Origin of the sequence: Cryobacterium frigoriphilum (assembly GCF_004403305.1) — a bacterium.
In the GTDB taxonomy this organism is placed as follows: Bacteria; Actinomycetota; Actinomycetes; order Actinomycetales; family Microbacteriaceae; genus Cryobacterium; species Cryobacterium frigoriphilum.
In genome coordinates, this window is record NZ_SOHE01000029.1 from 53,630 (window position 1) to 99,256 (window position 45,627).

The following is a 45,627-nucleotide window of genomic DNA, read 5'->3' on the forward strand; positions in this document are numbered from 1 at the left end:
AGACGATCGTGTCGTTCGCGCCGTCGATGCCGAGGGATCGCGAGCTCACGGAACGCTTCATCGCGGCCTCCGACGTCGTCACGCTGGGTGAAGCGGATGCGGCGTGGCTCCACCCCGGGGCCACCGTCGATGACGTGATCGGGAAGCTTCTGCGCCGCGGCCCCGCGCTCGTCGCCGTCGCATGTGCCAGTGGCTGGGCCCTCGGAACGAAGCGCGCTTCGCTGGCCCTGCCCGCGGCATCCGCTGCCGACGAGCTTGTAGCGGGGCTACTGAACGGGCTCGCCGGTGTCTTGGCTGACGGCTGTCACGTCGAGGGACTTCGCAGCGGCCTCGACACGGTCCTGCTGGCCCGAATCGGACGATCAGTGGCCGAACACGGATGCCCGGGCGCAGGCCTGTCGCGCCGGCGCAGTAATCGCCCGCAGCCGGCCTGACACACCTGCGCCGGGACAGGCGGTGAGCGGTTACAGGCGGATCCGACCGGCGGTCTGAGTGCTGGCGGCCGCGAACCGGGCCTGCACGTTCGCCCAGTCGACGATGTTCCAGAATGCCTTCACGTAGTCGGCGCGCACGTTGAGGTAGTCGAGGTAGTAGGCGTGCTCCCAGACGTCGAGCATGAGCAGCGGCACCACGCCGAGCGGCGCGTTGCCCTGCTGGTCGAACAGCTGGAAGATCACCAGGCGCTGGGCGATGGAGTCGAAGGCCAGCACCGACCAGCCGGAGCCCTGCACGCCGAGGGCGGTCGCGGTGAAGTGCTGGGTGAACTTGTCGAAGGATCCGAACTGGTCGTCGATGGCCGCGGCGAGGTCGCCGACGGGCTTGTCGCCGCCGTTCGGGGACAGGTTCGTCCAGAAGACGGAGTGGTTGACGTGGCCGCCGAGGTTGAAGGCCAGGTCCTTCTCGAGCTTGTTGACGTTGGCCAGGGCGCCGGCGTCGCGGGCCTCGGCGAGCTGCGCGAGCGCGTTGTTGGCGCCGGTCACGTAGGCCTGGTGGTGCTTGGAGTGGTGCAGTTCCATGACCTTACCGCTGATGCTCGGCGCGAGCGCGGAGTAGTCGTAGGGCAGGTCGGGCAGGGTATATGAGGTCATCGTGATGCCTTTCGTTGGGGGTACGGGGTCAGGCGAGGCGCCGAAAGCGGCGGTCGTGGTAAATCAGGGGCGGTGCGGACTCGCCCAGACGTATGTCGAGCACTTCGGCGAGCACGACCGACGACGACCCCACCTTGATGATGTGGGTGATGCGGCAGAGCAGCGCGGCGCGGGCGTCGGCGAGCAGGGGCTCCCCGCTGCCGAACTCGCCCCAGCCCTGCTCGGGAGTGAAGCGCGGCGCGCCCGACCGGGCGAACGCATCCGCCAGATCGACGTGGTGTTCGGCGAGCAGGTGCACCGAGATCGTCTGCGCCTCGAGCAACCCGCCCGCGGAGCCCTTGGCCCTGGTCACCGAGAATGAGAGCGTCATCGGGTCCACGGCGACGGATGCCACGCTCGACGCGGTCAGCCCCACCGGCCCGTCGGCGCTCATCGCCGAGATCACGGCGACGCCGGCCGGGTGCTCCCGAAACGCGGACTTGAAAAGTTCCTGCCGGCTTCGAGTTTCAGCCGCGAGTGTCTGGTCCATAACCCCGAGCCTAAAACCTCAAGTACACTTGAAGTCAAAACGGAGGTCACATGGCGCAACAGAACGACCTCCCCCCTCCGCGACACGCGCCCGAGGAACTGCTCACCGTCGGCGAGATGAGCGACCGCACCGGAGTGGCGGCCTCGGCCCTGCGTTTCTATGAGCAGCTGGGCCTGATCGCCGCCGTGCGCACGAGCGGCAACCAACGGCGGTACGCACGGCACATGATTCGCCGGGTCTCGCTCATCTCGGTGTCCAAACGACTCGGCATTCCGCTCGTCGACGTGCAGCACGCCTTTGCGGCGCTGTCGCTCGAGGGGCCTCCGACCCAGGAGGACTGGCAACAGGCATCCCGGCGCTGGAAGAAGACCCTCGAAGAACGCCGCCTCGGCATCGAGCGGCTCGAGCGCGAACTCACCGGATGCATCGGCTGCGGCTGCCTCTCGATGAAGGCGTGCGGCCTGCTCAACCCCGACGACGCCCTCGGCGATGCCGGCGCGGGCCCACGCCGGCTCGGCTGAGCCGCCGTCATGTGCCTCGTGCCGACCGGGCGCAGGTTGGTTACGCGGGCTCAGGATAGAACCTGCGCCCGCGTAACAAACCTGCGCCGCGGCATCCGCTGACGCCACACGGCGGTCAGCTCGTGGCGGCAATCACCCGGTGCAGTGCGTCGCGCAGCGTCATGAGGTCGTCAAGGGGCAGAGCGAGCGCCTCGACCACCCGCGGCGGGATGGTCTCGGCGACCGCGCGCAGGGCCACGCCACGCTCGGTCAGGGTGATGTCGAGCGTGCGCTCGTCGGCCGGCCGGCGCTGGCGCTGAACATAGCCCGTCGCTTCGAGCCGCTTCAGCAGCGGCGACAGTGTCGCCGGCTCGAGGCACAGCGTCTGGCCGAGACCCTTTAGCGTGCGCGGACTCTCTTCCCAGAGGGCGAGCAAGACGAGGTACTGCGGATGCGTCAGCCCGAGCGGTTCCAGAATGGGCCGATAGAGGGCGATGACGTTGCGCGAGGCGATGGCCAGGGCGAAGCAAACCTGATTGTCCAGGGCAAGCGGATTCTCGAGGGTGTTCTCGAGCGGTGATGCGGGCATGCGTGCGGTCCGTTCCGGCCCGGTTGCTGCTCGCGCCATTTACTTAGTACACTAACAGTTATGACACACGGCAATGATTCTCACGCGCGCAACCGGGGTCCCGGCGGCTTCACGGCCTGGATCAATCGTCGCCTGCTGCCCATTCTGGGGCCACCGCCGGTCGGCGCCAACGGCTCGGATCTGCTGCCGCCGGCGGCCACACCGGTGCGCGGCTGCCCGGTCTGCAAGCAGCCGATCGCCGAGCACGACATTGACCGCAGCGGCGAGCGCACTCAACTGCACTGCCCCGTCGCCTGACAGCCACGCCGCTCGGCTCGCGGGCCACAGAGGCGCCATCGACGACTACTCTGAGCGTGAGGTAGTGTCGCAGTTCTCACAGAAGCGGAGGATCGGATGGCATCGGACAGCCGAGGGCGAGTGATCGTGCGGGACGGACCGTGGGGCTTCGTATTTCTGCTCGCGTACATCGGTGCCGCCGTGTACTTCGTGTCCGCATCGGGGGGCTCATTCTGGGCCGTGATCCTCGGACTGCTCCAGGCGATCGTCTGGCCGGCCTACGTCGTCTACCACGTGCTGGTACTGATCGGCGCATGAGGCGTGACGGCGCGGCCGCGCCTGCACCCAGGCCTGACCGCTGAGTCCGGTCACGAGTGACATCACCCCGCGCCCCGTGACATCCAACATCGGTGCGTCAGAGCGCCCGGGTGCACGCGCTCACACGAGGCGCGCCGTGGTCACCCCGAAACCGGCGATGTACTCATGGATCGGGCGGTAGAAACTGTACGTCACCGCGTAGGGGCCAGCGGCAGCCAGCGCGGCGTATGCCGCAATCCAGGTGCGCACCTCGTGCGAGGAGTTGCCCGCGACGTCTGCCATTTCCTCTGGCGTCCAGGCATCGAGGGGTGAGAGGTCGCCCGACGCGAGAATGCGCATCAATTCGGCATCCCACTCCGGGGCCAACGCTTTGAGCGACGTCCCCCCACTGGCCGCGAATTCACGCGCGGCATCGATGACCCGGGTGGTACGCGCTTCCCGAGCCTCCGGGGTCAAATGCCGTCCGCCACCCAGCAGCGCCTCACGAACGTCGCGCGTCGCGGTGGCAATCTGCGGAACGGGAGGTTCGTGGGACAGCCCGCCGGACCCGATGATGAGCACACGCTTGTCGAGGGTCTTGAGATGCTCCCCCAGCGCTGTCCCAAACGCACGGATGCGCCGCACGGGAACAAAAGGGGGCGCCACCGAATTGATGAATACCGGAATCACGGGCCTGGCGGCGGCGTCACCGAAGATGATACCCATGGGTTGCACGGCACCGTGGTCGACCTCCATCGCGAAAGACACGGTGACGTCGAAACCCTGTTCCATCAGGGACCGGGTCAGAGCGTCGGCCTCTGCGGCCGGCACGTTGAGCGGCCCCTCATGGGTACCGAAGTCTCCGACCGCGGTGGCACCATAGCCGACGGCGAAAGGCGGCATGATGTCGTAGAAGAAGCCGTTGTAGTGATCGGGACCGATGTTGATGATGAGTTCAGGGTCGAAGTCCAGGGCAAAAGCCCGAGCCGCGGCGAAGGCCTCCTCGACGCCGGCTTTGACGTCGGCCGGGGGCTCGACGTAGTCCAGAAGCGGGCTGTGTGACATGGCGATGAGTGCGAGCGTCATTGCTGTTTACCTCTTATCCGTCGGTTGTATCAGGTCGCGCGCAGGTGTCAACTACGCGCGCTGCAGCAGAAAATCGAGATGGAGGCGGTTGAACGTCTCCGTGTCTTCGTACTGGGGCCAGTGCCCGCAGTTCTCCATGACGGCCAGCCGCCCACCGGGAATCAGCGACGCGATGCGACGCCCCTCATCGACGGGGCCCGACGGATCTTTTGTGGTCCACAAGACCAACGCGGGAGCCTGGATGCGGCCCAAATCCGCATCGCTGAGCATGTTGCGGGCCCGAATCTCGGGGTCCTGGAGCGCCATATTCATCTCGCAGGCCATTCTCCAGTCGTCCTGCTGAAAAATACTCTGGCGGGTCTTGATGAGATCGTCGGTCACCATCGCCGGATCGGCCATCAGCCACTCCAGACGTGTCTTGACGCGCTCCCAACTGGGGTCGTTGGCCGCCTCCATGGACAGCTTGTACAGGCGCTCCATCACGACGGGGTTGGCCATGGTGCCTCCCATCGTGTTGAGCACCACCCGATCCACCCGGTCGGGGTAGTCGGCAGCGATCCGAGCCGCGACCCATCCGCCCAGGGATTCGCCCGAGAACGAGGCGCGCTCGACGCCGATCGCGGCCATGAACTTGAAGACGTGGTCGACGTAGTGCTTGATCTCCAGCGGATGCTCCGGCTTGGCGCTGTAGCCGTGCCCGATGAAGTCGATGGCCCACACCGAGAAGTGTTCCGCATGCGCGCCCAGGTTGCGCGCGTAGGCCTCCGCGTGCCCCGTGATGCCGTGCAGCAGGATGAGGGGCGGTAACGTCGGGTCACCAGCGTGCAGGTACCGCGTGCGATACCCCCCGGCATCGATAAAACCCTGTGAGAACTCGACCTGATTGAGGTCCGACCAGACGCTAGTGAAAGTCATGGGCATTTTCCTTTGTCATCTTGTGTTCGTGAACGACTGACGGTTGCGCGTGAACGGCGGTCAGCAGGGCGGCGAGGTTCCGCGAGGCGGTGCCGGTCACCCCGGCGGCACCGATGAAGCGGTCGGGGCGCAGAAACACGACCGGCGTCGGGCGAGCGTCAAACCAGGTCTTGAGCTCACCGGTCACATCCGACACCACGAACGCATTCACGTGCTGCGGCGGTTCGTTGTCGACCTGAGTGGTCGGTCGAACGGAAACCAGCCTCGCCCCGAGCCGGTCGAGCGCGGCCAGCTCGCTGTCACTGAAGAGCGTCTCGGGATTCACCGCCCAGGCGATGACGGCCCAGCCCGGCCCGATGAGGTCGTCAAGAAGCACGTCGCGCTGACCGCAGCCATCGACCCGGGGCTGGATGAACTGGGTGCCGACCGGCGACGCGTGGTTGTTGGCCGACAGGATGGCGACCGTGGCGCTGCGCAGCGTGGCCGACGCCCGACCCGGCACCATGGAGTCGACATCGACGATGGCCCCCGCCGCGTACCGCGGCATGGGCTTGAACTTCATCTCAGCGAAGTAGGCCTTGACCGACGGGAACACGTTCATGGTGGCGAAGGCCCCGTCGCGCAGGCCCGCCACGATGCGGTTCGTGGGCTTCACGATCTTGCCGAACGTGGTCGAGATGTCGACCATCGCCTGGGCGTGCGCCTTGCGTTCCTGGGTATAGGTGTCGAGCAGGGCCTCGCCACTGTCACCGTGCACGACCGCGGCCAGTTTCCAGGCGAGGTTGGTGGCGTCCCGCATGCCGGAGTTGTAGCCCTGCCCCTGCCAGACGGGCATCAGATGGGCGGCGTCACCGGCGATGAGCACGCGCCCCCTGCGGAACGTACCGGCCACCCGCGAATGGTGGGTGAATACCCGCGTTCGCACCAGGTTCATCGTTGTGGGGTCGGGCACGAATTGCTGCAGGAGGCCCCGCAGGAAGACCTCATCCTGGGCCTGCTCATCCGTTTCGTCGTCGAAGATCATGAACTCGAATCGGCGTACCCCGTGGGGAAGCGCGAGCGAGACGTAGGGGCGCTTGGGGTCGCCCCCCAGAAAGACGTTCGGGGTACCGACGGGGTCGTTGTCGACATCGACGACAACCCAGCGGGTTGAGGGAGATTTGCCGGCGAAACTGGTGCCGATGTACTTACGCGTCGGACTCTTGCCGCCGTCGGCACCCACGAGGTAGTGGCTCCGCAACACGTGGCTAGAGCCGTCGGCCCGCGTGACCGTGACCTCGACGTGGTCGTCGATTTCCTTGACGGCATCCACCCAGGAGCCAAAGTGCGTGGTCACATGGGGATACCGGGCAAGTTCCTGCCAGACGAGCTTGTCGACATCGGGCTGGGAGAAGGAGTTGCGCCGCGACCAACCGAATTCGCGCGTCTTGGGCTTGATCTCGATCATGACCTTGCCGCGGCCGTTGACGATACGCATGATGTGGTTGGGAGTGGTGTGCGGCAGGACCTCGTCGATGACACCCATGGTCTGCAGGGTACGAAATGACTCGTCATCGATGCCGACAGCCCGGGGCCAGTCGATGATGTCCGGGAGCGCCTCCACGAGAGTGACGCTGACCCCCCGCAGAGCAAGCAGGTGCGTCAACGCCAGCCCCGCTGGCCCCGCACCGATGACAATGACATCCGAGTCGAGTGTGGTGGTTACGGTCATCGTTGACTCCCCGAGCATGTTTGCAGAGCATGATTGATTCAGATCGATCGCTACGTGTGCAGATAACGCACATCGATGTTCGCTATCTGTCCATGACACTAGTGATGCCGGTTTGAGGTGTCAAGCGCGCAGACAAAACCCCCACTCTCACGAGCGGGGGCAGACGGGTAACGAGAGCTTTCAGGCAGTCTCAGAGGCGGCCGACAGCGCGAGTGCCGCCCGCCGCATGGGTTCGATCGCCGCATCCACCAGGTCCGGCTGGAAGGTGATCAGGTTGAGGGCCGCCTCGATACCTCCGCCCAGCGCGATGGGTACGGCCAGCCCGAACGCATTGGGCTCGACCTCGGCAAAGGAGGTCGAGTAGCCCAATCGGCGTGCCTCCGAGATCTTTTCGCTTTCGTGAGCGACGGGCGGACGCAGCGACGACAGGGCATAACCGGCGGCAGCCCGGTCGAGAGGGTGGGTGCTTCCCTCCGCGAAAATCACCTTGAACTTGGCCTCCCGCGAGGTGACCACGCACAGCGCCACGGCTTCGCCGCCGTCGACCACCATGAGGGACACGGTTGCCCGCAAGGCATCGGCCAGGCTGCGCAGAATGGGAAGTGACAGTTCACGCAGGGACGAGAACGCACCGCCGGACAGCGCCAGCAGCCCGACCGCTCCGCGATAGCGCCCGTCTCGACCCTTGGCCACGAGGTTGGCATCGGCCAACGTGCCCAACAGTCGAGACGCGATCGTGCGATGCACGACGAGCGACTCGGCGAGTTCCTGAACGCTCACCCCCTCCACCGATCCGACCACGAATTTGAGGGCCGAGATACCTCGGGCAAGAGTTTGGGCGCCACCTCGGGCCGGGACTGTATTCACGCCTCTACCCTAACCAGACTCGGCCGTCCGAGTGCATTTAGCGCCCCGAGTCGACACATTTCGCCCCATCGAGTGCGGTGCCGCTGCGTTACCGCGCCGTGACCACGGTATTGATGCCGAAACCGGCGACCCACTCCTTGATTTCTTCATAGAACCGGTAGGTGACATCGTAAGAACCGAACTGTGCCATGGCGGAGTAGGCAGCAATCCACGTGCGCACCTCGTGCGATGAGTTGCCGGCCTGCTCGATGAAGTACTCGGTGGTCCAGCTGTCGATGGTCTCGATGGCACCGGAACCGAGAAGGTCCATGAACCGGTTGTCCCACGCCGAGTTGAGGGGCTGCATGAACGGAGCTTCGTCGGCCGCAAACAGCTTCGCGGCTTCAATGACACGTGATTCCGCCTTCGTGCGGTGCGCGGCCGTCATGACCTTGTTGTTGATCAGCCCCTCCTGCACGCGCTCCGGTGACGTGGCGAACTTGGGCACGGGCGGATCGTGCGAGAGTCCCCCCGAGCCGATGATGATGATGTTGCGATCGAGCTTCGCCAGGGATTTGCCGATGGCTTCACCGAGCAAACGGATGCGCTGAACGGGCCCGAAGTTGCCGGCCACCGAATTGATGAAAATGGGCACGACCGGGATGTTCTCCAACCCGCCGAAGAGGATGTCCATCGGCTGCGCGAATCCGTGGTCCACGACCATCTTCTCGGAAATGGGCAGGTCGAGCCCCGCCGCGAGGGCGTCGGCGTGCAGGTTCCAGGCCACCTCGTGGTCGACGCTGAGCGTACCCGATTTGGTGCCGAAGTCACCGATGGCTTCGGCCCGGGCGCCGATGCAGAAGGGCGGCATCATGTCGTAGAAGAAGCCGCTGTAGTGATCGGGGGCGAACACGATGGCCAGGTCAGGCTTGGCTTCCTGAACGAAGTTCCGAGCCGTCGCGAAGGCCGCGTCGACGCGGTCGCGAACTTCGATGGCCGGATGAACGAAATCGATGAGAGGCGAGTGCGAAATAGTGACAAGACGAGCGGTCACGGTCTACTCCTTTGTCTGTAAAGCCTGTGATGATTTTATGTAGTGCCGGATTCACGAGCCAACACACTGTGCCGGTTGCCGGAACAGGCTCGGGGGAACGCACACAGCCGTGGGGCCCGACGAATCGAACCCCACGACGCCACGCCGTTGACCTACTTGCTGAAGGCGGCAGCAGCTTTCGAGGTACCCGTCTCGGCGACCAGAACGGCCTTGCCGAGAACGCTGCTCGACGGAGAGATGATGAAGGACTCGGTGCTGGGCGACAGAGCCCGATCGGTGAAGTCCAGGTCGGTCGTCACGCCGGTCGAGATTGCCGAGAGCGAGTTGATGGCCTTCGTCAGACCGGCCCGGGTCAGGTCACCGTTGACGCAGGCGGTGTCGAGGGCATCGCCCAGCACGGTCGCCATGGCGTAGCCATAGTTGACCTCCTCGGTCGGCACGGTGTCGGCGGCGATGGTACCGGCGGTCACGCCGGCATCGAAGCCCGCGACAACCTTGGCGGTGGTCTCGGTTTCGTCACCGTACGGCAGCACGCTCGACACAATGAGCACGTTGGACTCGATGAACGCGCCCACCGGAGTGGTCAGCAGCGCCGGGTTGTAACCCGGTGTGTTGGTGACGATGGGCACATCCAGGCCCAGTGCGCTGGCGTTACCGGCGACGGAAGCGAGCTGCTTGGGCCCCGCGGCGACGAAGATCGCCGTGACGCCGGCCGAGTTCAGCTGTGCGATCTGCGCCGCGAGGTCGGTGTCCTTGGGGCTGATCATGACGGATTCGATGGTGAGGCCCAGTTCCTCGGCGGCGAATTCGGTTCCGGTCAGGGCATTTCCGCCGAAGTCACCGTCGAAGTAGATCTGACCGATGGTGTCGCCCTTGGCGATCTTGCCCTCGTCGAGAAGATAGCTGATGGCATTGATGTTGTCGATGGGGTACGTCGTTCCACCCAGGAGCACGTAATCGTCATCGAGAAAGTCGCCCGACCACGAGGCGACGGCAGCCGTGGTCTCCGTCTGCGTCAACGTGGGCTGCAGCGCCTTGATCACGGGCGAGCCAAGAAGCTGGGTGAGGGCGAGCACGTTGGGCTGCATGGCCTGAAACAGGGTCAGGGCCTTCTGCGGGTCGGATGCGTGGTCCTGCACCTCGATGGCGACCTGACGCCCACAGATTCCACCGTCGGCATTGCGGCCATCGAAGTAGATCTGGTTTCCGGCCACGATGGCCTTGGCCAGGGGGCCGTAGACATTGGACAGGTCGGTGATCGCACCCAGGTTGATGGTGTCAGCGGTGACGCCGATGTCGGTCTTGACGGAACCCGGGTCGACTTCGACGGCGGATTCCACCTTGCTCGAACAACCGACAAGAAGAACTGAGAGAGCGACCGTCGCAGCAGCGCTGACGTGCCAGCTTCGTTTCATCATATTTTTTCCTTAATTCTTGTGGGCGAACCGTCCCCGATGGTTCTGCTGTGGATGGGTACTGTTTCTGCTGGGGTGGGGAAACCTATTCGTCGCACCAGGCGACGGGTGATTCCGGCGAGGCCACCGGGCTCAAGGATCAAGATGGCAATGACGGCCGCACCGAAAATGATCTGGGACAGGAGACCCGGTGTGATGGTGCCGGCCCCTCCGGTCTGGGAGACAAAGGGCAGGGCGACGCTCGACAGCGTGATCAGAGTCGGGAGGGCCGTCACGATCACGGCGCCGGCGACCGCGCCCCCGATCGAGCCCATCCCGCCGATGATGATCATGGCCAGAAAGTTGATCGACATGGTCAACCCGAAGGATTCGGGAACGATGAACTGATACGACAGGGCCAGGAAGACGCCGGCCGCACCGGCGAAGGCCGAGGAGAAGACGAACGCTTCGGCCTTCTGGCGCTGAACGTCGACCCCCATGGCCGCCGCCGCGGCGGTGTTGTCCCGCAGCAGCTGCAGTGCCCGCCCGGACCGGCCGGTCACGATGCGCGACGCGACGACGATGGCGACGATGATGCCGAAGAGGGCGACGAACCACAGCCGCTCATTCATGCCAAACGGCACACCGAACACGGAGAAGTCCGGATCATTGCCCGAGAGCTGAAACTCGGCGATCGCGAGCGGGTCGATCTCGCGACCATTCGGGCCTCCCGTCAGCGGTCGCGCAGTAGCCAGGATGTGTTCGCCGATGAAGACCAGGGCGAGCGAGGCCAGGCCGAGGTAGAGACCTCTGAGCCTGGCCGCGACGGGGCTGAACAACAGTCCGGCCAGGGCCGCCAGGACAACGCCACCGGTGGCCGCCAGCAGGGGCGGCCAGCCCAGTCCCCAGAGCTGTGGGTCTTCGGGCGAGCCCGCCAGGAACGCGTAGCCGTACGCCCCGACCGCGACGAAGAAGCCATGAGCCAGAGACAGCTGACCGGCCGTTCCGACCAGCACGGTCAGTCCGATTGCCCCGATGGCCATGCCCATGCACAGGATGCCCAGGAAGAGCCATTTGCTCTCGGCAAAGAAGGGGGCGGCGATCATGAGCACCAGGGCGAGTGTGACGCTGCCCAGGCGAATCCAGGATGCTCGGCTGCGCGTGCGCAGGGTGCTAAACACGATTGACCTCCTTGGCCCCGAACAGGCCATTTGGTTTCAACAGAAGAACAAGGATCATGAGCACGTAGGGTGCCGCGTTGACGAAGCCGTCTCCCACGACTGCCGCGAAGAACTGGGAGTTTCCCAGCACGATCGCCTGGGTGAAACCAACGATGAGGCCACCGAAGATTGCCCCTTCACTGGAGTCCATACCGCCGATGATGATGGCCGGTACCGCGTTCATGGCGAGAAAGTGCGAGTGCGAATCCAGACCGATATTCGGATACGCCGCGAGAAAGATGCCCCCGACGACCGCGAGGCCACCACCGATCGCCCACGACGCGATGGCGACCCGGCGCTGACTTATCCCCATCAGGGCGGATGTCTCGGAGTCACTGGCCGCGGCTCGCATCTTGATGCCGAAGGTCGTGTACCGAAAGACCAGGAAGAACATGGTGATCAACACGATGGCGGTGACCATGGCGGCCACCCGTGCCTGCGAGATGCTCGCTCCCCCGATTTCAATGAGACCATCGCCCCAGGGATCGTTCATGCCGAAGATATTCGCCTGAATCTGCTGGGCCAGGAGCGCCACGGCGACGATGTCCACGCCGATGGTCATGATGGTCATCACGAGGTGGTCCTGGGTCTTGGCCGCTCCGACGATGAATTGGATGATGACGGCGGCGATCGCTCCCGCCGCGATGCCCGCCGCGGCGGCCAGCCAGAAGCCGAGCGCCGGCGACAGCAGTGAGACGACATAGGCACCGAAGAGCAGCAGCGACCCCTGAGCCAGGTTCACGACCTTGGTGCCCTTGTAGATCACCACGAACCCGAGCGCGATGAGGGAATAGATCGCCCCGAGTGAGAGGCCGAGAAGCAGAATCTGCAGCAGATTCATGAGGGGGTTCCTTCCAATTCTCGAAGTGCGTCCGGCTCCTCGGCGACCGATGCATCCGAAGCGTGAGTCGAGCCGAGGTAGGCGGCGATCACGGCCGGATTGGCCTGGATCTCATCGGGGGTGCCATCCGCGATCTGCTTGCCGAAGTCGAGAACCGTGACCCGGTCGGCGATGCTCATGACCATGGGCATGTCGTGCTCCACGAGCACGACGCTGATGCCGAGGGCATCGCGAATCGAGCGAATGAGCGACGCGATTTCCATTTTCTCGGCCGAGGGCATTCCCGCGACCGGCTCGTCGAGCATCAGCAGTTCCGGCTCGGTGGCCAGCGCCCGCGCCAGTTCGACTTTCTTGCGCCACCCATACGACAGCGTGCCGGTTTCGGTGTCGAGAACCTCCCCCAACCCCACGAAATGGGCGATCTCCACCACCCGGGCACGATGAAGGGCTTCCTCCCTGCGCGCCCATGGCAGCGCCAGGCCCGTGGAGATCATGCCCGATCTGGTGAGGCGAAACCGGCCAACCATCAGGTTGTCCATCACGCTTTCGTGCGGAGCCAGGGCGATGTTCTGAAACGCTCGCCCCAGTCCCGCAGCGGCGATCTTGTGCGGCGCCAGGTGGGTGAGGTCGATGTCACCGAACGTGACCTTGCCGCTATTGGCTCGATACAGACCGGAGATCACGTTGAAGCACGAGGATTTTCCGGCACCGTTGGGGCCGATGACGGCGTGAATGGAACCGGGCTCGACGGCAAAGGACAAACTGTCCAGCGCCTTGATCCCGCCGAACCTGAGGGAAACGTCTTCGAGGACTAACCTGCGGGACATTATGCCGTCCACCTTTCAAGGGGCTTGATCGCTCTCGGGGCGAATCCAATTTCGTCGGTGTTGCCGCCGAGAAAGAGGCGCTGCACATCGGCACTGCCTCGAAGAACGGATGCCTCGTCGGAGAGCACCACCCGGCCCTGTTCGATCACCGTTCCGAAGTCCGCAATGCCCAGTGCCATGGCGGCGTTCTGTTCGACGACGACGACGGTGATTCCTCGGCTGTTGATCTGTTGGATCACGCCGGCGACCTGCTCGACGGTCTGCGGGGCCAGGCCGAGAGTCGGCTCGTCGAGCAGCATGACCCGCGGTGAACTCATCATGCCGCGGCAGATGGCCAGGATCTGCTGCTGACCGCCGGAGAGCAGTCCGGCGCGCTGGGACTGACGTTCGGCGAGAATGGGAAAGAGTTCGAGGATCTCGCCGAGAACGCGGTCCCGGGTCCGACCGCTTTTCACGGTCGCGCCGCCGGCCTTGAGGTTGTCGAGCACCGTGAGGTCACCGAAGATCTTGCGGCCCTCGGGAACGTGCACGAGTCCGCGCGCGACGATCCCCGACGCCGACAGGCCGGTGATGTTCTTGCCGTCGAGGCTCACGGTTCCGCCGGCGACCGTGCCGCCGTGAAAGGACAGCACGCCCGATGCGGCTCGCATCAGGGTGCTCTTGCCCGCTCCGTTGCCGCCGATGACCGCGGTGATCTTTCCCACGGGGGCGCTCAGGCTGATCTGATTCAGAGCTTCAACACCGAGTCCGTATCGGACCGACAGTTCGTTGAATTCAAGCACTCGACGTTCTCCCTCTGGTCACTTCGTTGTGGGGGCATAAATAGAAGCGACGAGCTGTGCATTTAACGCTCAGCAACCATCGCTATATTCACAATGCCGGTCCGGCGAAGCGGCGCCAAGGAATCGTTCTGGCAGGTGGCACGGCGAGACAAATCGTGACCTGGCAGCGTCAGCGCGGATCTCCGAACGGCATAACCTGCGGCACCTGCGGGAACGACGTGATCAGGTGCAGAACGACGGTTCCCTCGATCGCACGGAGAATATGCGGGACATCCGCGGGGAACTTGACGAAATCTCCGGCGGCCAACCGCACGGTCTGGCCTTCGGGTCCCATCTCTGCATCGCCGGAAATCACCAGAACCTGATAGATGCTCCCGGCCGAAAGACCGTCCCTGGCCCGGTCGTGCCCGCTGGGCTCCAGCCGAACCATGCACGAGCGAACATAACCGGATCCATAGACCTGGTCGAGAATGCGAATGTCCCCGCCGAGACCCGATTGCCACTCGGCCGCCGACGACGATTGAACGCGCACGGGGGAACCCCATTCCGTCATCAAGGACCGCACGCTCGTCCCGAGGGCCATACTCAGGGCCTCGATCGTGCCAAGGGTGGGATTACCGACGCCCTGCTCGATTTTGGACAGCGTCTGCTTGGAGAGCCCCGCCTGCAGGGCCAATGCGGACATACTCACTTTTCGCTCACCGCGAAGCCGTTTGACGTTGCGAGCAACGAGCAGGTCTGACTCCGACATATGCCACCTCTTTCCGAAAGTTTGTCACTTATAGTAAGCCATTTCGTCACTCTTGACATACTTCGCCGCTTGTCGATATGTTGTCCTTAAACCCGATGACGTGTGAGTGTGTGCAAAGGACCCCCATGGACGAAAACCTCGATTCTTCTCGTGAAGAACGCACTGCCGTCGATAAGGCGTTGAGTCTGCTGTCCGCCTTCGGCGCTGAAGCCGACACGGGTATCGGCGTCAGCGAACTTGCCCGTCGGTCACACCTGAGCAAATCCACCGCCTTCCGGCTGCTCGGAATGTTGGAGCGAAACGGGGCGGTCGAACGCGCCGGCACCAATTACCGTCTCGGTCCCCTGCTGCACTCGCTGGGCTCGCAGGTCTACTCCCCGGCTCACGACAACATCCGGAACGCGCTCACCCCGTATCTCATGGAGCTCTACGAGACCGCGCACCAGACGGTGCATCTGGCCGTACTCCACGGCACCGATGTGATCTACCTCAACAAGCTGTTCGGGCATCGTCCCCTGCGGTCGCCCTCACGCATCGGAGGCCGGGTGCCGGCGTACTGCACGGGTGTCGGCAAGGTGCTTCTCGCCTATAACTTCGAGAACACCGAACTCACCCTCGCTCGGCCCCTCTCGGCCTGGACCCCCAAGACCATCACGGATCCCGACAAGTTTCGCGCCGCTCTGGCGAAGATCCGCGCGGAGGGGATCGGCTACGACGATGAGGAATCCGTCCTCGGCCTGAGCTGCGTGGCCGCCCCGATTCTGGGACCGAACGGCAAGCCCATTGCCGCCCTGTCGATTTCAGGGCAGACCGGCAAATTCTCGCCCGCCAGCCAGGCACACACCCTGCGCAAGGTCTGCTTCGCCGCCTCCCGCGCACTCGCTGCCACGGCGAAAACCCCACGCACCCCGGCCGCGAACACGACGACACCGGGGGTGCGAGCGCTGGCGCACTCCTCAGCGGGGGTCGGCGGCTGATTTCTCGCCTCGACACGGAGAAGCCCCGGTCACCCACGCTGTGGGTGACCGGGGCTTCTCCGTTGTCGCGACGTGCGCGGGTCGGTCGGTATCAGTCGGGAAGCTGAATGCCGGCCAGCTCGATGGCGACGTCGATGATCATGTCTTCCTGGCCGCCCACCACGCGACGGCGACCAAGCTCCAACAGGATCTCCGCCTCGGAGACCCCATAGCGCGCAGCCGCGCGGCGTGTGTGCAGCAGGAAGGACGAGTAGATGCCGGCGTACCCGAGCAGCAGACTTCCGCGGTCGAGCTTGGGCAGCTTGCCCTTGCAGATTTCGGCCACGATGTCCTCTGCCACGTCGATCAGCTCGAGCGTGTGCACGGACGTGCGGGCACCCGACCGGTCCAAAGCCGCAGCCAGTACCTCGGTCGCGGCGTTCCCGGCGCCGGCACCCAGCCCGTGGAGCGAGCCATCGACGATCGACACGCCGGCGGCCGCGGCCGCCAGGGCGTTCGCCACGCCCGAACCGAGGTTGTTGTGGGCGTGCATGCCGATCAGCATGTCATCACCGAGTCGAGCGCGCACGGCCTCCACCCGTTCGACGACCTGATGCGGCAGCATTGCGCCAGCGGAGTCCACGACATAGACGGTGTCGGCGCCCGCATCACGCATGATCTCGGCTTCGGTGGCCAGTCGGTTCGGTCCGACCATGTGGCTCATCATGAGAAAGCCAACGGTTTCCAGACCCAGCTTCTTGGCACCGTGCAGGTGTTCCAGGGAGATGTCGGCTTCGGTGCAGTGCGTGGCTACCCGAACCACGTCGATGCCGGCATCGTGGGCCCGCTTGAGGTCATCGAGGGTTCCGATTCCCGGCAACAGCAGCGCGGCGAGCTTGGCGTTCTTGATGACTCCGCGGGCAGCCGTGATGAGGTCGATGTCGTCTTCGGCGCTGAACCCGTAGTTGAAGGAGGATCCCCCGAGGCCGTCTCCGTGGGTGACCTCGATGACGTTCACTCCGGCGGCATCGAGCCCGCCGGCGATGGCGCGCACATCCGCGGCCCTGAACTGGTGCGCCACCGAGTGGGCGCCGTCGCGCAGCGTGGTGTCGCAGACGAGAATGTCGCGGCCCGCCAGCGGAGCGGCGACATCATCGGCGCCGACGACGGGCGAGGCCATGGGCTCGCGATAGGTGATATCGGTGTGTGTGCTCGTCATCAGATTCTTTCCTTCGTTGCGGCGCGCGCTCCAGCGGCCAGCGTCAGACCTGCGGGAGTGTGGCCGGTGAGGATCGCATGGCGTTCCGCGGCGGCGATCGACGCCGCGGTGATGATGTCCAGGTTTCCCGCGTAGGCGGGCAGGTAGTCACCCGCACCAGCGACGCGCAGAAAGATGGACACCTTCGTGGTGCCGCGGGGGCCGGCGCCGCGATCGATCTGGGGCTCCGAAACCAGCTCGTAGCCGGGCACATAGGCCTGCACCGCGGCCACCATCTCGTTGACGGAGTCGATGATCGCCTGCGGGTCGACGTTCGCGTCGACGGCGGCAAAGACCGTGTTGCGCATCATGATGGGCGGGTTGGCCGGGTTCAACACGATGATGGCTTTTCCGCGCTTGGCTCCTCCGACCTTGACCAGGGCATCCGAGGTCGTCTCGGTGAATTCGTCGATGTTGGCCCGTGTTCCCGGGCCGGCCGCACGCGACGAGATCGTCGAGACGATCTCGGCGTACTCGACCGTGGTGACGCGGCTGATCGCGGCCACCATCGGAACGGTCGCCTGACCGCCGCAGGTCACCATGTTCAGGTTGCGCTGGCCGGCCACCAGGTCCAGGTTCACGGCGGGAACCACGTAGGGTCCCACCGCCGCCGGGGTGAGGTCGAGCGCGAACAGACCGGCTTCCAGGTAACGCGGCGCGTTGAGGGTGTGAACGTGGGCCGACGTGGCCTCGAAGACCACGTCGAACTCATCCGCTCGATCAAGCAGAACCTGAACCCCTTCATGAGTCGCTTCGATACCGGCGGCCCGAGCACGCTTCAAACCATCGGATTCAGGGTCCACCCCGACGAGCAGAGACGGGATGAGCAGTTCGGAACGTTCGAGTTTTCTTATGAGGTCGGATCCGATGTTTCCCGAACCGACGACGGCACAGCGTAGAGACATTTCCACTTCTTTCTAGAGAGGGATTTCTTCGATAGCCGAGGGTTGCGCAAGCACCCACTCCGGCTCGGCGACAAGAAGCGACAGGGACTCCTGGTGGGTGTCGATGTCAACGACGAAGCGAAAACCGGCTTCCTCGGCCGCGGCCAGGGCTTCCAGCTGCCCCTCCGGGACCGCGAGCACGACGCGACGGCACCGAGCGGCATCCGTCAGCAGCGCATGCACGGCCGCGCCGACCGCAGCCGGGCTGGAGCCGGCGTCGACGCGCACTTCCCGGTCCTCGATGCCGACCGGGTAGGACCCTTCGAGGTGGTTCCCGACGACCTTGCGGGCCTCGAGCCCCCCGACGACACTCCCCCGGGCATCGCGTACCTGGTATCGCGCGGGCCAGTCGCGGCGCCCGGTCGAGCTCAGGTCGACGACGAAGGTGGCGTCGATTGGCAGTGTGGCAAAATCAGACATGGTTGGCCTCCGGGGTGAGTTCAGCGACCAGGCGGCGAATGGCCAGCTTGTCGAGTTTGCCCGCACCGTTGCGCGGCATCGACTCCACGATGTGCAACCGGGTGGGGAGTTTGTACCGTGCCAGATGCAGCGCCACGAAGTCACGCACGTCCTGCAGGGTGAGATCACCGGCGCCGGCCATCACGACGACCGCCGTCACGCTCTCGCCCCATTTCTCGTCGGCGACCCCGATGACGGCGTTGTCTGCCAGGGCCGGGTGGCCCGACAGCACTCGCTCGACCTCGGCCGGATACACGTTCTCGCCGCCGGTGATGATCATGTCCTTCAGGCGATCGACGATGAAGAGAAAACCGTCGTCATCGAGATAGCCGATATCGCCGGTTCGAAACCAGCCCCGCACGAAGGCATCGGCGTTCGCCTTCTCGTTGCGCCAGTACTCTCGAATGACGTTGGGCCCCTTGACCCACAGCTCGCCGCGCAGATCGGCCACGGTGACGTCTTCGCCCGAGGCGGTATCCACCAGCTTCACCTGGGTGAACGGCATCGGGATTCCGGCCGATCCGTTTTTCGTGCGGGTCAGGGCCGCCGGCAGGTACGTGGCGAACGGTGCCGTCTCGGTCAGTCCCCACGCCTGCTGAATGGCGATGCCGCGGCCCAGGAACTCCGAGATCAACGCGGTCGGAACCGGAGCGCCGGCGGCCACCGTCGACCGCAGGTTGCTCAGATCGGCCGAGGCGAAACCGGGCACCCTGGTCAGCGCCGCCAGCATCGCCGGAACGGCGAACATCGTGGTGACCTTGTAGTCCACCAGATCTTTGACCGTCTGTTCGGCATCTACGGAACGACGGATGATCGTGGTGGCGCCCGAGGTGAAGGCCCGCAACGTGAAGGCGTTCAATCCTCCGATGTGGAACAACGGCGCGACGGCGAGGTTGACATCGGTCGAGCGGGTGTCCACCACCGAGTCCACGTTGACGGCGTTCCACCACAGGTTTCCGTGGGTCAGCACGGCACCCTTGGGCCGTCCGGTGGTTCCCGAGGTGTAGAGCAACATCGCCACGTCGTCTTCCAACAGCACGACGGGTTCGACGCGGGTTGTGCCGGCCATGAATTCCGAGAGTGAGTTCCAGTGCTCGGGGGCGTTCTCGTAGGCCGCCAGCGCGGCGTCATTGTCGACCAGCAGCGGATGGGTCGAAATGTCGTGCGAGATCGAGTCGAAGATGGCAGCGTGCCCGGGTTCGACGACCACGATTTTGGGTTCGAAGTCATGCAGTTGGTTGGCGACCTCTTCCGCGGCGAGGCGAAAGTTCAACGGAACATAGACGGCACCCACCCAGGCACACCCCAGCAGCACCACCATAAAGTTGAGGCTGTTGACTCCCATGTAGGCCACCCGATCACCGGCCTGAACGCCGTAGTCCAGAAGTCCGGTGGCGAAATGACGAGCCTCTGAGTAGATGTCGGCATAGGTGTAGTTCGTGCCCTCGTAGATGGCCCCGACCGCATCCTTTTTAAAGGTGGCATGCTGCCGGATGCGCTCGACGGGACTGATATTGATCTGGCTCACAGGTCATCGCCTCCGGCTGCGGTGCGGAATCCGCGCACGCCGATTCCACCGTCCACGTTGATTATGTTGCCGGTGATGTTTCCGCTGTTCCGAGCCGAAGCAAGGAGCACGTAGGAACCGGTGAAATCTTCCGGTTCGACACTGGAATCACGCAGCGGAATGAAGGGGTTGTCGCCCTTGTTCGGGTTGCGGGCGAAGGAGTCTGCAATGGAGCGGTCCTTCAGGCCGATGGAGGCGGGACCGCGCAGGTCGGTGTTCATCCCGCCACAGGCGACGCCGTTGACTCTCACCTTGGGCGCCAACTCGTAAGCCAGCTCGGTAACCAATCCTCGGGCGGCGAACTTGGATGCCGTGTAGAGAGGGCCGCCGCCGTTGGAGTAAAAAGACGAGTTGGACAGCGACATGATGATGCTTCCGCGGGTTTTCACCAATTCCGGCCAGGCCGCCTCGGCGGCCAGCAGGTAGCCCTTGACGTTGATCGCAAAGACCTCGTCGAAGGCAGCCGACAGCTCTTCGCCGTTCAGCCGCGTGATGCTGCGCTGATAGTCCCAGATCCCCGCGTTCGGAACGAGCGTGTCGAGCTTGCCGAACCGTGCCACGGCCGTCTCCACGGCACGGTGCATGTCGGCGCTGGAGGTGACGTCACCCGTCACCGGCAGAATACGTTCGCCGCGGTCACCGGCGGTCGCCACAACCTCGTCGAGGGTCGACTGCGACCGCCCGACGATGACCACGTTCGCTCCCTCGTCGAGAAACCGCAGGGCGATGGCCCGTCCCAGGCCGGTGCCTCCGCCGGTGATGAGTGCCGTCGTGTCCTCGAGCCAACCGCGCTGTTGAGTCGTCATAGCGGTTGTCCTACTCGGCCAGAAAATCGAGGACGAGGCGTTCGAACTCGGCCTTGCGCTCAACTTGGACCCAGTGCCCGCAGTTGCCGAAAACGTGCATCTGAACGTTGCGGATGTTCGCGAGCATGACGCCGGCGCCCGCCAGGGTGATGGTACGGTCGTCGCGGCCCCACAGCAGCAGAGTGGGGGCGGTGATCTTGTGCACATCGCGCCAGAGCGGATCCATGCCGCGGCGCTTCGCGAACGCGTTGTTGTACTCGTGGTAGAACGCGATGTGCCGGGGGTCGAGCGACGCGTCGTATCGCTTCTGGATCGAGGCCGCATCGAATTGGCGCGGGTCAGCCACCATCATGCTGACGAAGTCCTTCATCTTCTTGAGAGTGGGACCCTCTCCGTTGTAGTACCGGAACATCATTTTCTGGCCCTCGGTCGGGCGTGGTCCTTCGGGGAACCAGCCTCCGCCCGGAGCCATCAGGATCAATTTCAGAACGCGTGTGGGAGCGGCGATGGCCATGGCGATGGCGGCGGCTCCCCCCAGGCTGTTGCCCATGAGGTGGAAGCGATCGATGCCGGCGTTGTCGAGGGCTTCGAGCAGAGCCTCGACCGTGATGTTGGTGATTCCCTTGTCGAGCAGGTCGGCTTCGGTGGGGATATAGCTGTCACCGAAGCCGGGCTGGTCGGGAAGGATGACCTCGAAGTCGTCCACGAAGGCGGGCAGGTTGTCGCGGTAGTTGGCCAGCGCCGAGGCCCCTGGTCCCCCGCCGTGCAGCATCACGAGGGGGGCGCCGGCACCCGAACGTGAAATGGAAATATCACCGAACTGTGTCGACACCGTCGTGGTGGTGATCTCGGCGGCCGTGTCTTGGCTCATGGTCTGTGACGTCATAGTGTTTTCTTCCTGGGAAATAAGACAGATTCGAGCCGGTTAGAAGAACGTGCTGATGTTCTTGGCCTGCAGCACGTTGGCTTCGAACAACAGGGTGCGTTTGGCCAGTTCAAAGCCGTAGACGCCCCCTTCGCGCAGGAGGTCGGTGCGGCCGCCCGCGAAAATGTTCGTTTCCTTTTCGAGCCGGTTGCGGTAGACGAGAAAGGCGGAGCGAACGAGCAGACCGTCGGGATGTTCCCGCACGGTGACGTTGGAGACCAGGTGGCGGGTGCGCGAGGGCGGGTCTTCCGACCAGGCCATTCCGGTATCGAAACGACGGATGCGCCACGCCAGACTCTCTTTGGTTTCGTCATAGAACGCTGCTTCATCCGGCTGCAGTATGGACAGCGCCTGCTGCCGACGCAGTCGATTGGTGCGCACCGGAGCCCAGTAGCGCAGGTCCTCGGCCAACATCTCGAGCCAGTCACCGAAGCGACCGTCGTCGAGAGTCTCCGCTTCGAGATTGTAGAACTGGGTGACCTTGAAGTGGGTCTCCATGTCGGCGAGCCGGCCCTGTTCGAGGGTGTCGGTTCCTGGTTTCAGAACGGCGGAGGTGGCGGTCATGATGCGATGCCTCTCGTGAGTTTTTTGAGATTGACGGCGGGATTGGCGAGGTCAGCCGCAGTCACGGCCGTTCCGGCTGCAATGATCCGGCGGGCCGCCCGCACCGCCATGGAGTCATTGATCGAGGCGGCCGCGACGAGGGTGGAACCGTTGACGCGAAAGAGAACGAAGGAGTCATCCTGGGTGGAGCCGCGAAAGACGCTCTCCGCTGCGGCCGACATGTCGCCGGCGACTTCGAGATGGATCCCGGCGCGATCCGACCAGAACCAGTGCGAGTCGGCGTGGTCGGGCTCGAGGCCGAGGATTCCCCGCGCGGTCGCCGTTCCACTCAACCGTGCCGATTCCCAGTGCTCGTTGCGACGAGCCAGCTCCCCGTCGGCCGTTCTGGTGCGGGCCATATCACCGGTTGAGAACACCCGGGGGTGACTCGTGCGGTGATTGCTGTCGACGATGACTCCGTTGTCGACTTCCAGACCCGCCGCCACAGCGAGCTGGGTGTTGGGGGTGATGCCGATTCCGACCAGAATCTGGTCGATGTCCAGGCGCTCACCGCTCTCGAGCACGGCCGCGACGTAATCGCCGCTGTCGTCGGCGATCAGCTGCGTCAGCGAGCCCTGGATGGTGCGGATGCCGCTGCCGGCGTGATGCGCGTGCAGGTACCGGGCCATGTCCAGGCCCACCACGGGCACCAGCGGCGGTTCGAATGGGTCGACCAGAGTCACCGTCGCGCCGAGAGTGGCGGCCGACGACGCGGTTTCCGCGCCGATGAGGCCCGCACCCACGATCAACAGCCGGGTACCGACGGAAATGGCCGCGTGCAGCGCATTGGCGTCTTCGACGGTGCGCAGGGTGTGGATGTTGGACGCCGTCCCGGTGTCGAGCGGCAGCTTGCGAGCGGCACCGCCCAGGGCCAGCACCACTACGTCGGCACAGAGATCCCGGCCGTTCGCCAGGGTGACCGTGCCACTATCGGGGTCGAGCGCCGTGATGGCAGACCCCAAAACGAGCGCGATGTTCTTCTCGACGTACCATTCCGGTTTGGCGAACGCGAGATGTTCGATCGTCGAGCTTCCCAGCAGGTAGTCCTTGCTGAGCGGCGGTCGATCGTACGGCGGGGCGGTCGACGCATCGACGATGGTGATATCGCCCGCGTATCCCAGCTCGCGCAGGCTTGAGGCCGTCTGGAATCCGGCCATGCCGCCACCGGCGATGAGCACGGACGAGACGTTCATGCCTTGACTCCGGCCGGAACACCGGGGTAGAGGATGACATCGCCGTTCTCGAGCACCACGCGGTGGGTGCGCATATTCTCGGAGGCCGGCATCGACAGCACTTCCCCGGAGGCCAGACAGAACCGTCCCGAGTGCATCGGGCACTCGACCTCGCCGTTCTCGATCCAGCCCTCCGACAACGATGCCGTGGCGTGACTGCACGTGTCGTTCAGGGCGAAGTATTCTCCATTGTCGAAGAAGACCGCGATGTCATCATCCGCTCCCGTGATGGCTCGGTCGATCTTGATGGCCTCGCCATCCTCGATGTCGCCGTCCTGAGCGACCACGAACTTGTTCTCGCTCATTCGTTCGGCTCCTCGTGCCAGGCGGGGGTATCCATCAGCTGGGCCCATTTGCGGTAGAAATTGCGGCCGGCGGCATCGCTGTAGAGTTCGCTGGTCGTGCCGGGATACACACCGTCCTCCCGCTCGGATCCGATCCCCATCTGCAGGTTCAGCGCGACCGAGTTCGTGACGAAACCGTTGGAGATGGACTGCACCTCGCTCCAGTTTTCCCCGTCGTCGGATTCGAAGATCCCGCTCGGCCCGAAGGTACGCAGGTTGTAGAGACGCTGAGCTTCACGGACCTCGGGAGACATGCTCTTGTCCAGAATCGTCCAGGCCCACACCTCCATCTTGTTCGGCCCCTTCGGGTGCCAGATACGGATGCTGCCGTTGATGGGCAGGTAGGAGAAGTTCGGGAAGATCGTGCCGTGACCGGTCGTCATCGGGCCTTCAACTGTGGCGTCGCCCAGGCGTTCGCGCAGAAAACCGTAGTCGTAGTGTTCGTGGACCTTCTGAGCGTCGAATCGGCTCTTCGGGTGCGTCGGAAAACCGGCCCCGTGGCCGCCCTGCTCGTCGTGGAACTGACGACCCGGCGTGTTGGCGATCTCGGATTTGGGGCCCTTGCCCGTGGGCGAGAGCACCATGAGCGCCGAGGCATGAGACATGTTGACGTGGTACCAGTCGGTGGCGAACTGTTCGGCAGCGAGCTTCCAGTTGCCGTCGAGTTCCCATTTCATGATTCCGCCGACGACGACCGTGCCCTCCGGGTCTTTGTCGAGGAAGGCATCCATGTAATACTTGGCGCCGCCGAGCGCATCGGGCAGTTCCGGGGCGCTGGGGTTCCAGGTCGCGAAGATCAGTCCCTTGTAGTTGTCGATTTGGGCGACCTCGACGAGGCCCCAGTCCGCGGTATCGAAATTCTCGTCATAGCCGGCAACGTTGGGTACGTTGGAGAGCTTGCCCTCGAGGTCGTACGTCCAGCCGTGGTAGGTGCAGGTGAAGTTCTTGGTCGTTCCGTAGTCCGCGCGACACACGCGGGCGCCGCGGTGGCGGCATGAGTTGAGAAAGGCGCGAATCTCGCCGTCCTTGCCCTTGGAGACGATGATCGGATCCTCACCCATGAAGGTCGTGAAGAAGTCGCCGGTCTTCTTGAGCTGGTCGACGTGCCCCAGGAACAGCCAGCTGGGCGCGAATACGCGGCGCAGTTCCTGCTGGTACAGGCCCTCGTCGGTGAAGATTGCACGATCTACGAGGCCAGACGTGGAATCAACCATTCCTGCGACCTCGAAGTTGTGGTGAATCCCCGTCGGCCGATGAAGAGCACCCTTCGGTGTCTCGGCAACTGATCCCGTCGAGGGGAGGCGTTTTGCAGCCATGGTGACCTCACTGTCTAGTAGTTCTGTCTGGTACTTCGAATGCGAATGGTGAAAAAGTCTGGTGACCCGCGAGGTCAGTCCGACGTCGTGATGGTGGCTGAGCTGAATCCGGGTGCGCTAACGCTCCAGGAGACCCCCGCCTCGAGCGGCACGCTGGCGTGCACCGCGCCGGCCAGGATTATCTCCCCGGCGGCCAGATCTTCCCCGAGTTCCCCCAGGCGATTGACAACCCACAGCGCTCCCAGCAGCGGGTCGCCGAGCACTTCCCTGCCCGCTCCCTGGGCCACAACGTCTGCGTTGCGCTCGAGCGTGAGAACCGTTTCGGGAAGGGCGTCCAGAAGCTCCGGCGTTGCCTTCATTCCCTGGCCGACGACCAGGCGCGCGGATGACGCGTTGTCAGCCACGGTGTCGGCCAGCTTGATCTTCCAGTCGGCGATGCGTGAGTCGATGACCTCCATCGAGAGATGAACCTCATCGACCAGGTCGCGCAGCTGCGCCAGGGTGTACCGTCCAGCCGGAACATCCCGGCCGAGACGAAACGCGAATTCGCCTTCCACCCGGGGTGAGATGAAAACCGACAGGTCCAGGGTCGCCGGAGCCCGCACGAGCATGTCGTCGGTGATGGCGCCGTAATCGGGCTGGTCGACCCCCAGCTGTTGCTGCATGGCCAGGGAGGTGAGCCCGACTTTGCGGCCCACAATGGTTCGGCCGGCGGCGAGTTTGCGAGCCGTGTTGATCTGCGCAATGGCATACGCATCATCGACCGAGAGGTTCGGGTGGTCGTGGGTCAGCGCGACGATGGGGCGAAGCGTCGCCTCGGCGTCACATAGAGCGTCGGCGAGGGCGGCAACGGTGCGGGCGTCAAGCTTCGCGCTCAGATTCTGATCGATGGTCATATCCCTATCTGACCCGTTTCACCCCACTCGGTGTTAGTCCATGTGCCGGACTCTGGAACACGGCAGCAAGTATTCTGCGGAACCGCTCCCTGTCCCGGTCAATGGAACGCGCCCACGACTCGTGAGTGGGCGGATGGGCAAACTGGTGCTGCCTCACTCCCAACGAAGAGAGTTCCTTATGCGTGCCGCTGTCGCTGCCAGTCAAAACTTTGACGACCCACTGTCCTGTCTCGTCGTGCAGGATGTGCCTGAACCCGAAGCCAGACCGGGCTGGGTGCGCGTGCGCGTCGTTGCATCATCCATAAACCCGCATGACCTGTGGACCCTGCGCGGGGTGGGGCATCCGGCCGATCGGATCCCCATCATTCTGGGTTGCGACGCGGCGGGCTACACCGATGACGGCCGCGCCGTGTTGGTACACCCCGTGATCGCGAGCGCCGATCGGGGAAGCGGTGACCCGACGATGGACCCGCAGCGTGCCCTGCTCTCGGAGATGCATAACGGTGGTTTTGCGGAATACGTGCTGGTGCCCGAGACGAGTCTCGTTCCCAAACCCGATTTTCTCAGCTTCGAAGAGGCCGCGGCACTTCCCGTCGCCTGGGGCACGGCGTATCGCATGCTCTTCTCGCGGGCCGGGTTGCAGGCCGGCGACCGCGTACTCGTGCAGGGAGCCACCGGTGGGGTGGCCAGCGCCGCCATCGCACTGGCCCGCGCAGCCGGCGCCGTGGTCTACGCAACGACGCGTGACGCGTCGAAGTTTGACTTCGCGCGGGAATGCGGTGCTCACGAGGTCTTTCTCAGCGGTGCGCGCCTGCCCGAGCGCGTGGACATCGTCGTGGAGACCGTGGGCGAGGCGACGTGGTCACACTCGCTCAAGGCCCTGCGGCCGGGTGGGACCGTCGTGATTTGTGGCGCTACCTCAGGCCCGAACGCGAACGCCGACCTCAACCGAGTCTTCTATCAGCAACTCTCGATCATCGGTTCCACCGGCTGCACCGTGACGGAGCTTCGCGGCCTGCTTCGCCTCATGCAGACGGCGGGCCTTCGACCGAAGATTGAACAGACCGTGTCCCTTGAGAATATTCGGGACGGGTTCGAGTTGCTCCTGGCGGGCGCCAACCGCGGCAAGATCGCGGTGAAGGTGTCCGAGGCGTAGCTCGGGTCCGCGAGTGCCCTGACCCCGAGACAGGAACGGGGCTGGGGCCCGCGACCGTGTCGTGTCGGGGTCTCGGCGCACGGTCCGAATGACCGCCCAGCCAGACTGCAACGCTAGGCTCGGCGGGTATGGGAAACGTGTCGGGTCAGCACGATGTCGATATCGCGGCAGCCCCGGTCGCCCGGCCGCGGCGCACGAGCCGACGAGCGGCATCCGTCTGCGTGATCGTGGCGGCGCCAGCACGGCGATCATGCTGCCGCGGTTCTGGTCAGACGTCGAAATCGTGAGCGGGCCGTGAGCCGGTTCATCGGTGTCGATCTGGCCTGGGGCGAGGGCACCGCGGCGCGACGGGCAAACGAGACCGGACTCGTGCTGATGGATGCCTCTGGCACGGTTCGTGACGCCGGCTGGGCTCGCGGAATCGACGCCGTCGCCGCCTGGCTGATCGAGGTAGCCGAGCCCGGCGACGTCATCGCCATCGACGCTCCGCTCATCGTCTTCAACCCGAGCGGGATGCGCGAGTGCGAAAGGGAGGTCGGCCAGCGCTACGGGCGCTGGAAGGTCGCGGCGAACGCGTCGAGCCTGACATTGCCCTGGCTCGGCGGTGTGACCCTGCGCCGGCAGCTCGAGGCCGCCGGGTTGCGCTATACCGACGGGACGCATCCGCCGGCCCCGGGTGAGATCGAATTCTTCGAGTGCTACCCGTACACGACCCTTGTCGGCGCTGAAGAGTTCGGCTACGACGAGCAGCGCCCCCGCTACAAACGCCCCGCACTCGCCATGCCGGCGAGCGAACGCCGGGCCTTTCGCGCGGCCGAATGCGACGAACTCCTGCGCCGGATGTCTGCCCTCGCCGCCGCGGATCCCCCGCTGAATCTGCGGTCGCATCCGGTGACGAAACCCCTGCTCACCTCACCGTCGCCGCTCATCGATGCCGCCTACAAGCACCGGGAAGACCTGCTCGATGCGGCACTGTGCGCCTGGACGGCTGCCTTCTGGACCCGTTTCGGGCTGTCGCGCTGTCAGGTTCTGGGTGCCTCCGACACCCCGGATTGCGCCGGTCGTCGACCGGTGATCATCGCCCCCGCCCGGCCGGAGCAGCGCCCCGCCCCCCGCGGGCCCGGCCGCGCGCCCGGCCGCGAGAGCGGGTGAATCGTCGGTTAGCGACAGCCACACCGACGATTCACCCGCTCTCGCGAGCATGGGGTGAGACCACGGGGTGAGACCATGGGGGTCGCTACACTCGAACGCATGGCACTCATCTACGACGCCGTACTGCGGCCGAGCAAGACCGAACTCATCTCAGCGTGGGCCGAGGCCCAGCCCTGGTTCGCCGGCGACGCGGGCACGGAGGTCACCCGGGTCGCCACCTACCGCTTCGACGACCCCGACGGCGAGGTCGGCATCGAAACCCTGCTCGTGCGCGCGGGCGCCGGCCCGCTGCTGCAGGTGGCGCTCACCTACCGCGGCGCGCCGCTGCCCGGCGCCGACGCCTGGCTGATCGGCACCATGTCGCATTCCGTGCTCGGTGAGCGGTGGGTGTACGACGCCGTGGGCGACCCGGTCTACCTCGCCGCCGTCAGCACGGCGGCGTGCACGGGCGGGCGCCACGCCGAACAGTACCTCGAGCGTGACGGCGAGCGGGTGCCGATCGAGCCGACGGCCGAGGTCGCCGGAAGCGGCCCAGCGGGCACGACCGTGCCCCCGGTCGGTTCGCCGATCGTGATGCACCACGAGTCCGGAGTCACCGTCGCGACCGCGGGATCGTTGCGGGTGGTACTGATGCGCAACCTCGAGGCATCCGTCGTTTCCTCCGAGCCGGCCGCTCACACCGCGACCCTGTCGGGCTCTTGGTCCGGCCAGCCCTTTCCCCGCATTCTGCTGACCGTCCGCGGCTGAGTCGCGGAGAACGCACCTTCAGCGTCAGCACGAAGGCACGAAGTCCGCAACTCAGCCGCGCAGATTCCTAACGGCGCACGATCGAGCGCAGCAGGCGCAGCGCGACCGACAACGACGCCATGTCGTCCTTGTCGAGTGCGTTGACCTCCTCGAAAACGCTGCGCGCGCGGCCGAGCTGCTCCTGGTTGAGCGCCTCCCAGGCGAGCAGACGGTCTTCGGCGGTGACGACATCCGTGCCCGGCGCCGGCTCGAGCGTGCCGGTCGACTCCCACACGGCCTTGGCCATGTCGGCGATCGTGGAGTACAGATCGTCGCGCAGTGCGGCTCTGGCGAGCGCCTGCCAGCGGTCTTTACGCGGCAGCGCCGTGATGCGTTCGAGCAGATTGTCGACCCCGAATCGCGCATACACCTGGTAATACACGGCCGCGACATCGGCGATCGGCGCCTTCGTCTGAGCGGCAACCTTGGCCACGTCGAGCAACGCGAACGCCTCGAACAGCTCCGACCAGCGGCGCCCGAGGTGTTCGGGAACGCCCCATTCCTCAGCCTTGGCGCGCTGCTCCTCAAGCCGCTGCAGGTCAGCGCCCTGCAGGTACGCGCCGAGGTGCGCACGCAGCTCGTCGACCTGCGGCTTGTACTTGGCAACGACCTCCGCCACCGAGCGGGTGCCGCCCTGGTTTACCTGCCAGCGCACGGCCCGGTCGAGCAGCCGCCGCATGTCGAGGTGAATCGCGGTCCAGTGCTCGGTCGGGAACGACGAGGGCAGCGCGCCCAGCTCGTCGACCATCTTGTCAAGCTCGAAAATCTCCCGCAGCGCGACGAAGGCGCGGGCGACGACGGCCTGATTGGCGCTCGTCTCCTCCATCGCCCGGAACGCGAACGTGATGCCGCCGAGGTTGATCATGTCGTTGGCGACGACCGTGGCGATGATCTCGCTGCGCAGCGGATGCGTGTCGAGCTCGGCATCGAACCGCTCCGACAGCTGCGCCGGGAAGTACCGGCGCAGGGTCGCGCCGAACCACGGGTCGTCCCCGAGATCGCTTTTGCCCAGACTCGTCGCGAGCTCGATCTTCGCGTACGCGGCGAGCACCGACAGCTCCGGGGAGGTGAGGCCCTGCCCGGTGTCGAGGCGTTCCCGCAGGGTGACCGTCGTCGGCAACGCTTCGAGCTCACGGGTCAGGTCGCCCGAGGACTCCAGCCAGTTCATCAGGCGTTCGTAACTCGGGCTCCAGTTGGTGACGAGCATGCGGTCGTTGAGCAGCAGGATGTTCTGGTCCACGTTGTCCTGCAGCACGAGCCGACCGACCTCATCGGTCATTTCGGCGAGAAAACCGGCCCGTTCGGCCGGGTCGAGCTTGCCGGCGGCGACCATCCGGTCGACGAAGATCTTGATGTTGACCTCGTGGTCGGAGCAGTCCACACCGGCGGAGTTGTCGATGGCGTCGGTGTTGAGAATGACCCCGGCGAGCGCTGCCTCGATGCGGCCCCGCTGGGTGAGGCCGAGGTTGCCGCCCTCGCCGACGACCTTGACCCGCAGGTCACGGCCGTCGACGCGAATGGCGTCGTTGGCCTTGTCGCCGACCTGCGCTGCCGTCTCCGTGCTGGCCTTGACGTAGGTGCCGATGCCGCCGTTGTAGAGCAGGTCGGCCGGCGCGAGCAGAATCGCCCGCAGCAGTTCCGGCGAGCTCAGCCGAGCGGTGTTGTCGGGCAGGCCCAGCGCGGCGCGCACCTCGGCGCTGATCGGGATTGCCTTGGCCTGGCGCGGAAAGATGCCGCCGCCGGTGCTGATCAGACGGGCGTCGTAGTCCGCCCACGACGAGCGCGGCAGGTCGAACAGGCGTTGACGCTCGGCAAAGGAGGCCGCCGGGTCGGGGTTCGGGTCGAGAAAGATGTGCCGGTGATCGAACGCGGCAATCAGCCGAACGTGCTGCGAGAGCAGCATTCCGTTGCCGAAGACGTCGCCGGACATGTCGCCGACGCCGACGACGGTGAACTCCTCGCTCTGCGCGTCGACCGACAGCTCGCTGAAGTGCCGCTTGACCGATTCCCACGCGCCGCGCGCGGTGATACCCATCGCCTTGTGGTCGTACCCGATGGAGCCGCCCGAAGCGAAGGCGTCACCGAGCCAGAATCCGTAGTCGGCGGCCAGCGAATTCGCGATGTCCGAGAACGCCGCGGTGCCCTTGTCGGCCGCCACCACGAGGTAGGTGTCGTCGTCGTCGTGACGCACGACGCGGGCCGGTGGCACCACGTGCTCGGCGGCATCCGTCGTCACGAGGTTATCGGTGAGGTCGAGCAGCCCGCGAATGAACGTCTTGTAGCTCTGCACGCCCTCGGCCATCCAGGCGGCACGGTCGACGGATGCGTCGGGCAGCGCTTTGGCAAAGAAACCCCCCTTCGCGCCGGTCGGTACGATGACCGCGTTCTTGACCGTCTGCGCCTTGACCAGTCCCAGCACCTCGGTGCGAAAGTCCTCCCGACGATCGGACCAGCGCAGCCCACCGCGGGCGATCTTGCCGAAGCGCAGGTGCACTCCCTCGACCCGCGGGGAGTACACCCAGATCTCGAACATCGGCTTCGGAAACGGCAGCAGTTCGATCTGCTGCGGGTCGAGCTTGATGCTGAGGTAGGGCTTGTTCTGAAAGTAGTTGGTGCGCAAGCTGGACTCGATGAGGTTGATGAAGGTGCGCAGCACCCGGTCGGCGTCGAGGGTCGGCACCTGCTCCATCGCGAGGCTCAGCCGTTCGCGGATCGATGCGACCAGCTCGTCGCGGGCATCCGCCGCGAGGTCGGGGTCGAACCGGGCTTCGAACAGCGCCACGAGGGCATTGGCGACGGCCGGGTTGGCGATGAGGGTGTCGCCCACGAACCCGTAGGAGTTGGTGTTGCCCATCTGACGCAGATACTTCGCGTAGCTGCGCAGAATCACCACGCGCTGCCAGGTCATGCCCTCGCGCAACACGAGCCGGTCGAGGCCGTCTGACTCGCTCGCCCCGTGCACCGCAGCGCCGAAGGAGTCGGCGAGCAGCTGGCCGGTCGCCACGGGGTCGACGCCGGTCGGATAGGTCAGCCCCAGATCGTAGAGATAAAAGTGGCGTTCGTCGGCGGTTTCAATTTCAAACGGACGCTCGTCGAGCACCTGAATGCCGAGGTTGTGAAAGTACGGCAGAATCTGGCTGAGGCTCTGCGGCTTCGACATGTAGATCTTGACGCGCGCGTCTTCGTCGCCGTCCGCGCCGTCACTGGCGGGCAGGTAGACGTGGAAGCCGAGCGGTGCCGCCGCGTCGGAATCGGTGCCGCCCGAGGCGGCTACCTCTTCAAACCGGGCGATGTCCTCGAGGGCATCGTCGGTCTCATAGTCGACCTGATAGCTCGCAGGAAACGCATCGGCCCAGAGTCCGGCGAGTCGTTCGGCCTGCTCCATCGGGTGGACCTCATGCAGCTGTTCGGTGATGCCCTCCGGCCAGGAGCGCACCGCCATGACGAGGCGGCGTTCGAGGGCGGCCGGGTCAACGTCGCCGATCGGGGCATCCTTGGGCAAGCGGATGCGGAAGAACAACCTGGCCAGCGCCGATTCGCTCATGCGGGCCTCAAAGTCCACCGAGACCGCGTCGTAGGTTTGCTGCAGCTCCTTCTCGACGCGCAGCCGCACCGCGGTCGTGTACCGGTCGCGGGGCAGGTAGACGAGGGCTGACATGAACCGGCCATAGACATCGGGGCGCAGGAACAACCGGGTGCGGCGGCGTTCCTGCAGCCGCTGAATCGCGCGCACGGTCGACGCGAGGGTGTCAACATCGATCTGGAACAGCTCGTCGCGCGGGTAGGTTTCCATGATTCCGAGCAGGTCTTTGCCGCTGTGTGAGCCGGGCGGAAAGCCGATCTGCTTCATCACGGCGGATACCTTTTCGCGCAGCACCGGCACGGTCTCGACCGAGCTCGTGTAGGCGCTCGCGGCGAACAGCCCAATGAAGCGGCGTTCACCGTTCACGTTGCCGGCGGCGTCGAAGCTCTTGATGCCGATGTAGTCGAAGTAGGCCGGGCGGTGCACGGTCGAGCGGGAGTTGGCCTTGGTGATCACGAGGGCGCCGCGCTCCCTGGCCTTGTGCCGGCCGGCGACGGTCAGGTGCTGGATCTGGTGGGCGTCGTCGGCGTGCCGCAGCAGCCCCAGGCCGCTGCCCTCACGGATGGAGAGCACGTCTTCGCCGCCGAGGGACCTCAGGTCGTACTCCCGGTAGCCGAGAAAGGTGAAGTTGCCGGCGTCGAGCCAGCGCAGCAGGTCTTGGGTCTGCCTGAGGTCACGGATCTCACGGCCGTTCGTGACCGTGTCGAGGGAGTTGGCGATCTGGCCGGCCTTGACGAGCATGAGCTGCCAGTCGTCGACGGCGGCACGCACGTCGCCGAGTACCTTGCCGAGGCCGGCGATCAGGCTGGCCTGCGCCTCCTCGCTGGCCCGGTCGATTTCGACGGCGATCCAGGATTCGAGGTGCGAGGCGTCGTCGCCGGTCGCGATGAGGTGCGCGATACTCGTCATCGCGCTGGTATCGCCGCTGGAGACACCGACGCTGGCCGGCATCCGGTTGACGCCCGTGAGGTCACCGGTCGCGCGATTGCGGGCCACGACGAGCAGCGGGTGCACAACGAGGTGGATGGCAGAGTTCTGCCGCACGAGTTCGGCGGTGACGGAGTCGACGAGAAATGGCATGTCGTCGGTGACGATATAGAGCACGCTGCGGCCCGGTTCGGTGCGGATCGACACGTTCGCGGTCTTCGCCGGGCGGGTCTGCGCGACCTCGGTGTGAGCCAGGGCGCGCGCTTCAAGGGTGGCGCTGGTGTAACCCGCGGCGTCTTCCTCGGCCAGATGCTCGTAATAGTCGGCGATGAAGGAGTCGTGCGTGCCGAGTGGGGACGAGCCCCTGGTGGATTCAAACGTCATCGAAAATGCGCCTCCATTGGCAATATTTCGTTTTATTACGTACGCAGCAGCGCAGTCGGATGTTCCCAGCCTACGCGCGGCCCGCCGGGAACCGTGACACCGGCTCGGGGGGTCGCAGCACGGTCCGGCTACTCGTCGTGAGTGTCGTCGGGAGTGTCGCCGTGAGGGCGTCGAGGGCCACCTGCCAGGGGATGCGTTCCTGTTCCAGTCGCACGTTTCCCTCCGAGCGGATGCGCCCGAGCGCCGACGCCTCATCGGCCGTCAGCAGCCCGTATCCGCCGCCCGCCGGCGTCGGCTCCGGCACCCACAGGTCCCGGTAGGCGAGCAGGGTCGTTTCGTCCATGAGAACGCTCGTCACGTCGGCGCAGCTGGAGCGTACTGCGTGCAAAATAGCGAAGCCGTCACTGTCGAGGTCACCCCAATAGACGATGCGACCAGAGGCCACCCACGGAATCCCTCGCAGCCGCCCGGCGGCGTAACCGCTGCCATGCACCACGACCGCTCCCGGCAGCTCCGGCATGGCCAGCACGGTCTCGAGGTTCTCGAACACGAACACGGTGGTCGGCGCGATCGGCAGCGCGGCGAGTTGCTCGATCGGCGCGGTCAGGTCGACGAGGCCACCTGGCCGCAGCACCGGGTCGAGAAACCGTACCCGCACGAGCACCGGCGCCTCGAGCAGGCCAAGCGATGCCCGGCCGGTGACCGCGGCGTGCAGACTCTCGACGAGCGTTCGGTTGTGGCCAAGCCACTTCGTGTCGATGCCGTGAATGGGCAGCTGCCGAATACGCCAGCCCGAGTACGGGTGTGCGCTCAGCCAGCCGACCACGTGCAGCAGGATCGTGAAATCGGCCTCCGACAGGGCACGGATCGCCCGGCCGTGGGTGCGGATGGCGGCGGCGAGCGCATCTGTCGACGCCGCCTTCGAGGCGAACACGGACCGCAGCAGGCTCGCCCGGTCACGCAGCAGGCACCATTCTCGGCCGATCGAGGCGCCGGCAAACGCGGCGATCGTGTCGGCCCCACTGACAACGCAACGCACCGGCACCCGTTGGGCTCCGACGCTCGGCCACTGCCGATCCTCCCAGTACACCCGGACCGAGGTCTGATCTGCGGCGAGCGCCCGCCACGACTGCACCCACGCGATGACCCCGGCCTGCCCCTGCAGTACCGCCCGCTCGGTTGGCGGGTGCAGCACGATCTGCAGGGCGGCATCCGCTCCCCCGATCGCCGCCCAGGTGCGTTGGTCTTGCTCAACCCGTTTGCGAGCCCGTTCGCGGGCCGCGGCGACGGTGACCATGGCGCTCGGCGGTGCCATCAGGAGCCCGCCGTGTCGGCTGCCGTGTCTGCCGTGTCTGCTGTGTCTGCTGTGTCTGCTACATCTTCGGTGTCGGCTCGAAAGGTGACACTCGCCGTGCGGGAGTCCTTACGGCTCGCATTGGTGATCGAGGTGATACCGCCGACGTAGGGTTCGATCGTCTGCAGCAGCTTTTCGGGTGTCGCCAGAATCATGTGAAACCCGAACTCGACGAAGACGTCCATCGCCATGCGGGTGTAGCGGCTGTCTGCCTTGTCGAAGGCCTCGTCGAGAATGATGGTCGCGTAGGTCGGCAGCTGGTCTTCGTCGGCGGCGAGCTGGTAGCGCAGCGCTGCGGCGAGGCAGAAGATCACCAGTTTCTGGCGCTGCCCGCCCGAGAGACCGGCGCTGGAGTCGTGCACGTTCACCGTGCGGCCGGCGAGGTCGACCTCGTGCGCCATGAACGTGACGTGTTCGCGGGTGTCGAGGCAGCGGCGCCGCCAGGCCAGGTCGGCGTTCTCGCTCGACCCGAGCCGGGTCATGATCTGGTTGAGTACCGCGAAGCGTCGTTCGGCGGAGGCGAGGTCGTCATCGGTCCACGCGCCGTCGACGACGGTTTTCAGGTCGGCCATGAACGCCACCACCTCCGGCGAGCGCCGGGTCTTGACCTCGATGCGCAGATACCGTTCCACGTCGAAGCGGGAGCGCCCGAGCGAGGCGTTCACCGGGTCGATGCGCAGGCCGACCTCTTTCGGGGCGTCGCGGATGTCGCTGGCCAGGTGTCCGATCAGGTCACGGGACTTCTCGCGCAGCAGCTTGAGAAAGTTTCCCTCGTGCTCGGGCAGTCCGCGCGCGACGATGCCCTCGAGCAGGGCTCGGTAGCCGGCCCGGTCCTCGATCGACGTCGTCAGATCCCCGGCCGCGGCCGGCCAGGTGCGGGTGAACGACACGGCACCGGCCACGAACACGGACTGCGCGTCGCCGCGCTGCTTCTGCGCCTCACTCGCCTCGCGGTACAGAGCCGCGCTGACCTTGCGGCCGACATCGCCAATGCTGCGCCGATCGATCTTGCGCTGCTCGAGGCGGTAGCGGGCGTCGAGCGCCGCGGTGTCCTGAGCGCTCAGCACGGAACCGTCAACCGTGGCCTGCACCCGGTCCCGCAGCTCGGCCACGAGCTCATCAACCTCGGCAAGTTGGGACTGCACCCGGTCCAGCTGCAGGCCCGTTTCGCGCGACCGGGTCTCGGCGAGCAACAGGTCGTGCCTGGCCTCGGTTTCGGCGCCGAGCGCATCCGTCAGTTCGGCGTTGCCCGCCGTCAGCACGGCCAACTGGCCGGTGCGGGAGCGCACTAGTTCGTCGGCGGCGGCCCGGTCGAGTTCGGGCCAGTCCTGGCCGAGCACCCGCGCGAATACGTTGCGGCGCCGTATGACGGCATCGCGTTCGGACTGCGCCGTCTTCAGGCGCCGGTCGGCCTCGGAGTGGCGCCGTTCGGCATCGCGGCGCTGCTCGAGCAGTAGGTCGATCTTGGCCTCGTTGTCGGCGCCCAGGATCCAGTGGCTGCGATCGTCGACCCGGTGCCGGTCGTTTTTCTCGTAGCGGCGAGCGGATTTCTTGATCTGCCCGCCGCGCGTCACCCCACGGTCGACGGTGTCGAGGTCGTCGGGGTGCTCGACGCAGGCGAAGTCGAACTCGGCGGCCGTGCGGGTTTCGAGCCAGTCGTGGAACGGGCCGGCGCTGACCCGGATGCGGTGCAGCAGCGACCGCTCGGTGCGAGCGGGTTTCGGCGGGGTGGCCAGGGCCGGAACCGCCTCGAAGACGAGTCGGGCACCCACGTTGCGGGCCTCCACGCGTCGGCGCACCTCGGCCAGGTATTCATCCCGCACCAGGAGCGCGCTCGCGAGCGGAAACAGTACCCGTTCGATGGCGCCGCTCCAGTCAGCAAACTCGGGCAGCACCTCGATCAGTTCCCCGGCAAAGGGCAGCGCCGACTCGCTCAGGCCCAGCTCGCGGGCGAGCTCCGTGCGGGCCAGCAGCAGGGCGGCCGGCAGGTTGCTCTTGCGGGTGCGCAGCTCCTTCAGCTCTTTATCGACCCTGACCAGATCTTTCATGGCCGTGAAGTATTGCTCGTTGTCGTCGTGGTCGTGGGCGGCGAGCGGCGCCTGCTCGTCGAGCGCCCGGCGAGCCTGCTCCACCAGTTCGGCGAATTCCGCGCCGTTCTGTGGTGCCCCGGTCACGCCGACCCCGGCGAGTTCCTCGGCGAACCGGGTCCAGCGCACGCCGGTCGCCCCGGCAGCCGTGACGGCGTCGGTCACCCGCTCCTGCATCTGGGCGGCATCGTTGCCGCCGAGTTTCAGCGCCCGGCGTTCCGCGGCGCGACAGCGATCCGCGGCGGCGGCGCGGGCGGCATCCGCTGCCCGGGCATCATCGCCCGCCCGAGCCTGCTGAGCCCGCAGCACGGCACGTTCGTCGTTGGCGAGGCGCAGCGTGAGCTGGTCTTGAAAGGGTTCGATCAGGCTGCTGAGCCGATTGGCCTCGGTGCCGACCGCGGTCGCCGTCTCGTAGGCGTCGATGGATGTCTCGAGCTCACGCAGGTGATCGGCCTGGCGACGCAGCTCGACCACGTGCTGGTGCGCCTGGTTCAGTTCGCCGAACTGTTCCACCGCCGTCGTCGCGCGCTTGAACGTGCCGGGTTCGTCGAGCATGAAGGAACGAAAAAGCTGGTCCAGGCTGCCGAGGTTCTTGGCCGACTGGGTTTTGTGCAGCAGGTGAAGCGCGTTCTGGCTGCTGATGCCGAGCAGCCGGCGCAGTTTGGAGTAGAAGGCACCGTGCGAACCGGTGGTCGTGATCACGGCCTCCGGCCAGGCCGCCTTCAACCGCCGGGCCTCGATGCCGCTGGCCACGAACTCGGCGAAATCGCGCAGGCCCACCGTGCCGCGGTCGACGAAGCAGGCATCTTTCAGGTCGGCCTTGTCGACGCTCGTGCCCTTCAAATGGAAGACTCGGGCGAGGATGACGGGCGCGTCCCGACCGTTGTCGAAGCGCAGCAGCACTCCGCTCCAGGTTGCGCGCGGCCGAATGTACGAACTCACCGCCCGGTCGAGATTCTCATCGGCCTCCTTGCTCCAGGCCCCGCGAATGTAGCTGACCAGGCTGCGGTCGTCGTTGCGGGTCGCGGATTCCTGAGCGGCCGCGTTGAAGCGCAACCATCGGTCGGGGGTGAGCACGGTCGCGATCGCGTCGAGCAGTGACGACTTGCCGGAGCCGGAGGCCCCGGTGAAGAGGTGCCCCTGGCGGGCGACGTCGATCCGGTGCAGGCCGTCGAAGGTACCCCAGTTGCAGACCTCGATGTGCGCGAGCCGCCACTGACCCACGTGAATCGGCATCGCCCCGGCCGGGTCGACGTTCGGGTCGACGGCGTCGTCGACGGATGCGCCCAGACCGGGCATCTCAAGCATGGTCATCTGGTCATCTCCTCGGTCTCGGTGCGGTCGGTCTCGTCGGTCTCATCCGCGGTCAGACCACCCGAGCTACCCCGGCCACCCGCCGCGGCGATGCGTCGGTACTCGGCGCCGACCGCCTGAATCTGGTCGGCGTCGACGATGAGCCGCAGCACGGGCGAGATTTCAGCACGGTCGTCGGCGCCGGCCTGGTGAATCACCCGCAGCTTGTTCTTCATGTTGAGCCAGGAGGCGTTGAGTCGGCGGGCGAAGTCGCTCTCGTCCCGGTCGACGGTGCGGTACACCCGCAACTGCTCAAATACCTCCTCGCGGCCCACGATCACGCGACCCTCCCCCTCGCCGGTGAGCAGCATCTGGCGCAGCACGAGCAACATCGCGGTGTCGAGAAAGGTCAGCGGCGCGGTGCGCACGGCGTTCGGCACCGTCAACTCCGTCGTGCTGACGTTGCGCACGAACGCGAACTCGCCGACCCGGTCGAGTACGAGCTCGAGAAACAGGTCGTGCAGCCGGGACCGAATCGCACTCTCGTCACCGAGCAGCGCCGACCACAGGGCGGGCGCCTTCACTCCGGACAGATACGGACCGGTGACGAGCTGCAGCATCGCTCGGCGAGACTGTTCCCCGAGCACGCCGCGGTCACCGGGCCAGAGCCCGGTCGGGTCTGCCGAATCGCCCGAATCGCCCGGGTTGCTCTGGTCGCCCGCGTCGCCACCCTCGCGGGCCGCACGCGCCCCGGTGTCGGTCGTTCCCGTGTGCATGGTCACAGCAGCCTCCCGGTGAAAAGGTAGATCGGAATGTCGGCGGCGCGCGCCGCGGCGTCGACGCCCCGCCACCGCACGGTCTCGACCCCGCCCGGCGCGGATCCCTGGTTCGCGGCGAGGGTCAGCAGTCCCACGACGCTCGCCACACCCTGGCTGGCCGGGTGACGCTCGAGCACCTGCCGCACGGTGGCCTGGTCGAGCTCGGCGAGCACGGCATTGACGTGATCGATGAGTTCGGCGAAGTCGATCTCGGTCTCCCGGGCCAGCGCCCGCAGGGTGGCCAGATCGGCCATGCCCGACTCGTGCTCGACAATCGGCGCGGTCGCGTCGAACTCGGCCGGGTCGTGCAGGCGAATCGCTCCGACACTCGACAGCGCCACCGCCGAGAGATCGAGGCGCAGGCCGGTCGGCTGATAGGGCTTGATCTCAGCGGATGCCGGCACCCCGTCGGCGAGCGCGGTGCGCAGCAACCCGCGCAGCACCCGGTCACGCTGGTAGTCCTGCGACTGCACGTAGCGCCGCAGGCCGCGGGCAAAAGTCGTGATGACCTCGTGGATCTCCCCGCTGTGGTCTTTGAGGGTGCCAATGAAGCGGCGCAGAAATCGCCGATGTGCGGGGGTGAGGTCGGCGGCGAAAGCTCGGTCGAGCACCCGGGCGATGTCGTCGTCGAAGGCCTCACCGACCGCGGGGTCGAGCACGAGGGCGCTGAAGCCGGCGAAGCTGCGGCCCTCGTCGGATTCAGCGATCAGGTCGACGCCGCGAAAGACCTCGTCGAGCACGCTGCGCTGTGTCTCGTCGGACTCCACGATGCGGGCCCGCAGGTCACGGTTGAGGTCGTCGAATTCGGCCCGTACCCGAGCGAAGTCGGAGGGGATCTCCTCGGCCTGGGCGAGGATATCGCGCACCCGTTCGAGTGCACGCGCCGGGTCGAGGGTCTCGAGGTCGCCGGCCTGGATGCGTTCGATCTGCGCGTCGAGCCGGTCACGCTGGGCGTGCAGCTGTTGCAGACGACGAGTGGCATCGGGATCGGTGTCGACGGCGAGTTGGCCGAGCTGGGCGCCGATACTCGCGAGGCGGGATTCGGTGACGGTCTGACGCGGGGCGGCGAGCTGTTCCAGGGTGCGGATCGCCGCGAGCGCTCCCGGTGCGAGCTCGAAGGTCTCACCGCGGGCCTCTTCGGCGGGACGCCTGGTCAGAAACCCGGCCTTGCGCCACTCGGCGCAGTACCCCTGGGCGCTCTGCGGCAGGTCGAAGCCGTGCCCGCGCAGGGCCTCGAGGTCGTGGTCGATGCGCTCGTAGAGGTCGTCGGTGGGCAGCCGCCGGTCTTCACCGCCGAGATGCTCGCTGAGCAGCGCGGCAATGACCGGCGCGTTGTCGGCGCGCAGCAGCCGCCACGTGGCATCCGTCTCGAGCATTCGGGTGAGGGCGTGGGTCTGGGCCAGTGCACTCACGGTTCCTCCTTCTGGGTGGTCGCAACCGGGGTTCGGCTGACACTAAAGGTCCTGAAAACATCATGCAGCACCCCACCGACACGGTGCCGCGCAGACAGCGTCAGACCGCGCGATTTGTGACCAAAATCAGGCTATCGAAGTCACGTGACCGGTGGCACAATTCGGTTTGACGAAGGGTTCTCGACGGAGGTCGTGATGGCTCATACCCAAAAGAGCGCTCTATGACTGCGCAACACGACGACGAGCCACGCAACCCGCACGAGCGCGGCGACACCGCCCCCGGCTCTCTGGTACGGGCCGAGGCCCTGCAGGAGGCCGTGCTGCACAGCGGCAGTTTTTCTGTCATCGCGACCGACGTCAACGGCATAATCCAGATCTTCAACGTGGGTGCGCAACGCCGATTGGGGTATCGCGAGGTTGATGTCATCAACAAGGTCACCCCCGCCGTGTTCGCCGATCCCGGCGAGCTGATGGAGCGTGCCCACGCGTTGAGCGCCGAATTCCACACCGAGATCGCCCCCGGGTTCGAGGTGCTCTCGTACCAGGCAGCACGCGGCGGGGAACAGGTACACCGCATTACGGGGGTACGCAAAGACGGCGTGCACTTTCCGGCGATCGTGTCGGTCACCGCCCTGCACGATGCCCAGCGCCACATCATCGGCTATCTGTTCATCGGAACGGATGACGCCGCCCGGAACGAGGCCGATGCCCTCAGCCAGCTCGACGAACAACGCCGGGACCAGCAGTTCTACACCCGCTCGGTGATTGAGTCCAGTGTTGACGCGCTGGTCACCATGACCCCGACCGCCATCATCACCGACGTCAATGAACACATGATCAAGCTCCTGCGGCGCACCCGCGACGAGCTCATCGGACTGCCATTTCGGCTGTGTTTCGCCGAGCCGGCCGTCGCCGACCGCCTGACTCGCCGGGTACTCGCCGAGGAGCGGGTCACGGATGCCCAGCTCACGGTCGCTGCCGGCAACAACGGCACCATCTTTCGTGTCGCGTGCAACGCGGTGGTCTACCGGGATCGGGACCGGGTGGTGCGCGGAATCTTCGCCTCGGTGCGCGATGTCACGGCGCGCGCGCCCGGGCAGGCACCGGGTCCCGCAGGCCTGCCCGAATCCGGGGCCTCGAGCCTCACCCGCGCCGCCCGCGATCTGGGGGCTCCGATCACCTCCATTCTGGAGTTCTCCGAGGTGCTCAAGGATGGCATCCTCGGTGAGCTCTCAGACCGCCAACGGGCCACCGCCGAGGCGATCTTCACGAGCGGCCAGCACCTCGTGAACATGCTCAACGACCTGATCAACCTCGCCCATCTGCAGTCCGGCACCGTACCGCTGGCCGTCACTGACGTGCACGTCGAGAGCCTGCTGTACCGCAGCCTGGTGCGGCTGCGCGAGCAGGCAGCCGATCCCACGGTGGGCTTTGACGTGTCCGTCTCGCACGACGCCGTCAGTTTTCCCCTCGACGCGCAGGTCACCAGTCAGATCCTGCTCAACGTGCTGGCTAACGCGGTTCAGGCCAGCGCCTCCGGAGGGCGGGTCTCGCTGACCGCCCGGCTGGTTGCGCGCGCCGAGGTGGGTATTCTCGCGGGGCCGTGGCCGGTGAACGCGCTGCCACTGGTGTCACCGAGCACCGACGACTTTCTGCAAATTTCTGTGCAGGATGCGGGCACCGGCATCTCCCCCGAACAGCTTGCCCACCTGTTCGACGCCTTCCCCGCCGTGCCGGGCACGTCGCGCCGTGTCGACTCGAGCAGCGTCAAGCCGATCCGTTTCACTAACTCGGGCATCGGTCTGGCCGTGGTGAAGGACCTCGCGCAGTACTACGGCGGCACGGTCGCCGTCACGAGCAGCGTCGACGTGGGCACTCGTTTCGTCGTGTGGTTGCGCCGACGCCCGATCACGAGGCCCGCCGCGCCCGACCAGACAACGGATGCCGCCGCCGGCACCGCCGGCACCGCGGGCACCGCGGGCACCGCCGACCTCATGAGCGGCCTCCTAGCGCCGCCGACGACCGTTCCGTCCCCCGTTTCCGTTCCGGAGCCTGCTCCGACGGCCCTCGGACCCGACGCCACCGCCGACCCGACCGACGCCGTCATGGACGACGAGTCCGCCATCGAGCACACCACGGTGCGCACCGGCAGCACATTCACCGAAGATGTGCTGACCCGGCATCTGCCTCAGCACTCCCGCATCGCCCTCATCATCGAAAGTGACGTGCCCACGACCGATTGGCTGCGTCTGCTGCTCGCCGCAGAGGGCTTCACCGTGGTGCACGCCACAGACGGCGATCGTGGCCTCGAACTCGCGACCCGACTGCCGGTCAGCCTCATCACCCTCGACGTGCTGCTGCCCGGAATCGACGGTTGGGGGCTCTTGGCACGGCTGCGCACCTGGCCGGAGCTGAACCGGGTTCCCGTCATCGTGATCGCCGGGCTCGTCGATATGAGCTTTGCCCTGTCGCAGGGGGCGACGGCGGTACTCGAAAAGCCGATCACGCGGGCCGACTTACGGCAGTCACTCAACCTGCTCGGGCTGCGCACGGTACATGCCAGAGCCACCAATATCCTGGTGCTCGACGACCACGAGTCCACCGCGAAGCTCGTGGCCGCGCACCTCAAGCACCACACTTCCAGGTAGCGTTCCTGGGGTCCGGTGCCGGAGCCCAGGCCATCGCCCAGAAGCTCCAGCCCGACCTCATCATCATCGATCTGCTGATGGACAACCAGACCGGATTGGCCATCATTCGTGCCCTGCAGAGTGACCCGCTCACGGAGCGCATCCCACTGCTCGTCATGAGCGCCTCGCCCCTCACGCGTGAAGAGCGCGATACTCTTCACAGCCACCCGGCGCAACCGGTGCGACTCATCATGACCCCGGAGTTTGACCCCCTCGAGTTCATCGCCGAGGTCAAGAACGCGCTGAGCTGATGAGGCGGAAGGCCGCCCACGCTCGCAGCACGCGCTCGCGGCACTCGTTCGACGCGGTGGCACGTGGTGCACCGAGTGCCCGCTTGCACAATGAGTGCCGCGACCGCCGGGCGGTGACCGAACGAGTGCCGCGAGCACGCCTGGTCGCGAACTAACCGCTGCGGCCGCACGGTTCCTCCACAGCGGATGTCCCGGGTGATCTCTGCACAGATAGTCCATGTCAGGCAGCCTCACCAGACGCTCTGGGGCAGAGTGTCGACATGACTGAGATCCTCGACTCCTACGGCGTATTCAGAAATGGGCTCATCTCTGCCGAGGCCCTGCGCGCCTCCGGAATGACGACCTACACGGTGCACCGGCTCACGCTGCGCGGCGAGCTCGCCCGGGTGCGGCGCGGATGGTACGTGCTCGGTAAGCACTGGACAGACGCCCGGCCCGACGAGCGCTACCGACTCTGCGTGCGGGCGACCGCGGCTGAGGCCACGACCGAGCTGGTGCTCAGCCACCACTCGGCGGCTGTCATGCACGGGCTGCCTCTCATCGGCCCGTGGCCCGCGACCGTGCATGCGCTTTGCCCCGACGCGGCGGGCGGCAGCAGCCACCGGCTCCTCACGTCTCATCGCAATCGTGGCGATCTGAATCCCGTCACCATCGCCGGTGTAACCGTCACGAGCCTGACTCGTACAGTCGTCGACATGGCCGTCGGATCGAGTTTTCTGATCGGCGTGACGATGGTCGACCATGTGCTCCATCAGGAGGCCGTTCGCCGACAGCGAGAGAAGCGGACCGGTCTTCACGGATCACCCCCGATCACGAAGGACGTGCTTCTCACCGAGCTCGATGCGGTGCAACCGCGGGTGGGTCGGCGCGCCGCCGAACGAGCGATCACTTTCGCGAACGGGCTGTCGGCCAACGCCGGCGAGTCGCTCAGCAGGGTGCGTTTCGAGGAACTGGGCTTCGAGGTGCCCGAACTGCAGGTACGGTTCGTCGTGCAGGGTCGCACGTATTTTGTCGACTATTTCTGGCGTGGCGTGCGCAAGATCGGCGAGTTCGATGGAGCCCTCAAGTACAGCCGTGGTGAGGTAATGGCGGGTCGAGACGTCGTCGGCGTGGTCATGGCCGAGAAGAACCGGGAGAACATTTTGCGCCCCAAGGTCATCAGCTTCACCCGGTGGGGGTGGGACCTGGCGTACGACGCCCGCGCCTTCGCCCAATTCCTGACGGAACAGAACGTGCCGCGAGCCCGCCGGCGATGAGGCGCGATGCCGCCCACGCTCGCAGCACTCGCTCGCGGCACTCGCTCGCAGCACTCGCTCGCGGCACTCGTTCGGCGCGGCGGCACGTGGTGCACCGAGTGCCCGCTCGCGCAATGAGTGCCACGACCGCCGGGCAGCGACCGGGGGTGCCGCGGCCACCCGGAGTCGCCTCCACGGTAGCCATCGGCGTAATGCGGGCGCGGATGCGCCTGCCGCGAGCACCGAAACGCCTCGCGGCACTCGTTCGGCGCGGCGGCACGTGGCGCACCGAGTGCCCGCTCGCGCAATGAGTGCCACGACCGGCCGGCAGTGACCGAAAGAGTGCCGCGAGCCCGGCAGCGACCGAACGAGTGCCGCGAGCAGCGACCGAACGAGTGCCGTGAGCCCGCCGGTGACCGGGCGGGGCGTGAGGCGCGGCCGCGGGGCCGCGCCCCACCGCTCACTCGCGCAGGGTCGCCCCGAACGCCGC

General features: G+C 66.0%; 42 protein-coding genes (1 of these 42 running past the window's edge). 12 read left to right on the forward strand and 30 right to left on the reverse strand.

The window, feature by feature from the left end; all coding sequences use genetic code 11:
- Positions 1-434, forward strand: the 3' portion of a protein-coding gene (locus tag E3T55_RS06565; protein ID WP_134518771.1) for a hypothetical protein. Its footprint begins 100 nt before the window's first position; the window shows 434 of its 534 coding nt (coding positions 101-534); its start codon lies off the left edge, out of view; the stop codon is at positions 432-434.
- A gap of 30 nt (positions 435-464) precedes the next feature.
- Here the strand turns inward: E3T55_RS06565 and E3T55_RS06570 are convergent, their stop codons facing one another.
- Positions 465-1,088 (reverse strand): superoxide dismutase, encoded by a 624-nt coding sequence (locus E3T55_RS06570; RefSeq protein ID WP_134518772.1) that lies wholly within the window; start codon positions 1,086-1,088, stop codon positions 465-467.
- 28 nt (positions 1,089-1,116) lie between these two features.
- Positions 1,117-1,617, reverse strand: a complete 501-nt coding sequence (locus tag E3T55_RS06575) for a flavin reductase family protein (RefSeq protein ID WP_134518773.1) — start codon at positions 1,615-1,617, stop codon at positions 1,117-1,119.
- 50 nt (positions 1,618-1,667) lie between these two features.
- Here E3T55_RS06575 and soxR point away from each other — a divergent pair, with 50 nt between their 5' ends.
- Complete coding sequence (soxR, locus tag E3T55_RS06580; protein WP_134518774.1) at positions 1,668-2,138, forward strand: redox-sensitive transcriptional activator SoxR; 471 nt, start codon at positions 1,668-1,670, stop codon at positions 2,136-2,138.
- 115 nt (positions 2,139-2,253) lie between these two features.
- On the opposite strand, the gene E3T55_RS06585 is transcribed toward soxR, so the two are convergent.
- Positions 2,254-2,706, reverse strand: coding sequence for a MarR family winged helix-turn-helix transcriptional regulator (locus E3T55_RS06585; protein WP_134518775.1), 453 nt, complete (start codon positions 2,704-2,706; stop codon positions 2,254-2,256).
- A 60-nt stretch (positions 2,707-2,766) separates the two neighbouring features.
- Here E3T55_RS06585 and E3T55_RS06590 point away from each other — a divergent pair, with 60 nt between their 5' ends.
- Together E3T55_RS06590 and E3T55_RS06595 are read left to right on the forward strand one after the other, a co-directional pair.
- Entirely contained in the window at positions 2,767-3,003 is a 237-nt protein-coding gene (locus tag E3T55_RS06590) for a hypothetical protein (RefSeq protein ID WP_134518776.1), read from the forward strand.
- A 96-nt stretch (positions 3,004-3,099) separates the two neighbouring features.
- Positions 3,100-3,300, forward strand: coding sequence for a hypothetical protein (locus E3T55_RS06595; RefSeq protein ID WP_134518777.1), 201 nt, complete (start codon positions 3,100-3,102; stop codon positions 3,298-3,300).
- A gap of 120 nt (positions 3,301-3,420) precedes the next feature.
- Here E3T55_RS06595 and E3T55_RS06600 read toward each other — a convergent pair whose 3' ends face one another.
- The 11 genes from E3T55_RS06600 to E3T55_RS06650 all read right to left on the reverse strand — a co-directional run bounded on the left by E3T55_RS06600 (position 3,421) and on the right by E3T55_RS06650 (position 14,706).
- The gene (locus E3T55_RS06600; RefSeq protein ID WP_134518778.1) at positions 3,421-4,365 is read right to left on the reverse strand and encodes a 3-carboxyethylcatechol 2,3-dioxygenase; all 945 of its coding nucleotides are present in this window, start codon (positions 4,363-4,365) and stop codon (positions 3,421-3,423) included.
- A gap of 51 nt (positions 4,366-4,416) precedes the next feature.
- Entirely contained in the window at positions 4,417-5,286 is an 870-nt protein-coding gene (locus E3T55_RS06605; protein WP_134518779.1) for an alpha/beta fold hydrolase, read from the reverse strand.
- Positions 5,267-6,991 carry a bifunctional 3-(3-hydroxy-phenyl)propionate/3-hydroxycinnamic acid hydroxylase MhpA gene (gene mhpA / locus E3T55_RS06610; protein ID WP_134518780.1) on the reverse strand — a complete coding sequence of 575 codons (1,725 nt, stop codon included), beginning with the start codon at positions 6,989-6,991 and terminating at the stop codon, positions 5,267-5,269. The genes E3T55_RS06605 and mhpA overlap by 20 nt, the downstream gene beginning before the upstream one ends.
- Positions 6,992-7,171: 180 nt before the next feature.
- Positions 7,172-7,858, reverse strand: coding sequence for an IclR family transcriptional regulator (locus tag E3T55_RS06615; protein ID WP_134518781.1), 687 nt, complete (start codon positions 7,856-7,858; stop codon positions 7,172-7,174).
- 88 nt (positions 7,859-7,946) lie between these two features.
- Positions 7,947-8,891 (reverse strand): 3-carboxyethylcatechol 2,3-dioxygenase, encoded by a 945-nt coding sequence (locus E3T55_RS06620; protein ID WP_134518782.1) that lies wholly within the window; start codon positions 8,889-8,891, stop codon positions 7,947-7,949.
- A gap of 152 nt (positions 8,892-9,043) precedes the next feature.
- Positions 9,044-10,309: an ABC transporter substrate-binding protein gene (locus E3T55_RS06625; RefSeq protein ID WP_134518783.1), complete on the reverse strand. Its 1,266-nt coding sequence runs from the start codon at positions 10,307-10,309 to the stop codon at positions 9,044-9,046.
- On the reverse strand, positions 10,306-11,466 hold the full coding sequence (locus E3T55_RS06630) for a branched-chain amino acid ABC transporter permease (protein WP_166791701.1): 1,161 nt from the start codon (positions 11,464-11,466) through the stop codon (positions 10,306-10,308). Before E3T55_RS06630 ends, E3T55_RS06625 begins: the two co-directional genes overlap by 4 nt.
- Entirely contained in the window at positions 11,459-12,346 is an 888-nt protein-coding gene (locus tag E3T55_RS06635; RefSeq protein ID WP_134518785.1) for a branched-chain amino acid ABC transporter permease, read from the reverse strand. Before E3T55_RS06635 ends, E3T55_RS06630 begins: the two co-directional genes overlap by 8 nt.
- Positions 12,343-13,173 carry an ABC transporter ATP-binding protein gene (locus tag E3T55_RS06640; protein ID WP_134518786.1) on the reverse strand — a complete coding sequence of 277 codons (831 nt, stop codon included), beginning with the start codon at positions 13,171-13,173 and terminating at the stop codon, positions 12,343-12,345. The genes E3T55_RS06635 and E3T55_RS06640 overlap by 4 nt, the downstream gene beginning before the upstream one ends.
- Complete coding sequence (locus tag E3T55_RS06645) at positions 13,173-13,955, reverse strand: ABC transporter ATP-binding protein (protein WP_134518787.1); 783 nt, start codon at positions 13,953-13,955, stop codon at positions 13,173-13,175. The genes E3T55_RS06640 and E3T55_RS06645 overlap by 1 nt, the downstream gene beginning before the upstream one ends.
- A 169-nt stretch (positions 13,956-14,124) precedes the next feature.
- Positions 14,125-14,706 (reverse strand): helix-turn-helix domain-containing protein, encoded by a 582-nt coding sequence (locus tag E3T55_RS06650; protein WP_134518788.1) that lies wholly within the window; start codon positions 14,704-14,706, stop codon positions 14,125-14,127.
- A 125-nt stretch (positions 14,707-14,831) separates the two neighbouring features.
- Between E3T55_RS06650 and E3T55_RS06655 the strand changes: the two genes are divergently transcribed.
- A complete protein-coding gene (locus tag E3T55_RS06655; RefSeq protein ID WP_134518789.1) occupies positions 14,832-15,683 on the forward strand; it encodes an IclR family transcriptional regulator in 852 nt (283 codons plus the stop codon).
- A gap of 91 nt (positions 15,684-15,774) precedes the next feature.
- Here the strand turns inward: E3T55_RS06655 and dmpG are convergent, their stop codons facing one another.
- The 11 genes from dmpG to E3T55_RS06710 form a co-directional block, all read right to left on the reverse strand.
- Positions 15,775-16,881 carry a 4-hydroxy-2-oxovalerate aldolase gene (gene dmpG, locus E3T55_RS06660; RefSeq protein ID WP_166791702.1) on the reverse strand — a complete coding sequence of 369 codons (1,107 nt, stop codon included), beginning with the start codon at positions 16,879-16,881 and terminating at the stop codon, positions 15,775-15,777.
- The gene (locus tag E3T55_RS06665; protein ID WP_134518790.1) at positions 16,881-17,825 is read right to left on the reverse strand and encodes an acetaldehyde dehydrogenase (acetylating); all 945 of its coding nucleotides are present in this window, start codon (positions 17,823-17,825) and stop codon (positions 16,881-16,883) included. The genes dmpG and E3T55_RS06665 overlap by 1 nt, the downstream gene beginning before the upstream one ends.
- A 12-nt stretch (positions 17,826-17,837) precedes the next feature.
- Entirely contained in the window at positions 17,838-18,284 is a 447-nt protein-coding gene (locus E3T55_RS06670) for a hypothetical protein (protein ID WP_134518791.1), read from the reverse strand.
- Positions 18,277-19,851, reverse strand: a complete 1,575-nt coding sequence (locus E3T55_RS06675) for an AMP-binding protein (protein WP_134518792.1) — start codon at positions 19,849-19,851, stop codon at positions 18,277-18,279. The genes E3T55_RS06670 and E3T55_RS06675 overlap by 8 nt, the downstream gene beginning before the upstream one ends.
- Entirely contained in the window at positions 19,848-20,696 is an 849-nt protein-coding gene (hcaB, locus tag E3T55_RS06680) for a 3-(cis-5,6-dihydroxycyclohexa-1,3-dien-1-yl)propanoate dehydrogenase (protein WP_134518793.1), read from the reverse strand. Before hcaB ends, E3T55_RS06675 begins: the two co-directional genes overlap by 4 nt.
- A gap of 10 nt (positions 20,697-20,706) precedes the next feature.
- The gene (locus E3T55_RS06685) at positions 20,707-21,582 is read right to left on the reverse strand and encodes an alpha/beta fold hydrolase (protein WP_198418526.1); all 876 of its coding nucleotides are present in this window, start codon (positions 21,580-21,582) and stop codon (positions 20,707-20,709) included.
- Positions 21,583-21,621: 39 nt separating this feature from the next.
- Positions 21,622-22,185, reverse strand: a complete 564-nt coding sequence (locus E3T55_RS06690) for a 3-phenylpropionate/cinnamic acid dioxygenase subunit beta (RefSeq protein WP_134518794.1) — start codon at positions 22,183-22,185, stop codon at positions 21,622-21,624.
- The gene (locus E3T55_RS06695) at positions 22,182-23,417 is read right to left on the reverse strand and encodes an NAD(P)/FAD-dependent oxidoreductase (protein ID WP_134518795.1); all 1,236 of its coding nucleotides are present in this window, start codon (positions 23,415-23,417) and stop codon (positions 22,182-22,184) included. Before E3T55_RS06695 ends, E3T55_RS06690 begins: the two co-directional genes overlap by 4 nt.
- Positions 23,414-23,761: a non-heme iron oxygenase ferredoxin subunit gene (locus E3T55_RS06700; protein ID WP_134518796.1), complete on the reverse strand. Its 348-nt coding sequence runs from the start codon at positions 23,759-23,761 to the stop codon at positions 23,414-23,416. Before E3T55_RS06700 ends, E3T55_RS06695 begins: the two co-directional genes overlap by 4 nt.
- Positions 23,758-25,014: an aromatic ring-hydroxylating dioxygenase subunit alpha gene (locus E3T55_RS06705; RefSeq protein ID WP_241992917.1), complete on the reverse strand. Its 1,257-nt coding sequence runs from the start codon at positions 25,012-25,014 to the stop codon at positions 23,758-23,760. The genes E3T55_RS06700 and E3T55_RS06705 overlap by 4 nt, the downstream gene beginning before the upstream one ends.
- Positions 25,015-25,190: 176 nt before the next feature.
- The gene (locus tag E3T55_RS06710; RefSeq protein WP_134518798.1) at positions 25,191-26,012 is read right to left on the reverse strand and encodes a 2-keto-4-pentenoate hydratase; all 822 of its coding nucleotides are present in this window, start codon (positions 26,010-26,012) and stop codon (positions 25,191-25,193) included.
- 244 nt (positions 26,013-26,256) lie between these two features.
- On the opposite strand from E3T55_RS06710, the gene E3T55_RS06715 reads away from it, so the two are divergent.
- From E3T55_RS06715 to E3T55_RS06730, 4 genes are all read left to right on the forward strand, one after another.
- Positions 26,257-27,168 carry a zinc-binding dehydrogenase gene (locus E3T55_RS06715; protein ID WP_338145119.1) on the forward strand — a complete coding sequence of 304 codons (912 nt, stop codon included), beginning with the start codon at positions 26,257-26,259 and terminating at the stop codon, positions 27,166-27,168.
- Positions 27,169-27,256: 88 nt separating this feature from the next.
- On the forward strand, positions 27,257-27,466 hold the full coding sequence (locus E3T55_RS06720) for a hypothetical protein (protein ID WP_134518800.1): 210 nt from the start codon (positions 27,257-27,259) through the stop codon (positions 27,464-27,466).
- Complete coding sequence (locus E3T55_RS06725) at positions 27,463-28,320, forward strand: DUF429 domain-containing protein (protein WP_134518801.1); 858 nt, start codon at positions 27,463-27,465, stop codon at positions 28,318-28,320. Before E3T55_RS06720 ends, E3T55_RS06725 begins: the two co-directional genes overlap by 4 nt.
- A 99-nt stretch (positions 28,321-28,419) precedes the next feature.
- The gene (locus E3T55_RS06730; RefSeq protein WP_134518802.1) at positions 28,420-29,067 is read left to right on the forward strand and encodes a CG0192-related protein; all 648 of its coding nucleotides are present in this window, start codon (positions 28,420-28,422) and stop codon (positions 29,065-29,067) included.
- A gap of 67 nt (positions 29,068-29,134) precedes the next feature.
- On the opposite strand, the gene E3T55_RS06735 is transcribed toward E3T55_RS06730, so the two are convergent.
- The 5 genes from E3T55_RS06735 to E3T55_RS06755 all read right to left on the reverse strand — a co-directional run bounded on the left by E3T55_RS06735 (position 29,135) and on the right by E3T55_RS06755 (position 40,964).
- Positions 29,135-34,000: an NAD-glutamate dehydrogenase gene (locus E3T55_RS06735; protein WP_134518803.1), complete on the reverse strand. Its 4,866-nt coding sequence runs from the start codon at positions 33,998-34,000 to the stop codon at positions 29,135-29,137.
- 70 nt (positions 34,001-34,070) lie between these two features.
- A complete protein-coding gene (locus E3T55_RS06740) occupies positions 34,071-35,315 on the reverse strand; it encodes a Wadjet anti-phage system protein JetD domain-containing protein (protein WP_241992918.1) in 1,245 nt (414 codons plus the stop codon).
- On the reverse strand, positions 35,315-38,755 hold the full coding sequence (locus tag E3T55_RS06745; RefSeq protein WP_134518804.1) for an ATP-binding protein: 3,441 nt from the start codon (positions 38,753-38,755) through the stop codon (positions 35,315-35,317). Before E3T55_RS06745 ends, E3T55_RS06740 begins: the two co-directional genes overlap by 1 nt.
- A complete protein-coding gene (locus E3T55_RS06750) occupies positions 38,752-39,510 on the reverse strand; it encodes a DUF4194 domain-containing protein (RefSeq protein ID WP_134518819.1) in 759 nt (252 codons plus the stop codon). The genes E3T55_RS06745 and E3T55_RS06750 overlap by 4 nt, the downstream gene beginning before the upstream one ends.
- Positions 39,511-39,512: 2 nt before the next feature.
- Positions 39,513-40,964, reverse strand: a complete 1,452-nt coding sequence (locus E3T55_RS06755) for a DUF3375 domain-containing protein (RefSeq protein ID WP_241992919.1) — start codon at positions 40,962-40,964, stop codon at positions 39,513-39,515.
- A 221-nt stretch (positions 40,965-41,185) separates the two neighbouring features.
- Here E3T55_RS06755 and E3T55_RS06760 point away from each other — a divergent pair, with 221 nt between their 5' ends.
- From E3T55_RS06760 to E3T55_RS06770, 3 genes are all read left to right on the forward strand, one after another.
- The gene (locus tag E3T55_RS06760; RefSeq protein WP_134518805.1) at positions 41,186-43,612 is read left to right on the forward strand and encodes an ATP-binding protein; all 2,427 of its coding nucleotides are present in this window, start codon (positions 41,186-41,188) and stop codon (positions 43,610-43,612) included.
- A gap of 77 nt (positions 43,613-43,689) precedes the next feature.
- On the forward strand, positions 43,690-43,902 hold the full coding sequence (locus E3T55_RS20205; RefSeq protein ID WP_166791703.1) for a response regulator: 213 nt from the start codon (positions 43,690-43,692) through the stop codon (positions 43,900-43,902).
- Between the two features lie 260 nt (positions 43,903-44,162).
- Positions 44,163-45,158 (forward strand): type IV toxin-antitoxin system AbiEi family antitoxin domain-containing protein, encoded by a 996-nt coding sequence (locus E3T55_RS06770; protein WP_134518807.1) that lies wholly within the window; start codon positions 44,163-44,165, stop codon positions 45,156-45,158.
- Positions 45,159-45,627: the final 469 nt, after the last annotated feature.

What these genes read in the sequence shown, in the direction of transcription:
- dmpG (WP_166791702.1), bottom strand. Translation starts at nt 16,881, where the DNA reads ATGACGAGCACACACACCGATATCACCTATCGCGAGCCCATGGCCTCG.
- E3T55_RS06575 (WP_134518773.1), bottom strand. Translation starts at nt 1,617, where the DNA reads ATGGACCAGACACTCGCGGCTGAAACTCGAAGCCGGCAGGAACTTTTC.
- E3T55_RS06700 (WP_134518796.1), bottom strand. Translation starts at nt 23,761, where the DNA reads ATGAGCGAGAACAAGTTCGTGGTCGCTCAGGACGGCGACATCGAGGAT.
- E3T55_RS06625 (WP_134518783.1), bottom strand. Translation starts at nt 10,309, where the DNA reads ATGATGAAACGAAGCTGGCACGTCAGCGCTGCTGCGACGGTCGCTCTC.
- E3T55_RS06710 (WP_134518798.1), bottom strand. Translation starts at nt 26,012, where the DNA reads ATGACCATCGATCAGAATCTGAGCGCGAAGCTTGACGCCCGCACCGTT.
- E3T55_RS06600 (WP_134518778.1), bottom strand. Translation starts at nt 4,365, where the DNA reads ATGACGCTCGCACTCATCGCCATGTCACACAGCCCGCTTCTGGACTAC.
- E3T55_RS06760 (WP_134518805.1), top strand. Translation starts at nt 41,186, where the DNA reads ATGACTGCGCAACACGACGACGAGCCACGCAACCCGCACGAGCGCGGC.
- E3T55_RS06605 (WP_134518779.1), bottom strand. Translation starts at nt 5,286, where the DNA reads ATGCCCATGACTTTCACTAGCGTCTGGTCGGACCTCAATCAGGTCGAG.
- E3T55_RS06670 (WP_134518791.1), bottom strand. Translation starts at nt 18,284, where the DNA reads ATGTCTGATTTTGCCACACTGCCAATCGACGCCACCTTCGTCGTCGAC.
- E3T55_RS06590 (WP_134518776.1), top strand. Translation starts at nt 2,767, where the DNA reads ATGACACACGGCAATGATTCTCACGCGCGCAACCGGGGTCCCGGCGGC.
- E3T55_RS06730 (WP_134518802.1), top strand. Translation starts at nt 28,420, where the DNA reads ATGGCACTCATCTACGACGCCGTACTGCGGCCGAGCAAGACCGAACTC.
- E3T55_RS06750 (WP_134518819.1), bottom strand. Translation starts at nt 39,510, where the DNA reads ATGCACACGGGAACGACCGACACCGGGGCGCGTGCGGCCCGCGAGGGT.
- hcaB (WP_134518793.1), bottom strand. Translation starts at nt 20,696, where the DNA reads ATGACGACTCAACAGCGCGGTTGGCTCGAGGACACGACGGCACTCATC.
- E3T55_RS06585 (WP_134518775.1), bottom strand. Translation starts at nt 2,706, where the DNA reads ATGCCCGCATCACCGCTCGAGAACACCCTCGAGAATCCGCTTGCCCTG.
- E3T55_RS06595 (WP_134518777.1), top strand. Translation starts at nt 3,100, where the DNA reads ATGGCATCGGACAGCCGAGGGCGAGTGATCGTGCGGGACGGACCGTGG.
- E3T55_RS06655 (WP_134518789.1), top strand. Translation starts at nt 14,832, where the DNA reads ATGGACGAAAACCTCGATTCTTCTCGTGAAGAACGCACTGCCGTCGAT.
- E3T55_RS06705 (WP_241992917.1), bottom strand. Translation starts at nt 25,014, where the DNA reads ATGGTTGATTCCACGTCTGGCCTCGTAGATCGTGCAATCTTCACCGAC.
- mhpA (WP_134518780.1), bottom strand. Translation starts at nt 6,991, where the DNA reads ATGACCGTAACCACCACACTCGACTCGGATGTCATTGTCATCGGTGCG.
- E3T55_RS06685 (WP_198418526.1), bottom strand. Translation starts at nt 21,582, where the DNA reads ATGACGTCACAGACCATGAGCCAAGACACGGCCGCCGAGATCACCACC.
- E3T55_RS06665 (WP_134518790.1), bottom strand. Translation starts at nt 17,825, where the DNA reads ATGTCTCTACGCTGTGCCGTCGTCGGTTCGGGAAACATCGGATCCGAC.
- E3T55_RS06640 (WP_134518786.1), bottom strand. Translation starts at nt 13,173, where the DNA reads ATGTCCCGCAGGTTAGTCCTCGAAGACGTTTCCCTCAGGTTCGGCGGG.
- E3T55_RS20205 (WP_166791703.1), top strand. Translation starts at nt 43,690, where the DNA reads ATGGACAACCAGACCGGATTGGCCATCATTCGTGCCCTGCAGAGTGAC.
- E3T55_RS06650 (WP_134518788.1), bottom strand. Translation starts at nt 14,706, where the DNA reads ATGTCGGAGTCAGACCTGCTCGTTGCTCGCAACGTCAAACGGCTTCGC.
- E3T55_RS06635 (WP_134518785.1), bottom strand. Translation starts at nt 12,346, where the DNA reads ATGAATCTGCTGCAGATTCTGCTTCTCGGCCTCTCACTCGGGGCGATC.
- E3T55_RS06720 (WP_134518800.1), top strand. Translation starts at nt 27,257, where the DNA reads ATGACCGCCCAGCCAGACTGCAACGCTAGGCTCGGCGGGTATGGGAAA.
- soxR (WP_134518774.1), top strand. Translation starts at nt 1,668, where the DNA reads ATGGCGCAACAGAACGACCTCCCCCCTCCGCGACACGCGCCCGAGGAA.
- E3T55_RS06570 (WP_134518772.1), bottom strand. Translation starts at nt 1,088, where the DNA reads ATGACCTCATATACCCTGCCCGACCTGCCCTACGACTACTCCGCGCTC.
- E3T55_RS06695 (WP_134518795.1), bottom strand. Translation starts at nt 23,417, where the DNA reads ATGAACGTCTCGTCCGTGCTCATCGCCGGTGGCGGCATGGCCGGATTC.
- E3T55_RS06745 (WP_134518804.1), bottom strand. Translation starts at nt 38,755, where the DNA reads ATGACCATGCTTGAGATGCCCGGTCTGGGCGCATCCGTCGACGACGCC.
- E3T55_RS06770 (WP_134518807.1), top strand. Translation starts at nt 44,163, where the DNA reads ATGACTGAGATCCTCGACTCCTACGGCGTATTCAGAAATGGGCTCATC.
- E3T55_RS06740 (WP_241992918.1), bottom strand. Translation starts at nt 35,315, where the DNA reads ATGGCACCGCCGAGCGCCATGGTCACCGTCGCCGCGGCCCGCGAACGG.
- E3T55_RS06690 (WP_134518794.1), bottom strand. Translation starts at nt 22,185, where the DNA reads ATGACCGCCACCTCCGCCGTTCTGAAACCAGGAACCGACACCCTCGAA.
- E3T55_RS06735 (WP_134518803.1), bottom strand. Translation starts at nt 34,000, where the DNA reads ATGACGTTTGAATCCACCAGGGGCTCGTCCCCACTCGGCACGCACGAC.